This is a genomic window from Ruegeria sp. BC6 (genome assembly GCF_056539185.1).
Genome location: NZ_JBQFUM010000006.1, coordinates 1 through 53,532, shown reverse-complemented (window position 1 = coordinate 53,532; position 53,532 = coordinate 1). Strand labels below are relative to the sequence as shown.

At 62.3% G+C, this 53,532-nt stretch carries 64 protein-coding genes (1 of these 64 only partly in view); 37 read left to right on the top strand and 27 right to left on the bottom strand.

Going from position 1 to position 53,532, the window contains the following annotated elements; translation table 11 throughout:
* The 5 genes from ACR0MM_RS16735 to ACR0MM_RS16715 form a co-directional block, all read left to right on the top strand.
* Positions 1-493 carry the 3' portion of an aminotransferase-like domain-containing protein gene (locus ACR0MM_RS16735; RefSeq protein WP_480697457.1) on the top strand. Its footprint begins 701 nt before the window's first position, so 493 of the gene's 1,194 nt are visible here — the last part of the coding sequence; its start codon lies off the left edge, out of view; the stop codon is at positions 491-493.
* A gap of 44 nt (positions 494-537) precedes the next feature.
* The gene (locus tag ACR0MM_RS16730) at positions 538-942 is read left to right on the top strand and encodes a hypothetical protein (RefSeq protein WP_480697455.1); all 405 of its coding nucleotides are present in this window, start codon (positions 538-540) and stop codon (positions 940-942) included.
* 137 nt (positions 943-1,079) lie between these two features.
* A complete protein-coding gene (locus ACR0MM_RS16725; RefSeq protein WP_480697453.1) occupies positions 1,080-4,535 on the top strand; it encodes a chromosome segregation SMC family protein in 3,456 nt (1,151 codons plus the stop codon).
* Between the two features lie 54 nt (positions 4,536-4,589).
* Positions 4,590-4,952 carry a hypothetical protein gene (locus tag ACR0MM_RS16720; RefSeq protein ID WP_170421791.1) on the top strand — a complete coding sequence of 121 codons (363 nt, stop codon included), beginning with the start codon at positions 4,590-4,592 and terminating at the stop codon, positions 4,950-4,952.
* A 45-nt stretch (positions 4,953-4,997) separates the two neighbouring features.
* Positions 4,998-5,495, top strand: coding sequence for a P-loop nucleotide/nucleoside kinase family protein (locus ACR0MM_RS16715; protein ID WP_480697451.1), 498 nt, complete (start codon positions 4,998-5,000; stop codon positions 5,493-5,495).
* Positions 5,496-5,499: 4 nt separating this feature from the next.
* On the opposite strand, the gene ACR0MM_RS16710 is transcribed toward ACR0MM_RS16715, so the two are convergent.
* Genes ACR0MM_RS16710 through cobD form a run of 3 tightly spaced genes read right to left on the bottom strand, consistent with a single transcriptional unit; the run spans position 5,500 to position 8,560 of the window.
* Positions 5,500-6,663, bottom strand: a complete 1,164-nt coding sequence (locus ACR0MM_RS16710; RefSeq protein WP_480697449.1) for a lytic murein transglycosylase — start codon at positions 6,661-6,663, stop codon at positions 5,500-5,502.
* A 14-nt stretch (positions 6,664-6,677) separates the two neighbouring features.
* Positions 6,678-7,598 (bottom strand): adenosylcobinamide-phosphate synthase CbiB, encoded by a 921-nt coding sequence (cbiB, locus tag ACR0MM_RS16705; RefSeq protein ID WP_480697447.1) that lies wholly within the window; start codon positions 7,596-7,598, stop codon positions 6,678-6,680.
* Positions 7,595-8,560: a threonine-phosphate decarboxylase CobD gene (gene cobD, locus ACR0MM_RS16700; RefSeq protein WP_480697445.1), complete on the bottom strand. Its 966-nt coding sequence runs from the start codon at positions 8,558-8,560 to the stop codon at positions 7,595-7,597. The genes cbiB and cobD overlap by 4 nt, the downstream gene beginning before the upstream one ends.
* A 182-nt stretch (positions 8,561-8,742) precedes the next feature.
* Here cobD and ACR0MM_RS16695 point away from each other — a divergent pair, with 182 nt between their 5' ends.
* Positions 8,743-9,105: a response regulator transcription factor gene (locus ACR0MM_RS16695; protein ID WP_170342693.1), complete on the top strand. Its 363-nt coding sequence runs from the start codon at positions 8,743-8,745 to the stop codon at positions 9,103-9,105.
* On the opposite strand, the gene ACR0MM_RS16690 is transcribed toward ACR0MM_RS16695, so the two are convergent.
* Positions 9,087-10,076 carry a glutathione S-transferase family protein gene (locus tag ACR0MM_RS16690; RefSeq protein ID WP_480697443.1) on the bottom strand — a complete coding sequence of 330 codons (990 nt, stop codon included), beginning with the start codon at positions 10,074-10,076 and terminating at the stop codon, positions 9,087-9,089. The genes ACR0MM_RS16695 and ACR0MM_RS16690 overlap by 19 nt on opposite strands.
* A gap of 214 nt (positions 10,077-10,290) precedes the next feature.
* On the opposite strand from ACR0MM_RS16690, the gene ACR0MM_RS16685 reads away from it, so the two are divergent.
* Positions 10,291-10,644 carry a hypothetical protein gene (locus ACR0MM_RS16685; protein WP_480697441.1) on the top strand — a complete coding sequence of 118 codons (354 nt, stop codon included), beginning with the start codon at positions 10,291-10,293 and terminating at the stop codon, positions 10,642-10,644.
* A gap of 20 nt (positions 10,645-10,664) precedes the next feature.
* Here the strand turns inward: ACR0MM_RS16685 and ACR0MM_RS16680 are convergent, their stop codons facing one another.
* Positions 10,665-11,837 (bottom strand): MalY/PatB family protein, encoded by a 1,173-nt coding sequence (locus ACR0MM_RS16680; protein WP_480697439.1) that lies wholly within the window; start codon positions 11,835-11,837, stop codon positions 10,665-10,667.
* A gap of 94 nt (positions 11,838-11,931) precedes the next feature.
* Between ACR0MM_RS16680 and def (ACR0MM_RS16675) the strand changes: the two genes are divergently transcribed.
* Genes def (ACR0MM_RS16675) through ACR0MM_RS16650 form a run of 6 tightly spaced genes read left to right on the top strand, consistent with a single transcriptional unit; the run spans position 11,932 to position 14,960 of the window.
* Positions 11,932-12,450: a peptide deformylase gene (gene def / locus ACR0MM_RS16675; RefSeq protein WP_480697437.1), complete on the top strand. Its 519-nt coding sequence runs from the start codon at positions 11,932-11,934 to the stop codon at positions 12,448-12,450.
* Positions 12,447-12,941 carry a peptide deformylase gene (def, locus tag ACR0MM_RS16670; RefSeq protein ID WP_170454026.1) on the top strand — a complete coding sequence of 165 codons (495 nt, stop codon included), beginning with the start codon at positions 12,447-12,449 and terminating at the stop codon, positions 12,939-12,941. The genes def (ACR0MM_RS16675) and def (ACR0MM_RS16670) overlap by 4 nt, the downstream gene beginning before the upstream one ends.
* Before the next feature lie 6 nt (positions 12,942-12,947).
* Positions 12,948-13,868 (top strand): methionyl-tRNA formyltransferase, encoded by a 921-nt coding sequence (fmt, locus tag ACR0MM_RS16665; protein WP_480697435.1) that lies wholly within the window; start codon positions 12,948-12,950, stop codon positions 13,866-13,868.
* On the top strand, positions 13,868-14,104 hold the full coding sequence (locus tag ACR0MM_RS16660; RefSeq protein ID WP_449320761.1) for a hypothetical protein: 237 nt from the start codon (positions 13,868-13,870) through the stop codon (positions 14,102-14,104). Before fmt ends, ACR0MM_RS16660 begins: the two co-directional genes overlap by 1 nt.
* 1 nt (position 14,105) lies before the next feature.
* Complete coding sequence (locus ACR0MM_RS16655; RefSeq protein WP_149776373.1) at positions 14,106-14,342, top strand: GlsB/YeaQ/YmgE family stress response membrane protein; 237 nt, start codon at positions 14,106-14,108, stop codon at positions 14,340-14,342.
* 57 nt (positions 14,343-14,399) lie between these two features.
* Positions 14,400-14,960: a DinB family protein gene (locus tag ACR0MM_RS16650; protein WP_480697433.1), complete on the top strand. Its 561-nt coding sequence runs from the start codon at positions 14,400-14,402 to the stop codon at positions 14,958-14,960.
* Here ACR0MM_RS16650 and ACR0MM_RS16645 read toward each other — a convergent pair.
* From ACR0MM_RS16645 to ACR0MM_RS16620, 6 genes are all read right to left on the bottom strand, one after another.
* Positions 14,957-15,580 (bottom strand): trimeric intracellular cation channel family protein, encoded by a 624-nt coding sequence (locus ACR0MM_RS16645; protein WP_480697431.1) that lies wholly within the window; start codon positions 15,578-15,580, stop codon positions 14,957-14,959. The two genes, ACR0MM_RS16650 and ACR0MM_RS16645, sit on opposite strands and share 4 nt — an antisense overlap.
* Positions 15,577-16,044 carry a ribonuclease HI gene (gene rnhA / locus ACR0MM_RS16640; protein ID WP_170373287.1) on the bottom strand — a complete coding sequence of 156 codons (468 nt, stop codon included), beginning with the start codon at positions 16,042-16,044 and terminating at the stop codon, positions 15,577-15,579. The genes ACR0MM_RS16645 and rnhA overlap by 4 nt, the downstream gene beginning before the upstream one ends.
* On the bottom strand, positions 16,037-16,621 hold the full coding sequence (locus ACR0MM_RS16635; RefSeq protein WP_480697429.1) for a class I SAM-dependent methyltransferase: 585 nt from the start codon (positions 16,619-16,621) through the stop codon (positions 16,037-16,039). Before ACR0MM_RS16635 ends, rnhA begins: the two co-directional genes overlap by 8 nt.
* A complete protein-coding gene (locus ACR0MM_RS16630) occupies positions 16,618-17,070 on the bottom strand; it encodes a DUF3429 domain-containing protein (protein ID WP_170361528.1) in 453 nt (150 codons plus the stop codon). The genes ACR0MM_RS16635 and ACR0MM_RS16630 overlap by 4 nt, the downstream gene beginning before the upstream one ends.
* Positions 17,067-18,017 (bottom strand): 4-hydroxy-3-methylbut-2-enyl diphosphate reductase, encoded by a 951-nt coding sequence (ispH, locus tag ACR0MM_RS16625; protein WP_170370050.1) that lies wholly within the window; start codon positions 18,015-18,017, stop codon positions 17,067-17,069. Before ispH ends, ACR0MM_RS16630 begins: the two co-directional genes overlap by 4 nt.
* 200 nt (positions 18,018-18,217) lie before the next feature.
* Positions 18,218-18,790: a LabA-like NYN domain-containing protein gene (locus ACR0MM_RS16620; protein WP_093965260.1), complete on the bottom strand. Its 573-nt coding sequence runs from the start codon at positions 18,788-18,790 to the stop codon at positions 18,218-18,220.
* Between the two features lie 136 nt (positions 18,791-18,926).
* On the opposite strand from ACR0MM_RS16620, the gene folK reads away from it, so the two are divergent.
* The 9 genes from folK (at position 18,927) to rnc (ending at position 26,029) form a co-directional block, all read left to right on the top strand.
* Complete coding sequence (folK, locus tag ACR0MM_RS16615; protein WP_480697426.1) at positions 18,927-19,496, top strand: 2-amino-4-hydroxy-6-hydroxymethyldihydropteridine diphosphokinase; 570 nt, start codon at positions 18,927-18,929, stop codon at positions 19,494-19,496.
* A 94-nt stretch (positions 19,497-19,590) separates the two neighbouring features.
* Complete coding sequence (gene rpoZ / locus ACR0MM_RS16610) at positions 19,591-19,944, top strand: DNA-directed RNA polymerase subunit omega (protein WP_170343419.1); 354 nt, start codon at positions 19,591-19,593, stop codon at positions 19,942-19,944.
* Between the two features lie 26 nt (positions 19,945-19,970).
* A complete protein-coding gene (locus ACR0MM_RS16605; protein ID WP_170343420.1) occupies positions 19,971-22,103 on the top strand; it encodes a RelA/SpoT family protein in 2,133 nt (710 codons plus the stop codon).
* A 16-nt stretch (positions 22,104-22,119) separates the two neighbouring features.
* Positions 22,120-22,818 (top strand): DUF2062 domain-containing protein, encoded by a 699-nt coding sequence (locus ACR0MM_RS16600; protein WP_480697424.1) that lies wholly within the window; start codon positions 22,120-22,122, stop codon positions 22,816-22,818.
* The gene (locus tag ACR0MM_RS16595) at positions 22,811-23,557 is read left to right on the top strand and encodes a pyridoxine 5'-phosphate synthase (RefSeq protein WP_170372727.1); all 747 of its coding nucleotides are present in this window, start codon (positions 22,811-22,813) and stop codon (positions 23,555-23,557) included. Before ACR0MM_RS16600 ends, ACR0MM_RS16595 begins: the two co-directional genes overlap by 8 nt.
* A 37-nt stretch (positions 23,558-23,594) precedes the next feature.
* Positions 23,595-24,041, top strand: coding sequence for an ABZJ_00895 family protein (locus ACR0MM_RS16590; RefSeq protein ID WP_480697422.1), 447 nt, complete (start codon positions 23,595-23,597; stop codon positions 24,039-24,041).
* On the top strand, positions 24,038-24,484 hold the full coding sequence (gene acpS, locus ACR0MM_RS16585) for a holo-ACP synthase (RefSeq protein WP_093965271.1): 447 nt from the start codon (positions 24,038-24,040) through the stop codon (positions 24,482-24,484). The genes ACR0MM_RS16590 and acpS overlap by 4 nt, the downstream gene beginning before the upstream one ends.
* A 31-nt stretch (positions 24,485-24,515) precedes the next feature.
* Entirely contained in the window at positions 24,516-25,352 is an 837-nt protein-coding gene (gene lepB / locus ACR0MM_RS16580; protein ID WP_170342658.1) for a signal peptidase I, read from the top strand.
* Entirely contained in the window at positions 25,349-26,029 is a 681-nt protein-coding gene (rnc, locus tag ACR0MM_RS16575; protein ID WP_170343425.1) for a ribonuclease III, read from the top strand. Before lepB ends, rnc begins: the two co-directional genes overlap by 4 nt.
* Positions 26,030-26,131: 102 nt before the next feature.
* Here rnc and ACR0MM_RS16570 read toward each other — a convergent pair whose 3' ends face one another.
* Complete coding sequence (locus tag ACR0MM_RS16570; RefSeq protein ID WP_480697420.1) at positions 26,132-27,514, bottom strand: multicopper oxidase family protein; 1,383 nt, start codon at positions 27,512-27,514, stop codon at positions 26,132-26,134.
* Positions 27,515-27,674: 160 nt separating this feature from the next.
* On the opposite strand from ACR0MM_RS16570, the gene era reads away from it, so the two are divergent.
* Positions 27,675-28,583: a GTPase Era gene (gene era, locus ACR0MM_RS16565; protein WP_480697418.1), complete on the top strand. Its 909-nt coding sequence runs from the start codon at positions 27,675-27,677 to the stop codon at positions 28,581-28,583.
* Positions 28,580-28,909, top strand: a complete 330-nt coding sequence (locus ACR0MM_RS16560) for a DUF1491 family protein (protein WP_149776390.1) — start codon at positions 28,580-28,582, stop codon at positions 28,907-28,909. Before era ends, ACR0MM_RS16560 begins: the two co-directional genes overlap by 4 nt.
* Before the next feature lie 12 nt (positions 28,910-28,921).
* Here ACR0MM_RS16560 and ACR0MM_RS16555 read toward each other — a convergent pair whose 3' ends face one another.
* Both ACR0MM_RS16555 and trhA read right to left on the bottom strand, forming a co-directional pair.
* Positions 28,922-29,695, bottom strand: coding sequence for an FkbM family methyltransferase (locus tag ACR0MM_RS16555; protein WP_480697416.1), 774 nt, complete (start codon positions 29,693-29,695; stop codon positions 28,922-28,924).
* 105 nt (positions 29,696-29,800) lie between these two features.
* Positions 29,801-30,463, bottom strand: coding sequence for a PAQR family membrane homeostasis protein TrhA (gene trhA / locus ACR0MM_RS16550; RefSeq protein ID WP_480697414.1), 663 nt, complete (start codon positions 30,461-30,463; stop codon positions 29,801-29,803).
* 159 nt (positions 30,464-30,622) lie between these two features.
* Here trhA and recO point away from each other — a divergent pair, with 159 nt between their 5' ends.
* Complete coding sequence (gene recO, locus ACR0MM_RS16545; RefSeq protein ID WP_480697412.1) at positions 30,623-31,348, top strand: DNA repair protein RecO; 726 nt, start codon at positions 30,623-30,625, stop codon at positions 31,346-31,348.
* Here the strand turns inward: recO and ACR0MM_RS16540 are convergent.
* The 3 genes from ACR0MM_RS16540 to ACR0MM_RS16530 form a co-directional block, all read right to left on the bottom strand.
* On the bottom strand, positions 31,332-31,724 hold the full coding sequence (locus ACR0MM_RS16540; protein ID WP_480697410.1) for an META domain-containing protein: 393 nt from the start codon (positions 31,722-31,724) through the stop codon (positions 31,332-31,334). The two genes, recO and ACR0MM_RS16540, sit on opposite strands and share 17 nt — an antisense overlap.
* Before the next feature lie 25 nt (positions 31,725-31,749).
* Positions 31,750-32,277 (bottom strand): hypothetical protein, encoded by a 528-nt coding sequence (locus tag ACR0MM_RS16535; protein WP_480697408.1) that lies wholly within the window; start codon positions 32,275-32,277, stop codon positions 31,750-31,752.
* Between the two features lie 246 nt (positions 32,278-32,523).
* Positions 32,524-34,215: an acyl-CoA dehydrogenase family protein gene (locus tag ACR0MM_RS16530; protein ID WP_480697406.1), complete on the bottom strand. Its 1,692-nt coding sequence runs from the start codon at positions 34,213-34,215 to the stop codon at positions 32,524-32,526.
* 144 nt (positions 34,216-34,359) lie between these two features.
* Between ACR0MM_RS16530 and ACR0MM_RS16525 the strand changes: the two genes are divergently transcribed.
* The gene (locus ACR0MM_RS16525) at positions 34,360-35,124 is read left to right on the top strand and encodes a sulfite exporter TauE/SafE family protein (protein WP_170392203.1); all 765 of its coding nucleotides are present in this window, start codon (positions 34,360-34,362) and stop codon (positions 35,122-35,124) included.
* A gap of 4 nt (positions 35,125-35,128) precedes the next feature.
* Here the strand turns inward: ACR0MM_RS16525 and ACR0MM_RS16520 are convergent, their stop codons facing one another.
* From ACR0MM_RS16520 to ACR0MM_RS16510, 3 genes are all read right to left on the bottom strand, one after another.
* Positions 35,129-35,671, bottom strand: coding sequence for a hypothetical protein (locus ACR0MM_RS16520; protein ID WP_254430024.1), 543 nt, complete (start codon positions 35,669-35,671; stop codon positions 35,129-35,131).
* A 32-nt stretch (positions 35,672-35,703) separates the two neighbouring features.
* Positions 35,704-35,994: a hypothetical protein gene (locus ACR0MM_RS16515; protein ID WP_093965332.1), complete on the bottom strand. Its 291-nt coding sequence runs from the start codon at positions 35,992-35,994 to the stop codon at positions 35,704-35,706.
* A gap of 375 nt (positions 35,995-36,369) precedes the next feature.
* Positions 36,370-37,968, bottom strand: a complete 1,599-nt coding sequence (locus ACR0MM_RS16510; RefSeq protein ID WP_170372751.1) for a phosphoenolpyruvate carboxykinase — start codon at positions 37,966-37,968, stop codon at positions 36,370-36,372.
* A 346-nt stretch (positions 37,969-38,314) separates the two neighbouring features.
* Between ACR0MM_RS16510 and ACR0MM_RS16505 the strand changes: the two genes are divergently transcribed.
* From ACR0MM_RS16505 to ACR0MM_RS16475, 7 genes are read left to right on the top strand one after another with little or no spacing between them, the layout of a single operon-like run.
* Positions 38,315-39,019, top strand: coding sequence for a response regulator transcription factor (locus ACR0MM_RS16505; RefSeq protein ID WP_170342637.1), 705 nt, complete (start codon positions 38,315-38,317; stop codon positions 39,017-39,019).
* A gap of 35 nt (positions 39,020-39,054) precedes the next feature.
* Complete coding sequence (locus tag ACR0MM_RS16500; protein ID WP_170343437.1) at positions 39,055-40,767, top strand: ATP-binding protein; 1,713 nt, start codon at positions 39,055-39,057, stop codon at positions 40,765-40,767.
* A gap of 3 nt (positions 40,768-40,770) precedes the next feature.
* Entirely contained in the window at positions 40,771-41,241 is a 471-nt protein-coding gene (locus ACR0MM_RS16495) for an HPr kinase/phosphorylase (RefSeq protein WP_480697403.1), read from the top strand.
* Positions 41,238-42,119, top strand: a complete 882-nt coding sequence (rapZ, locus tag ACR0MM_RS16490) for an RNase adapter RapZ (RefSeq protein ID WP_170343439.1) — start codon at positions 41,238-41,240, stop codon at positions 42,117-42,119. Before ACR0MM_RS16495 ends, rapZ begins: the two co-directional genes overlap by 4 nt.
* Entirely contained in the window at positions 42,116-42,508 is a 393-nt protein-coding gene (locus ACR0MM_RS16485; protein ID WP_093965293.1) for a PTS sugar transporter subunit IIA, read from the top strand. The genes rapZ and ACR0MM_RS16485 overlap by 4 nt, the downstream gene beginning before the upstream one ends.
* A 17-nt stretch (positions 42,509-42,525) precedes the next feature.
* Positions 42,526-42,795, top strand: coding sequence for an HPr family phosphocarrier protein (locus ACR0MM_RS16480; protein ID WP_170343440.1), 270 nt, complete (start codon positions 42,526-42,528; stop codon positions 42,793-42,795).
* Positions 42,796-42,836: 41 nt separating this feature from the next.
* Complete coding sequence (locus ACR0MM_RS16475; RefSeq protein WP_170367980.1) at positions 42,837-43,736, top strand: lysophospholipid acyltransferase family protein; 900 nt, start codon at positions 42,837-42,839, stop codon at positions 43,734-43,736.
* A gap of 56 nt (positions 43,737-43,792) precedes the next feature.
* On the opposite strand, the gene ACR0MM_RS16470 is transcribed toward ACR0MM_RS16475, so the two are convergent.
* Positions 43,793-44,668: a 3-hydroxybutyryl-CoA dehydrogenase gene (locus ACR0MM_RS16470; RefSeq protein WP_170373275.1), complete on the bottom strand. Its 876-nt coding sequence runs from the start codon at positions 44,666-44,668 to the stop codon at positions 43,793-43,795.
* Positions 44,669-44,833: 165 nt separating this feature from the next.
* Here ACR0MM_RS16470 and ACR0MM_RS16465 point away from each other — a divergent pair, with 165 nt between their 5' ends.
* Positions 44,834-45,661 (top strand): DUF6473 family protein, encoded by an 828-nt coding sequence (locus tag ACR0MM_RS16465; protein ID WP_480697401.1) that lies wholly within the window; start codon positions 44,834-44,836, stop codon positions 45,659-45,661.
* A gap of 49 nt (positions 45,662-45,710) precedes the next feature.
* Here ACR0MM_RS16465 and ACR0MM_RS16460 read toward each other — a convergent pair whose 3' ends face one another.
* The 6 genes from ACR0MM_RS16460 to ACR0MM_RS16435 all read right to left on the bottom strand — a co-directional run bounded on the left by ACR0MM_RS16460 (position 45,711) and on the right by ACR0MM_RS16435 (position 50,089).
* Positions 45,711-46,640: an electron transfer flavoprotein subunit alpha/FixB family protein gene (locus ACR0MM_RS16460; RefSeq protein WP_480697399.1), complete on the bottom strand. Its 930-nt coding sequence runs from the start codon at positions 46,638-46,640 to the stop codon at positions 45,711-45,713.
* Positions 46,640-47,398 (bottom strand): electron transfer flavoprotein subunit beta/FixA family protein, encoded by a 759-nt coding sequence (locus ACR0MM_RS16455; RefSeq protein ID WP_170342626.1) that lies wholly within the window; start codon positions 47,396-47,398, stop codon positions 46,640-46,642. The genes ACR0MM_RS16460 and ACR0MM_RS16455 overlap by 1 nt, the downstream gene beginning before the upstream one ends.
* A 311-nt stretch (positions 47,399-47,709) precedes the next feature.
* Positions 47,710-48,282, bottom strand: a complete 573-nt coding sequence (locus ACR0MM_RS16450) for a cob(I)yrinic acid a,c-diamide adenosyltransferase (protein ID WP_093965304.1) — start codon at positions 48,280-48,282, stop codon at positions 47,710-47,712.
* A complete protein-coding gene (locus ACR0MM_RS16445) occupies positions 48,283-48,486 on the bottom strand; it encodes a twin transmembrane helix small protein (RefSeq protein WP_093965306.1) in 204 nt (67 codons plus the stop codon).
* Between the two features lie 80 nt (positions 48,487-48,566).
* Complete coding sequence (locus ACR0MM_RS16440; protein WP_170441939.1) at positions 48,567-49,394, bottom strand: SDR family NAD(P)-dependent oxidoreductase; 828 nt, start codon at positions 49,392-49,394, stop codon at positions 48,567-48,569.
* 68 nt (positions 49,395-49,462) lie between these two features.
* Entirely contained in the window at positions 49,463-50,089 is a 627-nt protein-coding gene (locus ACR0MM_RS16435) for an SH3 domain-containing protein (protein WP_254435624.1), read from the bottom strand.
* A 199-nt stretch (positions 50,090-50,288) separates the two neighbouring features.
* Between ACR0MM_RS16435 and ACR0MM_RS16430 the strand changes: the two genes are divergently transcribed.
* The 3 genes from ACR0MM_RS16430 to ACR0MM_RS16420 all read left to right on the top strand — a co-directional run.
* Positions 50,289-52,637 carry a DNA topoisomerase IV subunit A gene (locus tag ACR0MM_RS16430; protein WP_480697397.1) on the top strand — a complete coding sequence of 783 codons (2,349 nt, stop codon included), beginning with the start codon at positions 50,289-50,291 and terminating at the stop codon, positions 52,635-52,637.
* Positions 52,638-52,734: 97 nt separating this feature from the next.
* Positions 52,735-53,325 carry a hypothetical protein gene (locus ACR0MM_RS16425; protein ID WP_480697395.1) on the top strand — a complete coding sequence of 197 codons (591 nt, stop codon included), beginning with the start codon at positions 52,735-52,737 and terminating at the stop codon, positions 53,323-53,325.
* 116 nt (positions 53,326-53,441) lie between these two features.
* Positions 53,442-53,532, top strand: a 91-nt coding sequence (locus ACR0MM_RS16420; protein WP_215675807.1) for a GTP-binding protein, incomplete at its 3' end; no start/stop codon positions are given.

Genomic DNA, 53,532 nt, shown 5'->3' with positions numbered 1-53,532 from the left:
GATCTATTGTGGCAGTTTTTCCAAGACCCTGTCGCCCGGGTTGCGGGTGGGTTGGGTCGTGGCGGCGCAGCCCGTCATCGCGCAGCTTGTGCTGATGAAACAGGCCGCCGACCTGCATTCGGCCACCATCAACCAGATGGCCGTGCACCAAGTGGCCCAAACCTGTTTCGACAGCCACATCCCGAAAGTGCGCGCAACCTACCGTGCGCGCCGCGACGCGATGCTGGCGGCGCTGGAACGGCACATGCCCGAAGGCGTGCAATGGACCCGGCCCGAGGGGGGCATGTTCATCTGGCTGACCCTGCCGCCCGGCTCGGATGGCGCGCAACTGCTGGCCCGCGCGCTTGAGACGGTCAAGGTCGCCTTTGTGCCCGGACAGGCCTTTCACCCCGATGGCAGCGGCGCCAACACGATCCGGCTGAGTTTCTCCAACTCGGACGAGGCCACGATTGCCGAGGGTATTGCCCGGTTGGGCGCGGTCCTGGGCGGCTGAGCGCGGGAAAGTTTTCGTTAACCATTTTGCCGCAAAGCTGCGGCATGATCCGGTTCTTCGCCTTGCTGGTGCTGGCCGGCTGCTCGGCCGGTACGACCCATTTCCGCGACCTGCCCGCAACCCGCGTGGCCGTGAACGGCAGCGTGTTCGACGTGCGCCTGCGCGGTGACCTGGCCGAGGCGGTCCGCGTCAACAGCCAATATGCCCCGCGGCTGGGGCCGATCCGGGATCGGGCCGCATTGGCCATGGCCCAGGTCTCGGGCTGTCCGGTCGCCGATGTGTTGGGCGACGCGGCGGTGACCGTGGGCATCCTCGCCTGCGACCGCAGGGCGTCGGACCGGCTGTTGTTGGCTGCGGTCACGCCGACCAACTATGAATGCATTGACTTCGGAACCTATGACAGCGGGTCGGACACCGGATACCAGGTGTTCGAGTGTTCGCCTTATTGACTCTGCGCAATTCCGCCCAAATCAGCAAGATATTGTGGATAACTCGGCCCGATATCCCATATCCTGCGCAACTGCGTTGACTCGCGGGCCTTCCCTTGTCCAGACTTTCAAGGAACGGGAATCATGGAAATCGGCCTTTGCGCTTCACCAAACTCAAACTCACCGGCTTCAAAAGCTTCGTCGACCCGACCGATCTGATCATCGCGGACGGGTTGACCGGTGTGGTGGGGCCCAACGGCTGCGGAAAGTCCAACCTGCTCGAGGCGCTGCGTTGGGTGATGGGCGAGAACCGCCCCAAATCGATGCGCGGCGGTGCGATGGAGGACGTGATCTTTGCCGGTGCCGCCACCCGTCCGGCGCGCAACTTCGCCGAGGTCGTCCTGACCATGGACAACTCGGAACGTCTGGCCCCGGCCGGGTTCAATGACAGCGATCAGATCGAGATCGTGCGCCGCATCACCCGCGACGTGGGCAGCGCCTACAAGGCCAACGGCAAGGACGTGCGCGCCCGCGATGTGCAGATGCTCTTTGCCGACGCCTCGACCGGCGCACATTCCCCCGCGCTGGTGGGGCAGAACCGGATCGCTGAGCTGATCAATGCCAAACCCCGCGCCCGCCGCCGCATTCTGGAAGAGGCCGCCGGCATCTCGGGTCTGTACCAGCGCCGGCATGAGGCCGAACTGAAGCTCAAGGGCACCGAGGCCAACCTGACCCGCGTCGATGACGTGCTGGAACAGTTGGGCACGCAGCTGGCGCAGTTGGCGCGGCAGGCCCGTCAGGCCGCGCGGTATCGCGAGATCGGCGAGCAATTGCGCCAGGCCGAGGGCATGTTGCTGTATCGCCGCTGGAAAGAGGCCGACATGGCCCGACAGCAGGCCGAAGAGCGTCTGCGCGACCGCACCACCGAAGCCGCGCGCGCCGAGGCTGAAGCCCGCGCCGCCAGCGCGAAACGCGCCGAGATCGAAGAAACCTTGCCGCCTTTGCGCGAGGAGGAAGCCATCGCCGCCGCCGTCCTGCAGCGCCAGCAGGTACAGCGCGATCAGCTGTCCGATCAGGAAACCCGCGCGCGCCAGACCATCGAAACCCTGACCGCCCGCATCCAGCAACTGGGCCGCGACATCGAGCGTGAAACCGGTTTGAACCGCGACGCCGGCGAGATGATCGAACGGCTGGAATGGGAGGCCCGCGAACTGGCCAAGGCCGCCGAGGGCCATGACGACAAGCTGGCCGAAGCCGCCGAAATCGCCCGCGAAGCCGCCGCGGTTCTGCAGGAGCGCGAGGATCTGCTGGCGCAGGAGACCGAGGACACCGCCCGCCTGGTCGCGCGTCACCAATCGGCGCAGCGCCTGGTCGAGGACAGCCGCAAGACGCTGGCACGCTCCGAGGCCGAAGAGGAAAAGGCCCGCGCGGCCGTTGCCGAGGCCCGCGCCGCGCTGACCCGCGCCGACGAAGCGTTCGAGGCCGCGCAAGCCGCCGAGGAAGAGGCGCGCGAGGCCGCCGAAGCGGCCGAGGAAGCACTGGCCGCCGCCGACGAACTGCGCGGTGAAACGCAGGCGCGCGAGGCCGAGGCCCGCGCTCAACGCTCCGAGGCCGAGGGCGAGTTAGGCGCGATCCGGGCCGAGACCACCGCGCTGGCCAAGCTGGTCGAGCGCGACACCGCCGAGGGCGGGCAGGTGCTGGACCTGCTGCGGGTCGAGCCGGGCTTTGAAAAGGCGCTGGGGGCCGCGCTGGCGGATGACCTCCGCGCCCCGCTGGTCGAAGGCGATGGCCCGTCGGGCTGGGTGCAGGTGCTGGGCTATGATGCCGATCAGCTGTTGCCGGACGGGGCCGAGCCGCTGGCGCTGCACGTCTCGGGGCCGGACCGCCTCAGCCGTCGCATCGCGCAGATCGGCCTGATCGACGCAGATCAGGGCGCGCGGCTGCAACCCTTGCTGAAACCCGGCCAGCGGCTGGTATCGCGCTCGGGCGATCTGTGGCGCTGGGACGGGTTCCGCGCCTGGGCCGAGGATGCCCCCAGCGCCGCGGCGCTGCGGCTCGAGCAGCTCAACAAGCTTGAGGCGCTGAAACAGCAGCTGGCGCAGGTCGAAGCGCTGGCTGCCGGCGCTCGCGCCGCGCACGAGGCCCTGTCGCGACAACTGGCCGAGGTGACCGAGGCCGACCGCCGCGCCCGCGAGGCCCGCCGCGCCGCCGATCAGCGCATGGCCGAAGCGGCCCGCGCGCTCAGCCGGGCCGAGGCCGACCGCAACCTGGCGCAGGGCAAGCTGGAGAACCTGACGCTTGCGGTCGACCGCCACAAGCAGGATGCGATGGCGGCCCGCGCCCAGCTGCGCGAGGCCGAGGCCGCGCTGGCCGAACTGGGCGATCTGGACACCGCCCGCGCCCGGGTCGAGGACATCAAGCAGACGGTCGAGGCCGCGCGGATCACCATGCTGACGCACCGCTCGACCCATGACGAGCTGCGCCGCGAGGGCGAGGCCCGCACCCGCCGCGCGCAGGAGGTGGCCAAGGACCTGAGCGGTTGGAAACACCGCTTGGAAACCGCCGAGAAGCGCATCGCCGAGCTGGCCGAGCGCAAGGCCAGTTCCGAGGAAGAGCTGACCGAGGCGATGGCCGCGCCCGCCGAGATCGCCGAGGCACGCGAAGAGCTGAACGAGATGATCGAGGCCGCCGAGGCCCGCCGCGCCGAGGCCGCCGACAAGCTGGCCCAGGCCGAAGCGCTGCAACGCGAGGCCGTGCTGGCCGAACGCGAGGCCGAGCGCAAGGCCTCGGAGGCGCGCGAAGCCCGCGCCGCGGCCGAGGCGCGGTTCGAGGCGGCCAAGGAAAGTGTCGCCGCCGCCGCCGAGCGCATCGCCGAGGATCAGCAACTGACCCCGAACCAGTTGTTGAACCAGCTGGACGTGAACCCCGACGACATGCCCGCCGCCGATGCCCTGGAAGCTGAGGTGAACCGCCACAAGCGTCAGCGTGATGCCATGGGTGCGGTGAACCTGCGCGCTGAGGAGGACGCCAAGGAGGTTCAGGAGGAGTTCGACACGCTCAACAGCGAGAAATCCGATCTGGAAGAGGCGATCAAGGCGCTGCGCAGCGGCATCGCCAGCCTCAACCGTGAGGGCCGCGAGCGCCTGCTGACTGCATTCGAACAGGTCAACGCGAACTTCGCCATGCTGTTCAAGCATCTGTTCGGTGGTGGCGAGGCCAATCTGGTGATGGTCGAGAGCGACGACCCGCTGGATGCGGGGCTCGAGATCATGTGCCAGCCGCCGGGCAAGAAGCTGTCGACCCTCAGCCTGTTGTCGGGCGGGGAACAGACCCTGACTGCCACCGCGCTGATCTTCGGCGTGTTCCTGGCCAACCCGGCACCGATCTGCGTTCTGGACGAGGTCGACGCGCCGCTGGACGATGCCAACGTGACCCGGTTCTGCGATCTGCTGGACGAGATGTGCCGCCAGACCGACACGCGGTTCCTGATCATCACCCACCACGCGGTGACCATGGCGCGGATGGACCGTCTGTTCGGCGTGACCATGCAGGAACAGGGCGTCAGCCAACTGGTCTCGGTCGATCTGAAGAAGGCCGAGCAGATGGTCGCCTGACCGCTCACCGCAACGTTATTCCGCGATCGGGCCGGGCCGGGCTAGTCTGGCTGCATGAAACACCTGTTGCTGATTGCCGCGGCCTGCGCCGCCTCGCCGCTCTGGGCTGTCGAATGGGTCACCCGCCCCGGCGATGTCCCCCTGAGCCCCGCTGAACTGGACGCGCTGGCCGGGCGGACGCTGACTTTCTATGACGACGGGCAGTCGAAATACTCGGCCGGTGGGGCCTATTCCTATACTTATTCGGCGGTCAATGGCGGCGGAACGGCCTTCGGAACCTACTCGATCGCCGCTGATGGCAGCATCTGTGTGCAGTACCGCAACGGGTTCGACCGCTGCGATCTGTACGTGCGCAACAATGGCCGGTTGATCCTGATCACCGAAAAAGGTGAACGTTACCCGGTGCGACCCGAGTGATCGGGGCCTCTCCTTCACCCGCCGTGCCCAACCAGGAATCGACCGATGACCCGACCCGCTCCGACCCTGCACATGCTTTGCGGCAAGATCGCCGCGGGAAAATCGACGCTTGCCGCCCAGCTCGCGAGGCAGCCCGGCACAGTTCTGATTTCCGAGGACGCCTGGCTGAAGCCGCTTTTTGCCGATCAGATGGTGACAGGTGCCGACTATCTGCGCTGTTCCACGCGTCTGCGGGCGGCGATGGGTCCGCATGTCACGACTCTGCTTGAGGCGGGCATGTCGGTTGTTCTGGATTTCCCGGCCAACACGGTCGAAACCCGCGCCTGGATGCGCGAAATTCTGGATCAGACCGATACAGCGCATCAGATGCACGTGCTGACCACGCCCGACGCCGTTTGTCTGGCCCGACTGCAAGCACGAAACGCAGCGGGCGACCACGCCTTTGCCGCGACCGAAGAACAGTTCCGCCGGTTTTCCAGGCATTACGCCGGACCGACGCCTGAGGAGGGATTCACGCTGGTGTTCCACGACCCAACGGATTGAGCGGCTAGAGCCGGTTCAGCAAGTCAACCGTCGGCCATGCGTCCGCAGGCAGTCCCAGCCGGGCCTGTTCAGCCTGTACTGCAGCGCGCGTTCCGGCCCCCAAGATGCCGTCGATCTTGCCCACGTCATGCCCGCGCGCCTGCAGTTTCGCCTGCAGCTGTTTCATCTGGGCACCGGTCAGGCCCGGATCGGGGTTGCCCGCGGCATAGACTTGCGCGCCCTCGAGCCGCGTTCCGAAATAGGCTGCGGTCAGGACATAGACAAAACTTTGGTTCCACTCGAAATAGACATCGAAATTCGGATAGGCCAGAAAGGCCGGCCCCTTGCGTCCCTGCGGCAGGATCAGCGAGGCCGGCAGGTTAGCCAATGACCCGCTGCGCGCCTGCACGCCCATCGCCCGCCAGTCCGAGACCGGGCGCGGTTTGCCCGGCCCAGTCAGCGACCAGTCCATCTGTGCGGGCACGGTGACCTCCTGCAGCCAGGGCTGACCGGGCTGCCAGCCCAAATGCGACAGCATCTTGCCCCCGGACATCAGCGCGTCGGGGGCCGAGGTTTTCAGCCGCACATGGCCGTCGCCATCACCGTCCACGCCGTTTTCCAGAATGTCACGGGGCAGCATCTGCACCATGCCGATCTCGCCCGCCCATGCGCCGGTGGTGCGGTTCGGGTCGAAATCGCCGTTCCGGAACAGCTCGATCGCGGCGAAAATCTGCGGCCGGAACAGTTCGGGGCGGCGGCAATCATGGGCCAGCGTCACCAACGCATTGCGGGTGTTGAAATCGCCCTGGAACGCGCCGTAATCCGTCTCGAAAGCCCAGAAGGCCAGCAGGACCCCGCGCGACACGCCGTATTCGGCCTCGATCCGGTCGAACACGGCATCGTATTTCTGTGCCATCGCTTGGCCGCGCCTGATCCGATCCTGCGAGATCAGGCGGCGAGAGAATTCGATGAACGGTTTCTGGAACACGCCCTGCGCGCGATCGGCCTTCAGCACCTTGGGGTCCTGCTGCACACCGTTGAAGAACGCATCGACCGTGGCCGCGTCGAAGCCTTGTTGTGCCGCTTCGGCCTTCAGTCCGCGAACGAAGGCGTTGAAGCCGCCGCCGCATTGGGCAAGGGCCGGGGCGGCGAACAGGCAAGCGGCCACAAGGCCCGAGACAAAGCGCATGACGAAAACCATCCTCAGAAAACCGTGTTCAGACCAACCCACACCGTCAGTCCGGCCAACGCAAGCCCCCAAACCTGCCAAAGCATTCCGCATGCGCGGAAAACCTCCGTTGCGCCGATCGTGCGCCGAGCTTCACCATTGACCCAGGCCAGATCGCGCAACTGCCCGTCATAGCTGCGGGGCCCGGCCAGTGCCACGTCCAGCGCGCGGGCCATGGCGGCTTCGGGCCAGCCGGCATTGGGCGAAATGTGGTGCTGCGCGTCCGCCACGATGGCCCGCCATTGGCGCCTCTGTCCCGACAGGGCCACGATCATCAGGCAAGTCAGCCGGGCCGGGATCAGGTTCAGCAGATCGTCCAGCCGGGCGGCGGCCCAGCCGAAGTCTCGGTACGTGTCGTTGCGGTAGCCGATCATGCTGTCGGCGGTGTTCACCGCCTTGTAGACCAGGAGCCCCGGCAAGCCGCCCAGCAGGAACCAGAAGGCCGGGGCGATCACCCCGTCGCTGAGGTTCTCGGCGGCGCTCTCGATGGCCGAGCGCGCCACCTGTGCCTCGGTCATCTGCGAGGTGTCGCGCGACACGATCATTGCCACCGCCGCGCGCCCCTCGGGCAGGGATTGCCGCAGCGCGACGCCCACGGCGCGGACATGCGCCACCAGAGAGTTCTGTGCCAACAGGATCGCGCAGACCACGACCTCGACCCCCCAGCCAAGCGACGCCAGCGCCGCACCGATCACCCAGCCGCCCAAGACCAGCAGAAGGGCGACGAGCACGCCCTTGGCCCGGCGATGCGTGCCGTGGTTCAGATGGCGGTCCAGCCAGCCGATGGCGTTGCCCATCAGCACCGCCGGGTGCCGCATACGCGACCACAGCCAATCGGGCTCGCCCAATGCGGCGTCCAGCAACATCGCCAGGGCCAGCGTCAACGCGCTGCTCACAGCGCCGCCTCGAGCCGCGACCAGCCATGCTCGGGCGGCAGGCCCAGCCGCAGGAACCGATCGGAATAGGGGAAGATGCGGCTCCAGATATGGGCTTGAGCCAGCCGGTCCCGCCAGGCGGCGGCATCGTCCACGTCATACAGGCGGAACAGGGTCGTTCCGCCGACCAAATGCGCGCCCTTGCCGGTCATCAGCGTATCCAGCCGTTCCGTATCACGGGCCAGTCGGGTGCGCGTGGCTTCGGCCCAGGACGTGTCACTCAAGGCCTGCGCGCCGATGCGCAGGGCCGGGCCGGACACCGCCCAGGGGCCGGTCAGATCGTTCAGTCGCGCGATCAGGTCGGGATGCCCGATGGCAAAGCCCAGCCGCAGGCCCGCAAGGCCCCAGAACTTGCCAAAGCTTTTTAGGACGATCACGCCGGGGCGCTCGGACAGGCTGATCAGCGAGGCATCGGGCGTCACGTCGCAAAAGCTTTCGTCGATCACGGTCAGCGGCGCATCGGCGTCCTTAGCCTGCCAGATTCGGCCGTCGGGGTTGTTGGGATGCACGATCACCCGCGCCTGCGTCGGGCCGCCGGGCTGCACCGTCCAGCCCTGCGCGGCAAAGGCGGCGGCATGTTCGTTGTAGGTGGGCGTGGTGATCTGGACCGCACCAACGGGGGCCAGCGCCGGGATCCGCGCGATCAGGGCCGAGGCCCCCGGTGCGGGCAGGATTGCCGCGCCGTCCGGCACACCCCAGAAGCGACGGGCCGTGGCGCTCAGCCGGGCAAATGCCCCGTGATCCGGCAGGGCGGTCCAGTCCTCAGACGTAAGGTCCGCCACAGGATAGGGGTGTGGGTTGATACCGGTCGACAGGTCGATCCATTCCGTTCGCGCTCCGCCATGACGGGCAATGGCGTCGTCCAGCCCACCGCCGTGGTCACGCTTGCCGCGTGGGTTCAAGTCGTCTGTGCGGTCAGTCATGCCGGAATCGTCCAAAACGCCGAATTTACCCCGCTTCAAGCGGATTTACGCCGTTTTTACAAGCAAATCCGGTTCATAGAGGAGCGCTGGAGCGACCGTTAACTCTTTGTTAACGAAATAACGTGATCACAGCTTATGGGGGTCGGCACCACTCACCTTATCAAGTGCCGAGGTTGTTGCAAATGAAAGTTCTGATTGTTGAGAGTAACCCCGACCTGGGTCGGGTCTGGCAGCGGCACCTGGAACGGCAGGGCGCTGAGGTTTCTCTGGTCGAAAGCCAGGAGGCAGCGATCCTTGCACTTTATGGCACGCCCTTCGACATCATAATCCTAGACTTGGTTCTGGATTCGGGCAGCGCGTTGGCGGTCGCCGATTTCGCCAGCTATCGCCGCCCGGATGCCCGGGTGATCTTCGTCACAAATACCACGTTCTTCTCCGACGGGTCGATCTTTGCCCACAGCCCCAACGCCTGCGCCTATGTCCAGAGCGGAACGCCGCCCGAGGATCTGGCGGCGATGGTCGAACACTACGCCGCGGGGCGTTGATCGCGTCCGTGCGGCTCCCAATAGTCCAGGACAGGGTTGATCGGGATGATCCGGTGCGGATTGATGCTGTCGTGACTGTAGTGATAGTGCCGCACGATATGGTGCAGGTTCACCGTGCCCGCCACGCCCGGCCATTGATACAGTTCGCGCGTGTAGGCCCACAGGTTGGAATATTCGATCAGCCGCCTGCGGTTGCATTTGAAATGCAGGTGATAGACCGGATCGAACCGGATCAGGGTCGTGAACAGGCGCCAGTCGGCCTCGGTCAGGCGATCCCCCATCAGGTAACGGTTGGTGGACAGCCGATCTTCCAGCCAATCCAGCGTGTCGAACAGGGGGTGCACGGCCGCGTCATAGGCCTCCTGCGTGGTGGCAAAGCCGGATTTGTAGACGCCGTTGTTCACGTTTGAATAGACCCGCGCATTGACCTCTTCGATCTCGTCGCGCATCTCGGAAGGCCAGTAGTCGTCGGTGTTGCCGGTGATTTGGTCGAAGGCCGAATTGAACATGCGGATGATTTCCGAGCTTTCATTGGACACGATGGTCTCTTGCACCTTGTCCCACAGGATCGGCACCGTCACCCGGCCCGAGTAGTTCGGGTCGGCGCGTGTGTAGACCTGATAGGCATAGTCCAGCCCATACAAAGCATCGCCGGTGGCGCCGTGATCGTCGGTCTGAAAAGTCCATCCGCGGTCCAGCATGTCCGGATGAACCACCGATACGGTGATCAGGTCCTGAAGTTCCTTGAGCTGGCGGAAGATCAACGTCCGATGCGCCCATGGGCAGGCCAGGCTGACATACAGGTGATATCGCCCGGCTTCAGCCTTGAAACCGTCCTTGCCCGAGGGACCTGCACTGCCATCGGTCGTTATCCAGTTTCGAAACTGGGCAGCCGAACGTTTGAACGCTCCGCCGGTGGATTTTGTGTCGTACCAGGTGTCGTGCCAGGTGCCGTCGACCAACAGGCCCATCTTGGATCCTCCGTTTCCGTGTCCGGACAAAGCTTAGTGCGACAGAGCCGCAGTTCACATCGCCGACGGCGCGCAGCATCTCTGCGCAGTCGCACAGTGCCGCCAGGGATGTCTGTGCAACAAATCGCCCACAGGTCCACGGCAACGGTCGGGCTTCACTGGATTTTTACGAAGATACCCCCACAATAGATAGCATAGCTTGGGGGGAATTTTGATGAGTACTTATGTTTCCAAGGAAATTAGCGCCGAATTGGATGCGGCCCGAATCGCATCGCTCAAGAAGTCCAGCCGCCTGCGGGTGGAAATGGGCGACAATACCTACAGAATCCTCAAATTGTGGAAGGATGGTTTCGCCGTCGAGGCCGAGACAACACCGCGTCTGCGTGGACTGGTCGATATTTTTGATGGCGCCAACCACCTGTATCAATGCCTGATCGTCGCTGACGAGGAAGACGGCGGCCAGATGCGATATGAGTTCAAGCGCAGCACCGTCGCGGCGGACAAGGCGCCACTGGATTTCTATCGCGCGCCGGATGCCCCAATCGCCCTTCTCGACAAAGACGACTAGGGCAGATCGTTCACGCGGCCTTATTGAAGGTCGGAAAAAGCAAGTTTCAAACGGGCGCACGCGTCCTCGACCCGCGCCCGCTGAGTAGCGAGATTGAACCGTTCGAAGGTCTCGCCTCCCGTTCCAAAACCTGGGCCGGATGACGTTGCGATCCGCGCATCATCGCGCAGACGGCGCACGAATTCGGCGTGATCCATGCCGGTGCCCGAGAAGTCGACCCAGGCCAGGTAGGTTGCCTGCAAGGGCATCGACCACAGACCGGGGATTTCGGAGATCGCTGCATCGAATATCGCGCGGTTGCCCCTCAGGTGGTCGATCTGGGCATCCACCCATTGCGCACCTTCGGGCGTGTAGGCCGCGGTGATCATCGCCACGCCAAGTGCGCTGGGGTCATAGTCCAACGTGTTCAGCCGGTGACGCATCTGCGCCCGCAGCGTGTCGTCGGGAATGATCATGTTCCCGGTGCGCTGGCCTGCGATATTGAAGGTCTTGGACGCCGCTGTCAGCGTCACCGTCCAGGGCCGTGCATCCGGCGCGGCCACGTCCATCGGCACGAATTTGTGCCCGGGATAGACCAGATCGTGATGGATCTCGTCCGAGATCAGGATCAGCCCGTTGCGTTCGGCAAAGGCCGCCACCGCGCGCAGCTCGTCCGGTGTCCAGACCCGCCCCGACGGGTTCTGTGGCGAGCACCACAGCAACAGCTTTTCCGACCCGTCCAGCCGCGACTGCGCGTCGTCCAAGTCTATCTCATAGGTATCGCCGGCCCGCACCAGCGGGCATTCTACCACCCGGCGGCCGGTCTTGTTCACTTTGTGCGCAAACTCGTGGTAGACCGGCGTGAAGATCACGACCCCGTCACCCGGTTCGCTCCACACATCGAGGCTCAGCGCGATGGCGTTGCCCAGACCTTGCGAGGTCAGGATCCAATCGGTGTCGATCGCCCAGTCGTGACGGTTCTGCATCCACCACTGCACCGCCTGCAGATAGGCCGGGTGCTGCCAGGAATAGCCGAACACCCCGTGATCGGCCGCACGGCGCACCGCCTCAATCACGCAAGGCGCGGTGGCATAGTCGGAATCGGCGGTCCACATCGCCAGCCCGTCCTCGGGCGAGACACCATAGATTTTCTCCATCTTGTCCCATTTCGAGCTGAAGGTGCCCCGGCGGTCGATCAGGTCGTTGAAAGTCATGTCTGCTCCATTCGTTGGCCCGAAAGCTATCGGGAAATTCGCCCGGTGCAAGGGGGGCGTTGCGGCCACGCGCGCGATGACCTAAATCAGCCCCATGAAACGCAACATCCTGATCCATCCCGATCCCCGCCTGAAAAAGGTCTGTGCGCCCGTCGGCGACCTGTCGGACGAGCTGCGCGCGCTGGCCGACGACATGCTGGAAACCATGTATGACGCGCCGGGCATCGGGCTGGCCGCGCCCCAGATCGGCGTGCTGGAACGGCTGATCGTGCTGGATTGCGTCAAAGAGGAAGGCGCCACCCCCCGCCCGCTGGTGATGTTCAACCCCGAGATCATCTCGGCCTCGGACGAAACCAGTGTGTACGAGGAAGGCTGCCTGTCGATCCCCGATCAGTTCGCCGAGGTCACCCGCCCGGCCGAGGTCGAAGTGGCCTGGATGGACCAGAACGGCAAGGCGCAGCGCGAAACCTTCGACGGGCTCTGGGCCACCTGCGTGCAGCACGAGATCGACCACCTGAACGGCAAGCTGTTCATCGACTATCTCAAGCCGCTGAAACGGCAGATGATCACGCGCAAGATGGTCAAGCTCAAGCGTGAGCTGGCCCGCGCATGACCGTCCGTCCCTGCCTGCCGTGGCCCGACAAGCGCCTGCGCACCAAGGCCGAGCCGGTGACCGAGATCACCGACGAAATCCGCGCCATCTGGGACGACATGATCGACACGATGGAGGCGATGCCCGGCGTCGGTCTGGCGGCGCCTCAGATCGGCGTGATGCTGCGGCTGGCGGTCGTGGACGGCTCGACCGAGCGTGGCCGCGCGGTGCGCCTGGCCAACCCCGAAATCCTGCACAGTTCGATCGAGCTGCGCGAGCATGACGAGGCCAGCCCGAACCTGCCGGGTGTGTCGGCCAAGATCAAACGCCCGCGCGCGGTGACGGTCCGGTTCCTCAATGAAAAAGGCGAGATTGACCGACGCGATTTCGTCGGCATCGAAGCCACCAGCGTGCAGCACCAGATCGACCATCTGAACGGCCGGATGTATTTTGACCGTCTCAGCAAGGTCAAACGCGACATGCTGCTGCGCAAGGCGAAAAAGGCGGGGTAGGGCGGTATGCGCGTCATCTTCATGGGGACGCCCGAGTTTTCGGTGCCGGTGCTGGACGCGCTGGTGCAGGCCGGGCATGAGATCGCCGCCGTCTATTGCCAGCCCCCGCGTCCGGCCGGTCGCGGCAAGAAGGACCGGCCCACGCCGGTGCATGCCCGCGCCGGGGCGCTGGGCCTGCCGGTGCGCCATCCCACCTCGCTGAAATCGCCCGAGGAACAGGCTGCCTTTGCCGCGCTGAAGGCCGATGTGGCCGTGGTCGTGGCCTATGGGCTGATCCTGCCGCAGCCGATTCTGGACGCGCCCCGGCATGGCTGCCTGAACATCCACGCCAGCCTGCTGCCGCGCTGGCGCGGGGCCGCGCCGATCCACCGGGCGATCATGGCGGGCGATGCCGAGACCGGGATCTGCATCATGCAGATGGAGGCCGGTCTGGACACTGGCCCCGTCCTACTGCGTCAGGCCACTCCGATCGGAGCCGAGGAAACCACCGCCCAGCTGCATGACCGCCTGTCGGCGATGGGCGCCGATCTGATCGTGCAGGCACTGGACCGCCTGCCCGAGCTGACCCCCGAACCGCAGCCCGAGGTCGGCGTGACCTATGCCGCCAAGATCGACAAGGCCGAGGCCCGCGTGGACTGGTCGCGCCCCGCCGCCGAGGTCGATCGCCAGATCCGCGGCCTGTCGCCCTTTCCCGGCGCCTGGACACAGATCGAAGGCGAGCGCGTCAAGCTGCTCGCCTCGCGTCTGTCGGACGGGCAGGGCGTGCCGGGCGAGGTGCTGGACGACACGCTGCGCGTGGCCTGCGGCAGCGGCGCGGTCGAACTGCTGCGCTTGCAACGGGCGGGCAAGGCGGCGCAGGATAGGGAAACCTTCCTGCGGGGCTGGCCGATCCCGGCCGAGACCCGCCTCGGCTCGGAGATGTCCTGATGTTCATGGTGATGATGGGTACCGTCGTGATTGCCGGCATCGTCGGCTATCTGTCCGAGGTGACGGGCTTTACCCACAACGGTTATCTGCAATCCATCATCATCTGCGTGGGCGGGGCCTTCCTGTTCTATTTCGTCCGCATCATGTTCGGCATCAGCTTTGGACCGCCGGGGCTGGATGCGGTGATCTCGTCGGTGGGGGCCTTGATCATCGTTCCCACGCATTGGAGGAAATGAGATGCCCGTCCTTGCCCTGATCGTCATCGGCGCCGCGGCTGGATTTCTGGCCACCCGCCTGATGCGGATCGAGGCGGACATCCCCACCACCCTGCTGATCGGCATCGCCGGGGCTGTGGTGGGCGGGCTGATCATGCGCGCCTTGCTGACGGTCATGGGCTGGATGCCCGGATTCGTCGGCGCGGTGCTGGGCGCGCTGCTGCTGATCTGGATCTGGAAGACCTATTTCCGGCGTTGATGCGGCAGGTCGCAGGCCACGCTAGACAGTGCTTTGGCAATCAACTAGGCATCGGCAATGAAAAACTATTTCTTGCCACAAGCTTATAACAACGCATGGGCCAACCACCGAGTTCTGGAGGCTTGCGCGCAATTGCCCCCCGAGGAACTGGCGAAGCACCGTACTGGTTTCTTCCCGTCCATCATCGAGACTCTCAATCACATTTATACGGTTGATCTTTTCTACGTCACCGCTCTGGAAGGCCGGCCAATGGGATTGGACGCCTTCGACCCGGAAACTCCCTATCCCGACTTGCCCGAGCTTTCGGCGCACCAACGCGCCATCGACCAACGTTTCGTGGATGTTTGCCGTGATGAGAAGGTTTTGGATGAAACTGCACGCGTCAGGATTCCACGTGGGGACGTATTGCAAGTCGAGCGGTACGACCGCACGATCCTGCACTTGCTGCAGCACCAGATTCACCATCGGGGACAAGTGCATTCGATGCTTTCGGACACAAAGATCGCTCCACCGCAACTGGATGAGTTCTTCATGGAGTGGGAGGCTGACAGATCGTTGCGGGCCGAAGATTTCACATCTCTCAACCTGACCGAGGAAGAGGTCTGGCGCGGCCTCTAGCTTCGTGGCGGGCGTGCCTTATAGACCGGCAACTGCCAGCCGAACAGCAGCGATCCGGCCCGCAGCGCCCAGCAGGCCAGCGCGCACAGGCCTAGTGCCAGCAGCGTCTCCAGCCCCAGACGGGTGGCCACCACGGCCACCAGCGCCCCGGTGAAGGCGCACGAGACATAGAGCTCGCCCTGTTTGAGCACCAGCGGCACTTCGTTGCAGACCACGTCGCGCATCAGCCCGCCCAAGCAACCGGTGGTCACACCCATCAACACCACGATCACGCCCGACTGACCCAGCGCCAGCGCCGCGCCCGTTCCCGCGGCCACGGCGATCGACAGCGCGAAACTGTCCAGCCAGACCAACCAGTTGTAGCGGCTTTCGACCAGATGCGCGGTGAAGAACACGACCACCGCTGCTGCCACCGCGATCAGGATATAGTCAGGTTGGCCCACCCAGAAGACCGGGTGCCGATCCAGCAGCAGATCACGCACCGTGCCACCGCCGACCGCCGTCAGACAGGCGATGAAGGCAAATCCCACAAGGTCCAGCTGCGCCCGGCTGGCCACCAGCGCCCCGGTCAGCGCAAAGACCAGAACCGAGGCATAGTCCAGCAGGGCCAGACCGCTCATGTGCGGGCCTTTTTCGGCTTGAACGGGGCCATGCCCGCGCGTGCCAACTCATCTGCGCGTTCGTTTTCGGGGTGGCCGGCATGGCCCTTGACCCATTCCCAGGTCACGTCATGGCGCTGTTGGGCTTGGTCCAACCGCTGCCACAGGTCCACGTTCTTGACGGGCTTCTTGCTTGCGGTCTTCCAGCCGTTGCGCTTCCACCCGTGGATCCAGCCCGTCACCCCGTTTTTCACATAGGCGCTGTCGGTCACGATTGTGATCTTCGAGGGCCGCTCCAATGTTTCGAGCGCGCTGATCGCGGCCAGAAGCTCCATCCGGTTGTTGGTGGTCTCGGCCTCGCCGCCATTCAACTCGCGCTCTTTCAGGACGGTTTCTCCATCCATCGCCCGCAGCAGCACGCCCCAGCCCCCCGGGCCGGGATTGCCGGAACAGGCACCATCGGTATAGGCAAACAGATCAGGCATGGGCCAGCACCAGAATGAAACCGTCATAAGAACCGGCCAGCCCCTTTCCCATACCGGTGGTGACACGGTGAATGACGAACCCGGCCTCGACCAACGCGGTCTCGATCTCGGGGCGCGTGAAATAGGTGTAATAGCGGTCCAGTTCGTCGCGATGCTCTCCAGTGCCGAGTTTTAGGCCCAGAAAAAACACGCCGCCCGGCTTCAGGGCCCGGTGGATGGCGGCCAGATGTCGCGGGAAATCGGCGCGCGGGGCGTGCAGCAGGGAAAAGCTGGCATAGACCCCATCGTATTCAGCCGTTTCGGTCACGTCGTCGAACGTGCCCAGATTCGCGTCCACGCCATTTGCGCGGGCGTGTTCGACAAAGGCAGGTGTGGCGTCCAGCGCCCGAACCCGCAGCCCCTGGCGCAGAAAGAAACCGCTGTCCGAACCCGGACCCGACCCCAGATCCAGCACCAGCCCGTCGCCGACCGCCTGCGCAAATGCTGCGCGCGCCTCGATCTGTTCGGGCGGCAGCGGCACTTTCAGATAGTCGTCCACACGGGTTGTGTAGGCGTCGATGGTTCGTTTGTCGCTCACAGGACTACTCCGACGGCCAGGCAAGTCAGCACGACGGCGCTCAGCAGCAGCCGCAGTTTCATCCACCAGCGCGGGGTCAGGCCCCAGGACCAGAACAGCGCGTCCAGCACCAGCAGCCCGGCAAAGCCGATCATCAGGTTGGTGCCCGCGTCGACCGGCCCGCCGCCGGTGGTGAAGAACGCCCACAGCGCCGGCAGTACCGACAACCCATAGCACAGCGCCGCCCGGCTGCCCGAGGTCTTGGTGGCAAAACCCCAAAGAACGCCGGACATGAAGCTGAGGATCACAGCGCCATAAAACAGCTGCACATAGGGCCCCACGAACCGGGGACCCAGCGCGCGGCTGCCCCAGTCGTTCAGGTCTCCGCTCAGGTAGGTCAGCGCGCCCCAGACGAAGGGGATCAAACCGGCCAGGCCCAGAACCAAGGGTGCGCGGGGGATGCCGCTCATGCGGGCACGCGCAGAATGCGGGGCACCTTGAACTCGACATTCTCGGTGGCGGTTTCGACGGTTTCGACGGTCACGTCATAGCGGTCGCGGAAGGCGTCGATCACCTCGTTTACCAGAACTTCGGGGGCCGAGGCACCGGCGGTGATGGCGATGCTGGAAATCCCTTCGAGCGCGCGCCAGTCGATGTCGGTGGCGCGCTGCACCAGCTGGGCATAGGTGCAGCCCGCCTTGGACGCCACCTCGACCAGGCGGCGCGAATTCGAGGAGTTGGGCGCACCCACCACCAGCAGCGCATCCGACCTGGGCGCAACGGTCTTCACTGCCTCCTGCCGGTTGGTGGTGGCATAGCAGATGTCTTCCTTGTGCGGGCCGACGATGGCCGGGAACCGGTCCTGCAGCGCGGCCACGATATCGCGCGTGTCGTCCACCGACAGGGTGGTCTGGGTGACGAAGGCAAGTTTTTTGGGGTCGCGGACCTGCACCCCGGCCACATCGTCAACCGTTTCCACCAGCAGAACCTCGCCCTCGGGCAGCTGGCCCATGGTGCCGACGGTTTCGGGGTGGCCCTTGTGGCCGATCATGATCATCTGCAACCCGGCCTCGGCGTGGCGCTGGGCCTCGATATGGACCTTGGAGACCAGCGGACAGGTGGCGTCGACGTAGATCATCTCGCGCGCGGCTGCTGCGGCGGGCACCGATTTGGGTACGCCGTGGGCGGAAAAGATTACCGGCCGGTCATCGGGGCATTCGTCCAGCTCTTCGACAAAGACGGCACCCTTGGCGCGCAGCCCGTCCACGACAAACTTGTTGTGCACGATCTCGTGCCGGACATAGACCGGGGCGCCCCATTTCTGCAGGGCCATTTCCACGATCTTGATCGCGCGGTCCACGCCGGCGCAGAACCCGCGCGGGGCGGCCAGATACAGGGTCAGGGGGGGCTTGGTCATGCGTCTGTCTCCTTGAAAGGGACAGGTAAGGCTTTTCCACCTGTTGGTCCAGTCAGGACAGCCTTGTCATCATGCTGACATGAAGTCCTGTTAGCCAATATCCGTTTGAGCACGGGTTCTTGATTAAAGAAGCGCGGCCAGGACACGAAGTCCTGACCGCGCGATTGCTCCACATGTGTGAGTGGTGGATGGCGGAGTTCTTATTTTCCTGCGACGGCTACCGTGCGCGGTTCATCGGACACGTCCCGCGGAGGGCGTCCGATCACGTCGCGCAGATCGTCAAGCTCGATGAAATTGTCGGCCTGACGACGCAGCTCGTCCGAAATCATCGGCGGCTGGCTGCGGATGGTCGAGACGACCGACACGCGCACGCCCTGACGTTGCAGGCTGGCAATCAGCGGGCGGAAATCCCCATCGCCCGAAAACAGCACGATATGATCCACGCGCGGCGCAAGCTCCATGGCATCGACGGTCAGTTCGATGTCCATGTTCCCCTTGACCTTACGGCGCCCCATGCTGTCGGTGTATTCCTTGGCCGGCTTGGTCACCATGGTGAAGCCGTTGTAATGCAGCCAATCGACAAGCGGACGGATCGGTGAGTATTCGTCGTTTTCTAGCAGCGCTGTGTAGTAGAAGGCTCTGAGAAGCTTGCCTCGACGCATGAATTCCTGGCGAAGCAACTTGTAATCGATGTCAAACCCCAGTGCTTTTGCGGCGGCGTACAGATTCGAGCCGTCGATGAACAGCGCAAGCCGTTCGTCCTTGTAAAACATTAATTTGTCCTTCCGGTATCGCTCAACGCGCGGAGGTGTCTGTGAGTGAAAAAAATAAATTCGCGCATTGATGCCTTTAAAATAGGCTATTTGACCTGTATCGCAAGTATTCTCTGAACGGAATACGGGGATAAAAGTGGTCAAATCCATGTCAAAAGTGGTCGTGGCGTTGGGGGCAAATCTCACCTTGAGAGGAAACGGGCCCAAGGTGACACTCGCGCAGGCTCTCGAGGTCATGGAGGCCAAGGGGCTGGTGATTCGGGCCAAAAGCCGGCTGTTTTCGACCCCCTGCTTCCCTGCGGGCGCCGGCCCGGACTACGTGAACGCAGCCGCTGTGATCGAGACGGAACTGGATCCGCGCGGTGTTCTGGACCTGCTGCACGAGGTCGAGGCCGAGTTCGGCCGCGCCAGGGTTCAGCGTTGGGGTATGCGCACACTTGATCTTGATCTTGTCTGCTGGGACGACCGCGTTCTGCCGGACCTGGACGGATACCGCCGCTGGCTGGATTTGCCGATGGAGCAGCAGGTGCGATCCGCGCCCGAACAACTGATCGTGCCGCACCCGCGCCTGCAGGACCGCGCCTTCGTGCTGGTTCCGATGGCTGACGTCGCGCCCGATTGGCGCCATCCGGTGCTGGATTTGACCGTCCGGGAAATGATCGGACAGCTGCCTGCGGACGAGGTTACCGCCGTAACCCCCCTCTGAGCCGCCAATGCTGGGCATTTCCCGCTTGTCAAGGCAGAGAATCGCGCTTAGATAAACCCCTTCCTGACACGGATTCATTTGTGGAGAGCGCCTCATGGCCCGCGTGACGGTCGAAGACTGCGTAGACAAGGTACCGAACCGGTTCGAACTGGTGATGCTTGCCGCCCATCGTGCGCGCGAGATTTCCACTGGCGGATCGATCACCGTTGACCGCGACAACGACAAGAACCCCGTCGTGGCTCTGCGCGAGATTGCCGAAGAAACCCAGACGGCGGACGAGCTGCGTGAACGTCTGATCGAGGCCAACCAGACACAGATCGAGGTCGACGAGCCCGAAGAAGATCAGATGGCGCTGTTGATGGGTGCAGAGTCGGACAAGCCGGCAGATGACGACATGTCCGAAGAGAAACTCCTGCGTGCCCTGATGGAGGCCCAGGGGCAGGGGTAAGCCCTGCAAGCGAAGGTGCGGACCGGATGATTTCTGTTGAAGACCTGATTGCGCTGGTCCGCAACTACAACCCCAAGACAAATGCCGATCGCATCGCCCGGGCCTATGAGTTCGGAATGCAGATGCATGAAGGGCAGTTCCGGCATTCGGGCGAGCCCTATTTTTCGCATCCCGTCGCAGTTGCCGCCATTCTGACCGAGCAGCGCCTGGACGATGCCACGATCATCACCGCGCTGCTGCACGACACGATCGAGGACACCAAGGCAAGCTATTCCAAGATCGCCGAACTGTTCGGTGACGAGGTGGCGATGCTGGTCGACGGCGTCACCAAGCTGACCAACCTGCAGCTTTCCAGTCGCGAAACCAAGCAGGCCGAGAACTTCCGCAAACTGTTCATGGCCATGTCCAAGGACCTGCGGGTGATCCTGGTCAAGCTGGCCGACCGCCTGCACAATATGCGCACGATCAAGGCGATGCGCCCTGAAAAGCAGGTGCAGAAAGCGCGCGAAACGATGGACATCTACGCGCCGCTGGCCGGCCGGATGGGCATGCAGTGGATGCGCGAAGAGCTTGAGGACCTGGCGTTCCGCGTCCTCAATCCCGAAGGCCGCCAGTCGATCATCCGCCGCTTCATCACACTGCAGCGCGAAACCGGCGACGTGATTCACCGGATCACCGGCGACATGCGGCACGAGCTTGAGAAAGCGGGGATCGAGGCCGAAGTCTTTGGTCGCGCCAAGAAACCCTACTCGATCTGGCGCAAGATGCAGGAAAAGGATCAGGGCTTTTCGCGCCTGTCCGACATCTATGGCTTCCGCATCATTACCCAGACCGAAGAAGACTGCTATCGCACCCTTGGGGCCATACACCAGCGCTGGCGCGCGGTGCCGGGGCGGTTCAAGGACTATATCAGCCAGCCGAAATCGAACGGTTACCGCTCGATCCATACGACGGTCTCGGGCCGTGACGGCAAGCGGGTCGAGGTGCAGATCCGTACCCGTCAGATGCATGATGTCGCCGAGACAGGTGTGGCCGCGCACTGGTCCTATCGTGACGGTGTGCGGACGGAAAACCCCTTTGCGGTCGATCCGGCCAAGTGGATCGCCAACCTGACCGAGCAGTTCGATACCGAGGAAGACCACGAAGATTTCCTCGAGGCGGTGAAGCTCGAGATGTATTCGGACCAGGTCTTCTGCTTCACCCCCAAGGGCGACGTGGTGAAACTGCCGCGCGGGGCGACCCCGATCGATTTCGCCTACGCGATCCATACGCGTATCGGCCATGCCTGTGTCGGAGCCAAGGTGGACGGTATCCGTGTGCCGCTGTGGACGCGGCTCAAGAATGGCCAATCGGTCGACATCATCACCGCCGACGGCCAGACCCCGCAGGTGACCTGGCTTGAGATTGCCGTGACCGGCAAGGCCCGCACCGCCATCCGCCGCGCCCTGCGCGAGGTTGACCGTGAACGGTTCATCAAACTGGGACGCGAACTGGTCCGCGCGGGGTTCGAACATGTTGGCCGCAAGGCGACCGACAAGGCATTGGAAACCGCCGCCAAACACCTGCGCATCAAGAACAGCGATGAGTTGCTGGCCCGCGTCGGCAGTGCCGAACTGACCGCCCATGATGTAGTGGCCGCGGTCTATCCCGACCTGACCCGCGACGAGGGCGAAGCAATCCCCTTGCGTCGCGCCGTGATCGGGCTTGAGCCGGGGCAGGGGTTTGAACGCGCGCCGTGCTGCCAGCCTTTGCCGGGCGAACGCATCGTGGGCATCACGTCTCGGGGCAAGGGCGTGGTGGTGCATTCCATCGATTGCGATCGCCTTGCCGAATTCGAGGATCAGCCGCAACGGTGGGTGAACCTCCACTGGCATACCGGCACGCATCCGGCCGCCTACGGCGCCACGTTGGAACTGACCATCGGCAACGACGCCGGCGTGCTGGGACGTATTTGCACATTGATCGGCGAGAAAAAGGCCAATATTTCGAACCTGGAATTCGTGGACCGGAAGCCAGATTTCTATCGTCTGCTGATCAGTATCGAGGTGCGGGATCTTGAACAGCTGCATTCGCTGATGCTGATGCTCGAGGCGGAAAGTGACGTGGCTGCGGTCGAACGGTATCGGGACATGACAAGCGCTGCGGTCGCAGCTGGCTGAGAAGGGGTGATCAGGAGTGGTTTTCAAGCGCCGTGATCGCCGCTCGGTACTCCAGGTCCTGTCCGAGTTGGTCTATCCTCGCGGCGGTTGGACCCGCGCCTTCCACTATGTCAAACACCGCGTCCGTCGTCTTCCGGACTCGCCCGAACGCATTGCCCGTGGGGTAGGGGCCGGGGTGTTCGCGTCCTTCACCCCATTCTACGGCCTTCATTTTCTGGTTGCCGCGGTCTTGGCCCGGATGCTGAACGGCAACATCCTTGCCGCGTTGAGCGGCACGTTTTTCGGCAACCCGCTGACCTACGTTCCGATCGGCGTGGTCTGCCTGCAAACTGGGCATTTCCTGCTGGGCACCGAATACGAAGAGGGCGACACCAAGGGGCTGATGGGCAAATTTGCCAGCGCGATGGGGGACCTCAAGGATAACTTCCTGGCGATGTTTTCCGATCGGGTCGCTGACTGGCACGGGCTGTCGCAGTTTTATGACGACGTGTTCTTTCCCTACATGATCGGGGGCATCATTCCCGGCATCGTGGCCGGCGTGATCTGCACCTATATCAGCCTGCCGGTGATCCGAACCTATCAGATGCGCCGCCGCGCAAAGATCAAGGCGAAGTTCGAAGAAATCAAACGCTTGGCCGATGCAAGCTCTGCCGTTCTCCGACCAAACCCGATAGGCTCGGGCGACGCGAACAAAAAGGATTCGAAGGATGTCTGACACCCCTCTGCGCCTGGGCGTGAATATCGACCATGTCGCCACCGTGCGCAACGCCCGTGGCGGCGCCTATCCCGACCCGCTTCGCGCCGCAAGACTTGCCGAAGAGGCCGGGGCCGACGGCATCACCGCGCACCTGCGCGAAGACCGGCGGCATATCTCGGATGCCGATATCGACGGGCTGATGGAAGTTCTTTCGGTTCCGCTGAACTTTGAAATGGCGGCTACGGATGAGATGCAGAAGATCGCTCTGCGCCACAAGCCGCACGCCGTCTGCATCGTCCCCGAGAAGCGCGAGGAACGTACCACCGAAGGTGGCCTGGAAGTCGCGCGCGAGGAAAACCGTCTGGCGCATTTCATCGCGCCGCTTCGTGACGTCGGTTGCCGGGTGTCGATCTTCATCGCCGCAGACCCCAAGCAGATCGAGGCCGCCCACCGCATCGGCGCCGAAGTGATCGAGCTGCACACTGGTGCCTATTGCGACGCCCATGCCGACGGTCGGGTGGACGATGCGGAACGCGAACTGGAGGCGCTGCGCAAGATGTCCACCTTTGCCCATTCGCTGGGCCTTGAAGTGCATGCCGGCCATGGCCTGTCCTATGACACGGTCCAGCCCGTTGCCGCCTTTCCCGAAGTGCGCGAGTTGAACATTGGTCATTTCCTGATCGGCGAGTCCATCTTCCGGGGCCTCACCCCAGCCATTCAGGAAATGCGCCGCCTGATGGATGAGGCGCGCCAATGACTCGCTGCCTTGAAGCCTCCTTCTTCTGGATCTTCCGATGCGCTTGAACATTCCCAGATTTCTTGTCGTCTTCGTGATCACCTCGATCGCGGTCCCGGCTGTTTTGTTTGGCGTTTCGGCGGTGTTCGGAATTGACTTGTCCAGCAGTTTCCTGCCGTTCATCCCCTTTTTGGCCGCCGCGACTTTCGAAGGACACCGACAGGTTCAGACGCACCAGATCATGCCGGGCAGCGGGGACATGTGGAGCGCCGCACTATGGATGGGTATCGTCGGCATGTTGACCAACCTAGTCATGGCTGGGCTGTTCTTTCTTGTCGTTCCGGGCATGTCCGAGGGATTGGCCGGTATCCCGGTGAACTTTTTGGTGATCGGTTTCACGATCACCTTTGTCGTGGCGTTTCTCATTTCGCGGCTATTCCTGTGGGTGGGCGCCCGGTCTGCGTTCAAGGCTCTTGAAAGGGCAAAGAAAGAGTCGAACTCATGATACTCGGCATCGGTACGGATCTTGCGAATATCGAGCGCATTCAGGGCACGCTCGATCGGTTTGGTGACCGGTTCCGCAACCGTGTCTTCACCGAGACCGAGCAGCGCAAGGCCGAGCGCCGGCGGGATACGGCCGGAACCTACGCCAAGCGCTGGGCCGCAAAAGAGGCGTGCTCCAAGGCGCTGGGCACGGGGCTGCGTATGGGCATCGCCTGGAAGGACATGGCAGTTACCAATCTGCGCACAGGTCAGCCCGTGATGCATGTGACCGGCTGGGCCGCCGAACGGCTGAAGGAAATGACGCCCGAAGGGCACGAGGCGATCATCCACGTCACATTGACCGACGATCATCCATGGGCGCAGGCCTTCGTGGTGATCGAGGCGCGCCCGCTTGGTGATCCCGACGCAGCGGCCTTGACACCCCCGCGACCGCGCCGCATGTAACCCCCGAGCCGAGCAAGGACTGGAGAGCAGTATGGCCGAGCAAGCCAAATCCGGAAACGCCATCTGGGAGACGATCAAGACCATCGTCTATGCCCTGCTGATCGCGGGCGTTTTCCGCACTCTGTTCTTTCAGCCGTTCTGGATTCCATCGGGGTCGATGAAACCCACGCTGCTGATCGGTGATTTCCTGTTCGTCAACAAGATGGCCTATGGCTATTCCTACGCGTCCTGCCCCAGTCTGATCATCCCCAGCGTCGGCCTCGATGTCGATGCCGAGGACATCTGCGGCTGGATGGGGGGCGACAATACCCGACTGCTGGGCGGCGAGCCCGAGCGGGGCGACGTCATCGTGTTCCGCCATCCGGTTTCGGGGCGCGACTACATCAAGCGCCTGATCGGCCTGCCCGGAGACAAGATCCAGATCAAGGATGGCGTGGTCTACATCAACGGCACCGAAGCCAAGCAGACCCCGGATGGCACTTTTACCGAAATCGCCGAGCCGCAAGGGCCTCAGCGCCTTCGGCCGCGCTGTGAAAATGGCCCGGTCGGCGTTGGCGGCACCTGTGAAAAGACCCGGATGATCGAAACGCTGCCGGGCGGCGTGTCACACGAGATCCTGAATATCGGCAACCAGAGTACCGACAACACGGGTGTCTACACCGTGCCGGAAGGGCACTACTTCTTCATGGGCGACAACCGTGACAATTCCAGTGACAGCCGCGTGCCGCAGGTCGCAGGCGGCGTCGGCTACGTTCCTTATGAAAACCTGATCGGTCGAGCCGACCGCATCATGTTCTCGTCCGCCGGGCGTTCGATGCTGTTCTTCTGGACCTGGCGCGGTGACCGGTTTTTCAAGGCGGTCAATTGAAGCTGTCGACCGACATGAAGGCGTTCGAAAAACGCCTTGGACACAGGTTCGCCAATCCCGAACTACTGGTTCGGGCGCTGACGCACGGTTCGGTCTCGTCTTCGACACGTCCGGACAACCAGCGGCTCGAGTTTCTGGGTGACCGTGTACTGGGGCTTGTGATGGCCACCGCTTTGCTCGAGGCCGATCAGAAGGCCACCGAAGGCCAACTGGCCCCCCGATTCAACGCATTGGTGCGCAAGGAAACCTGTGCCGACGTTGCCCGCCAGATCGATATCGGCGCGGTTCTGAAGCTGGGCCGGTCAGAGATGCTGTCGGGCGGGCGCCGCAAACAGGCGCTTTTGGGCGACGCCATGGAGGCGGTTATCGCTGCGGTCTATCGCGATGCCGGTTTTGAGGCCGCGCAGAAAGTGATCTTGTCGCTGTGGGGCGACCGGATCCACACGGTCGAAGCGGATGCGCGCGATGCCAAGACATCGCTTCAGGAATGGGCGCAGGCGCGCGGGCAGAAACCGCCCGCTTATGTCGAGATTTCGCGCAGCGGCCCGGATCACGCCCCTGTTTTCACCATCGCGGCCCGGCTGCAGGACGGATCCGAGGCCCAAGCAACGGCCGGCTCCAAACGCCAGGCGGAACAGGCGGCTGCGCAGGCTCTGCTGGATCGTGTGACAAGCTGATCTCTTCGATCGCGGTGTTACCTGCTCTTGATCTGTCCGGGAATGTCCGCGAGGGCTGTCCACCTATCACGAACCACGTCTGCAACGGCTAGACCTTGCCGCTCAAACGACCCGCAAGAACCCGGTCAGCCCGGTCTTCTGGTGTTCGATCACATGGCAGTGAAAGGCCCAGTCGCCCGGATTGTCTGCGACCAGCCCGATTTCGACGACCTCGTCTTTCAACAGCAGCATGGTGTCCGTCACCAGCGGCGGCAATTCTCGTAGGTTTGATCGCAACGGCACAAAGACCAGCCCGTGCAGATGGATCGGATGCAGGTTCGGAGATTCATTGCGCAGCCTCAAGACATAGCTTTTGCCCAGTTCCAGCGTCGCCAGTGGCCCGACGTCCGCAGCAGCATCTCCGGGCCAGGGAACCCGGTTGATCGACCAGAAATTGTATCCAAGAGACCCGCAGAACCCATTGTCCGGCAGTTCACCTTCTGGCGTCCAGCCGAAGACGAATTCGTGCACCTGAGCTTTGCCGAGATCGGGCAGGGCGACCGGGTTCTTCGGCAAAGGCTTCAGTTCTCTCAGGTCCCGGTTCGCGGATTGCCCTACCGAGCGCAGGCTGGCCATCGTCCGCATGGGCTGACCGGGCAGTTTGGCCATAAGATCGACCTGCGCCCCTTCGCCGTCCGGCATTGCAACGGCAAAGTCCACACGCTGACCGGGGCCCACCTGCAAGGGATCATCTGCACTCGGCATCGGCAGTTCGGCGATGACCGGGTGACCGTCCCACGCGATGATCTGCGCGTTTCCGCCCGTCAGGTGCAACTTGTAGATCCGGGTCGTATCCGAATTGAGAAGTCGCAGCCGCACGAGGCCGCCGGCCGCGTGATCATAGACTGGATGCTGGTGCCAGTTCGCGGTCTGCACATTGCCGAAAGTTCCGGCTCTGGCCGCGCCCCGCTGGGTGTGGGCGGGCAGAAATGCCCCCGTCTCGTCCAGGCGAAAGTCCCGCAGGTTGATCACTTGCTCACTGTCGAACCCGACGTCTTCAGGCTCGGCGATGACCATCACTCCGGTCAGGCCGTGCGCCATCTGCTCCATCGTCATGCAGTGCGGGTGATACCAGTAGGTTCCGGCGTCTGGGGGTGTGAACTCGTAGGTGAAGCTTTCGTTTTGTCCCAGCGGCATCTGGGTCAGATAAGGCACGCCATCCATATCATTGCGGATGCGCATCCCGTGCCAGTGCATCGAGGTATAATCGGACAGAGTGTTTTTGACCGTCAGTCTCATCGCTTCACCCTGACGTCCAAAAAGGATGGGCGGAGGAGCGTCGGGGCTCAGGCTGACCATTCCGTGCGTAGGCTGGTCCCGAAACATGTAGCTGGCGCTTTGAACCACCAGTTCCTGATCGGAGCTATTGGACGCGAATGCAAGTCCACCCAAGCCCGCGGCCCCCATTGCGGCGCCGCCCGATAAAAGAAACTCCCGTCGTTTCATGCCTGATCCTCAAGATGCGGGTCGCGGCCTGGCTGGGATCGGCTTGGCCTGTGCGCCTGTCCTGCCATTCCTGTACCGGCCCGGCAATGCGACAAATGCCTCTGGCCCGCTGTGCCTTTCTGCGATAGGGATGCGCACTTGAAAACAGGATCACCACACAATGACGACACGCGCCGGATTCATCGCCCTGATCGGAGAGCCCAATGCAGGCAAATCCACCCTTCTGAACCGCATGGTCGGGGCCAAGGTCTCGATCGTGACGCACAAGGTGCAGACAACGCGCGCCCGGATCCGCGGCGTCGCCATGGAGGGTGATGCGCAACTGGTCTTCGTCGATACGCCGGGCCTGTTCAAACCCCGCCGCCGGCTTGACCGCGCGATGGTCGCGGCGGCCTGGGGCGGCGCGGCCGATGCCGACATCATCGTGCTGATGGTCGAAGCGCATCGCGGTATCACCGAAGGCGTCGAGCGCATCCTGGATGGCCTGTCTGAGATCGCGCAGGGCCGCAAGGTGGCACTGGCGATCAACAAGATCGACCGGGTCGAAGCCCCCGCGCTGCTGTCCCTGACCCGCGACCTGAATGACCGCTTCGCCTTTGCCGAAACCTTCATGATCTCGGCCGAAAAGGGCCACGGCGTCGAGGACCTGCGTGCCTGGCTGGCCCAGCATCTGCCCGAAGGCCCCTGGCTTTATCCCGAAGACCAGATCGCCGATCTGCCGCTGCGCATGATTGCGGCCGAGATCACGCGCGAGAAGCTGACCCTGCGCCTGCATCAGGAGCTGCCCTACCAGCTGACGGTCGAGACCGAGAACTGGGAAGAGCGCAAGGATGGTTCGGCCAAGATCGACCAGATCATCTATGTCATGCGCGACGGCCACAAGGGCATCGTGCTGGGCAAGCGCGGCGAGACGATCAAGGCCGTCAGCCAGACCGCCCGGGCCGAGTTGGAGGAATTTCTTGATCGCAAGGTCCACCTGTTCCTGCAGGTGAAGGTCCGGCCCAACTGGCTGGAAGAGGCCGAGCGCTACTCGGAAATGGGGCTGGACTTCAAAGACGGCAACGCATGACCCGCCTGACGGCCGAGTTCTGGGTCCACGCCTATCTGGCCCGGCTGCGCCTGCACGAGATCCCCGCCTTTGTCGTCGCCCATGGCGACGACACTGCCGGCGCGGTTCTGGTCAAGCTCAACACGCTCGACGGCAATGCCACCGCCTTTCAGCGCAGCTTTGACCTGCTCAGCGGCGCACGCAAATGGATCGAACTGGCCAAAGGCCCCGAGGCCGAGGTGGACGAGGCCATCGCCCGGCAGCGCAGCTTTGACCCCGATCTTTGGGTGATCGAGGTCGAAGACCGGCAAGGCCGGCATCTCTTGAACGAGGAAGGACTGGACTGAGACCTGGACCTTTCAGGTCTGCCGATACAGCGCGTTACGTCCGAATTTTCCGCGCAATTCATAGCCGTTTTGCTCCAGTATGCCCGCAATATCGACCGACCAGAACCGTTCGTGCTGGAGTTCGAAAAAAATCGCCTTGGGTTTCTGGGTGGCCGAGGCTTCGGTGATCAGCGGGGCAAGCACCCGGTCTTCCTGGCCCTCGACATCCACCTTGACCAGATCGATCGGCGTATCCGGGTCGGATGGCAGAAACTCGGTCAGCGTCCGCACCTGAACCGATATACCGTTGGCGCCGCGCATCGGTTCGCCCAGTCTGGCCAACCCCAGGTTTCCCTGCGCTGGCACGAACAGCTCCATCTCGCCGCTATTGTCCGAAACCGCGCAATCATGGACCCGGATACAGTCAAATGCGTTCAGGCGGATGTTTTCTTCCAACCGCGCCCGCATGACAGGGTTGGGTTCGAATGCGTGGATCACCGATCCAGGCGCCGCGACGGCTGCCAGGCGAAGGGTGTGAGCCCCGGCATTGGCGCCAACGTCATAGGCAACGATCGGGCGGTCTTTGGGCAGGTCTTTCAGAATATGCCGCAAAGCACGTTCTTCTTGGGTGCGCCCCATGCGCCAGATCTGAAATTCCGTGTTGTTGTCGGCGGGATGAATACGCATCCGGCACCCGCGATAATCGAACTCGGTGGGTTTCAATTCGCGGCGGATGCGTTTCCTGATCTTGTTGGGGGTGTCCGGGTCATTGAAGATGTCGCGCAGAAGGTAATTCGGCCAGTCCATGGCATTGGATCCCGTTTTTGTTCCCCGTTCCGAGTGCTTTCTATCAGTCGGATCTGCGTTGAAAAACACTTATTCCTATTTCCTGATCGGGCCGTTCCGCGTCTGTCAGGATGCTCCGGGCACCCACAAAGGCGACAGCGCCAGCCAGACGCCCGCGAACATGGCGATCCCGCCCAGGTTCACCCAGATGTGCCAGATCGCATAGCGGTAGGGCAGCGTCTTGCGGGCGTAGAACGCGGTTCCGACCACATAGCAGCCGGACCCGGCCAGGATGCACCACAGCGTCGCCACCGGTACACCCCGCAGATCGGGCAGGGCCAGCAGCCCCAGCGCGCCCAACCCCAAGTAGGATGCCGTCGACCAGCGTGATTTCACCGTCTCGTTGGTGATCTTATTCCAAACTGCCACCGCTGTCAGCGCCCAACACACCACCAGCAGGCCCAGGGTCCAAGGCGTTCCAGCCAGAACGAAGAACGGTGTGAAGGTGCCTGTTATGCTGGGGTAGATCGCCGCGTGATCAATGCGCCGCAGCAGTGTGCGCCGCTCGTGCAGCGGTAGAAAGTGATAAGCCCAGGACGCCAGGTTCGACGCCAGCGCACACAAGACGTAAACCACGACGGCGACCACCAGCGCGGCTTGCAGATGGGTTGCCGCCTTAGCCACCAGCAAGCCGCCCGCAATCAAGATCAAAGCCAGGCCCACTGCATGCACAGTCATGTCCGCGCGGCGGAAGGCGGGGGAGATGCTGGGAAAGGTCGCGTCGGTCATGTCTCGTCTCGTGGCTGCCCGTGCTGGGTAATATCGCCCCGGGGCCAAGTCCACAATTCCGGCACGTCAGTCGGCGTCCTTCGATTGAATTTGCTTCTTTCCGCGCCGCGCCGTACCGTCGCGGTCCGACGCGATCTCAAGGCAACCCAAGGGCCCCGCATGGACTGGCGCGACCATGGCATTCTTCTGACCGCCCGCCGCCACGGCGAAGCCGCGGCCATCATTGAGGTGTTCACCGAAACCCATGGCCGCCATGCGGGCGTGGTTCGCGGGGGTGCCAGCCGCAAGATCGCGCCCATCCTGCAACCCGGCGCGCAGTTGGACGTGCTGTGGCGGGCGCGGTTGCAGGAACATATTGGCACCTTCCAGGTCGAGCCGTTGCGCTCGCGCGCGGCGGCGGCGTTTTCGGGGCGGCTGGCCCTGTCGGGGCTGAACGCGGTCGTGGCGCTGCTGTCCTTCTGCCTGCCTGAGCGCGAACCACACCCCGCAATCTATCGACAGACGGAACAGCTGATGGATCTGCTGGGCCAGGACGAGATCTGGCCGCTGGCTTACCTGCGCTGGGAACTGGCCCTGCTTGAAGAGCTGGGTTTTGGGCTGGACCTGACCCGCTGTGCCGTGACCGGCACTACCGAGGGGCTGGCCTATGTCTCGCCCAAGACCGGCCGGGCGGTCAGTGCCGAAGGCGCCGGGGATTGGGCCGACCGCCTGCTGCCTCTGCCGCCGGTGCTGCGCGGGCAGGGGGCCGCCCCGGATGACGAGATCGCCGCCGGGCTGCGCACCACCGGCTATTTCCTGGCGCATCGCGTGGCGCCATCGCTGGGTCACACGCCGCTGCCCGAAGCCCGCGCCCGCTTTGTCGATCAGTTCACTCGGCGGCTTTGAACACCATCTCGTGCCCGTCCTCGTTGCGTAGGATCAGCACGTCGCCCGACACCTCGGACTGCGTCATCGCCAGCAGCGCGGCGAAATAGAATCCTTCGGCCTCAAGCCCGGCGCAGGCGGCACGGGTGGCGGTCAGGTCGGCGATTTCGAACCACGGATAGGGCGCGTTCAATGTGCCCGAGTAGCTGTTGCAGGGCGCGTTTCCGGCAATCTTGCCGTCTTCGGGAAAGCGCAGCAGGGCGCTGGCGTTATAGGGCTGGCCGTTCACCTCTTGCAGCACCCAGGTGCGGTCGGCCGCGCCATAGGCGGCGACGCTTTCGTCGCGGTCACATTGCAGCAGGGCAAGGGCGGGCAGGATCAGGCTTAGGCGCAGCATGAGGGCTTTCTATCCCGACTTGGCGTCATTGCGCCAGCAGTTCGGCGCGCACCTCCATCCGGGAGCGCCAGTTGTAGCGTGTGTCCTCGCGCACCGGGGCCCAGAACAGGTCACCCCCGTTGCGCCAGCCGTCCAGAACGATCGCGTCATAGGGCCCCTCGCCCTTGGCGCTGATCGCGGCCGAGTGGTGGATGATCCGGAACGGGGTCGGCGGCGAGGTGATCCAGTGCAGGTCCAGCGTGCGGAAGTTCTCTTGCCGCAGCCGCTTGAGCATGTCCTCGGCCCAATCGTTGCACAACCCGCGTTCGCGAAAACCGTTGATGACCTTGGCGTTGTGGATGATCGCCGGATCGGTGACCCGATACTCGGCCCTCAGCTGCAGCGCATAGTCATGGGCGATCTGCGCCGCACGGGCGGCTTCCTGCGGATCGACATCGGGGCTGAGGTTCTGAATGGCGCGGGTCAGACCAGCAACATCGCCCGAGGGTGTGCCGGACGGCGTGCTGCAGCCCGTGATCAACAGGCCAAGAACAAGGATCAGAAAGCGCGCCATGGTCACTCCGCAAAGATCGGTTCGGCATCTGCGTAGCCGCGGCGCAGCATGATGCAGTTCGACCGCTACTTAGCCGAAACCTGTGCCGGGACCCAAGGGGGAATTTTCCCCGCCAATGTGTCCGGTGGGTCCGGTCGGGTGAAATGAACAGGGCAGATCTGGTCACCCGGCGCTTTTAGCTTGCCAGAAAAGAAAAGACCCGGCGCTGGGCCGGGTCAAGTTGGGGAAACCGCGGCGGGCGGGCGCTCAGGCCAGCAGACGCCGCGCGATGACTTGCGCCTGGATCTCGGCGGCGCCTTCAAAGATGTTCAGGATGCGGGCGTCACACAGCACCCGGCTGATCTTGTATTCCAGTGCAAAGCCGTTGCCGCCGTGAATCTGCAACCCGTTGTCGGCCGCGGCCCAGGCGACGCGCGCGCCCAGCAGCTTGGCCATCCCGGCCTCCAGGTCGCAGCGGTGGCCGTTGTCCTTCTCCCAGGCGCTGAAATAGGTCAGCTGACGGGCGATCATGATCTCGACCGCCATCATCGCCAGCTTGCCGGACACGCGCGGGAAGTTGATCAGGGCCTTGCCGAACTGCTTGCGCTCCTGTGCGTATTGCATGGCGATGTCCAGCGCGCTTTGGGCAACACCGATGGCGCGGGCGGCGGTCTGGATACGCGCGGATTCGAAGGTTTCCATGAGCTGCTTGAAGCCCTTGCCCTCCTCTCCGCCCAGTAGGTTCTCGCCTTTGACGTGGAAGCCGTCGAAGGCCAGCTCGTATTCCTTCATGCCGCGATAGCCCAGCACCTCGATCTCGCCGCCGGTCATGCCGGGGGTCGGGAAGGGGTTGTCGTCGGTGCCGGGTGTCTTTTCGGCCAGGAACATCGACAAGCCCCGGTGGTCGGTGGTTTCGGGATCGGTGCGCGCCAGCAACGTCATCACATGGGTGCGCGCGGCATGGGTGATCCAGGTCTTGTTGCCCGTGATCTTGTAGTCGCCATTCTCGTCCTTGACCGCGCGGGTGCGCAGGCTGCCGAGGTCCGAGCCGGTGTTGGGTTCGGTGAACACGGCCGTCGGCAGGATCTCGGCGCTGGCGATCTTGGGCAGCCATTGGGCCTTTTGGTCGTCGGTGCCGCCCGCGATGATCAACTCGGCCGCGATCTCGGACCGGGTGCCAAGGCTGCCGACGCCGATATACCCGCGCGACAGTTCTTCGGAGACCACGCACATCGACGCCTTGGACAGGCCGAACCCGCCGTATTCCTCGGGGATGGTCAGGCCGAATACGCCCATCTCGGCCAGTTCCTCGATGATTTCCATCGGGATCAGCTCGTCCTTGAGGTGCCATTCATGGGCGTTTGGCTCGACCCGATCCAGCGCATAGCGGCGGAACTGCTCGCGGATCATCTCGAGCTCTTCGTCAAGGCCCGAGGCGCCGAACATGGTGGCTCCGGATTGCTCTTGCATCAGCTGAACCAGACGGCTGCGCGCGGCCTGGCTGTTGGCCTGTGCCATCAGAGTCTGTACCTCGGCGCATTGGAAGCCCGACAGCGCATCCCAGCCCAGCCCCAGATCCTGCAGGCGCACGACCTCACCCTGGTTCATCGGGATGCCGCCGGCGACCTGGTGCAAGTATTCACCAAAGGCGATCTGGTGCAGCAACTGTTCCATCTCGCCGAACTTGCCCTGGGCGTCCAGCGCCTCGGCCCATTTCTGCATCTGCTGCAGCGACTGGTTGTAGGTCGCCAGCCAGGCCAGCCCATGCGCGGCGGTCTGGTTCGCCTCGACCAAAGCGCCCGAGACGCGACCCTCGGCCGATACCATCTCGCGCACCACATCGCGCGCCCGCTCAAAGACGGACTGAACCGCCGGCAGCGCGGCCCCCGTCAGGGTCAGAAGATCAGGCAGAACCGGCTGAGAAGTCATGTTCGTCATATCTTGTCCGTCATGGGCCATGAATCACGTCCTTTGCTGGGTTATCTGGTCATATCATGCTGCAACTGCAGCGCAACAAAAATTCACAGAATGCGTCGAAAAGGTCCAAAAATTACGTAACGAATTTTGCGGTGCAGAGAAAATCTGCGGTGGTATGTAGGGGCAATGGATCTGTTTTCTTTGATGTCCCTGCCCGAACTCTACCTTGCGTTCGCGGTCGCCTTTCTGGCCGGAGCGGTGAAAGGCATGGTCGGTTTCGCCATGCCGATGGTCCTGATTTCGGGGCTCAGCATGATGCTGCCGCCTCAGCTTGCGCTGGCCGGGCTGATCCTGCCAACGGTTGTGACGAACGGGATCCAGGCCTTGAGAGAAGGACGCGCGGCAGCGATGTCTTCGATCCGGCAGTTCCGGGTCTTTCTTTCCGTCGGGCTGGTCTTTCTGTTGGGGAGCGCTCAGCTGATCAGCCTGGTTCCATCGCAGGCTTTCCTTCTGATGATCGGAATTCCAGTCACGTTCTTTGCCACGATCCAACTGCTGGGCGTTAAACTGAGCCTGTCTGAACAATCGCCGAAGATCGAGGCCGCAGTCGGTGCGGTTACCGGGTTCATTGGCGGCATATCAGGCGTTTGGGGACCTCCGACCGTTGCCTATCTGACTGCGCTGAATACACCCAAATCTGAACAATTGCGCATTCAGGGTGTGATCTATGGCTTGGGAGCCTTGGCTCTGGTCGTGGCGCATATTGGATCAGGCGTGTTGCGGGCTGAAACCGTGCCGTTCTCGGCTGCGCTGACCCTTCCGGCTTTGGCCGGCATGTGGCTGGGATTGCAGATGCATGATCGGATTGATCAGGCCACGTTCCGCAAGGCGACTTTGTTGGTTCTGATGATCGCAGGTGCGAACTTGCTGCGCAGGGGGGTGTTCGGTTGAACGCTCAACCCTTACGTTCAAAATAGCGGAAGGCAAAAAACAGTCCGAACATCAGGAACAGCAGTCCCGAAAGATCGCCGATCAAAAAGGCAAAATACTCGGCCGTCGCGCTGCCAAAAGCCAGGTTGGTCAGGCCGGATACCAGGATTGACGTGATGACTCCGACCCCCATGATGCAGGCCCAGCAGGGCGCCCGATCAGCGGCGGGAAACAGATCCCATCCTAGCCATTTCAACAAATAGAATACGGCCGGCGCCGTCGTGACCGCAATCAAGATGGCCAGCAGTCGGCTGGTCAGAAAAACGTCCGAGCCACCGAGTGTCGCGAAAACCAGAAAGACACCGGGCAGCATGGCCAGTATCGCACGCCACCCCAAGAGCCACGCCGCGAGGACCCGCACGCCGTGCGGAAGAAACAACAGGCTGGCGCGGCTGGGGTACTCTGGAAAGAACACGTTCTGCATGGGCATCAAAACCCAAAAGGTCAGAAACGATGCGCCGATATAGGCCAACGAAGCATAAAACGTGTCAGAGGCCCACGATCGCATCACGTCATGCTTCTTTCAGGATTGCTCAGCGGTCAACGCGGGGCGTTGACGACATACCGTCCCCGGTTGGCGTTTCCGCTTTGGGACAAGTAGCCCTTCTGTACCAGCGACTTGAGGGCGCGGAAGAAGGTCGGGCGCGAAACGCTTTGCACCAAAGTGTGCTCGATCAGGCCATAGGTCCGGACTTCGCGCGTGTCTTTCGACAATTCTTCGGCCGCGTAATAAATGTCACGCTCTACCGGAGAAAGCTCTTCGAGCCCCAACGTGCGTTCCATGCTCTGCATCAACTTGCGCAGTTCCGCCAGTTTCGAGATCTCGGTCATTTCCATTCCTGATTTTACCAGTGCCACCAGTTGATATCCGCTTGGTCAAATGACCCATGATAGTCGCCTATCACGCGGCACATCTCATGTTGACACTCATCCCCTCGATAATACACTACCGCCTTGATTAGGCTGCTCATCTTGCGAGTGTGAGTGTCCGCGCGCGAGCTGCCCAAAGGTTTTTTCAGTCTTGGCCCGGTGCATTTTGCGCCGGGCTATTTCCTTGTAATGGGTCCTTGATTTACTGCATGATTTTTAGGCGGGCAACGAATTTGTTCATGCCAATGTCACATTACAACTGCAGGAAGAACAAATAACTGCAAGGACCCGTTATTGTGCGCGCAGGGGCCCGCAACTGCGCCCCTGCATGTCGGTTCAGCCGATAGCGACGGCTTTGATGTCTTCGTCGATGAACGGCAAATACTGTTCAAAGTTCTCGGCAAACATGTGCACCAGCTTTTCCGCCTGTTTGTCGAAAGCGGCCTGATCGTCCCAGGTACGGCGCGGATCCAGCAGAACTTCGGGCACGCCGGGGACCGTCACCGGAACGTCGAAGCCGAAATTGGCGTCCTTGCGATACTCGGCATCGGCCAGCGAGCCGTCCAGAGCCGCAGTCAGCAGGGCGCGGGTGGCCTTGATGGGCATCCGGCTGCCAACGCCGTATGCGCCGCCAGTCCAGCCGGTATTGACCAGCCAACAGGTTGCGCCGTGCTGGGCGATCTTGTCGCGCAGCAGCTTGCCGTATTCCTCGGGGCGGCGCGGCATGAACGGGGCGCCAAAGCAGGTCGAGAAGGTGGGCTGCGGCTCAGTCACGCCGCGTTCGGTTCCGGCCACCTTCGAGGTGAAACCCGACAGGAAGTGGTACATCGCCTGCGCCGGGGTCAGCCGCGCGATTGGCGGCAGGACGCCGAAGGCATCACAGGTCAGCATGATGATGTTTTTCGGGTGCCCGCCCAGCGCCGTCTTGGAGGCGTTCGAAATGTATTCCAGCGGGTAGGCGCACCGCATGTTCGCGGTCAGGCTGTCATCGTTGAAATCCAGTTTCAGGGTTTCGGGATCGAAGACCATGTTCTCGATCACCGTGCCGAACTTCGACGTGGTCGCGTAGATCTCGGGTTCCGCTTCGGCGCTCAGATTGATGGTCTTGGCATAGCATCCGCCTTCGAAGTTGAAGGTCCCGCGATCCGACCAGCCGTGCTCGTCGTCGCCGATCAGAACACGTGCCGGATCAGCCGAAAGCGTGGTCTTTCCGGTGCCGGACAGGCCGAAGAAAACGGCGGTGTCGACGGGGTTGCCCACCGCATGGTTGGCCGAGCAATGCATCGGCATCACGCCTTTTTCCGGCAGCAGGTAGTTCAGAAGCGTAAACACGGACTTCTTGTTCTCGCCCGCGTATTCGGTGCCGCCGATGAGAATCAGTTTGCGGTCAAAGTTCAGCGCGATCACCGTTTCGCTTCGGCAATCGTGCTTTTTCGGGTCCGCCTGGAAACTGGGGCAGTTGATGATGGTGTAATCTGCGATGAATTCGTCCAGGTCCTCGCGGTCCGGGCGACGCAGCAGGTGCCGGATGAACAGGTTGTGCCAGGCCAGTTCCGTAACCATGCGCACATTGATCGCATAGGCAGGATCAGCGCCGCCAACCAGATCCTGAACGAAGTAGTCCTTGCCTTTCATATGGGCCAGCATGTCGGCGTACAGCGCGTCAAAGCCATCGGGGCTCATTTCCGCGTTGTTTTCCCACCAGATGCTGTCCGCCACGCTTTCGGTCCGGACGACGTGCTTGTCCTTGGGTGACCGGCCCGTGAACTTGCCGGTGGACACCAGAAACGCTCCGCCATTGCCCAGCGTGCCTTCATTCCGCTTGAGCGCCTTCTGAATCAGCGCCGGCTCCATCAAGTTGTAATAGACATTGCCCAGCCCCTCGATGCCTTGATCTTCGAGGCGGAACTGCGGGTTTACCCGTCCAAATGTCATTCGTGTCTTCTCCTGTGGCGGCGCTGCGGCGGTTGGGGCCGTCTGCGCTCATGAGGCGTAGTGCCGGTTAGTCCGGCGGATAAGGGCCTCATATCACGGCCGTTTAGGGCATGAACAGGACGGTTTGGCACAGTTAGCGCAACCAAGGCCGGGTTTAGCGCAACCAAGATTTTCCGGTCGGAAAACCCGGGCACTTTCGGAAGCGCAGGACGACCTTTTTGTCGCAGGATCGTGAACAATGTGGCGCGATTCGTACATCCGGATTGATTCGCGGCCTTAAAAAAGCCAAGAATGCCCTACAAAAAGCAAAAATATATCGTGAGTGAGCAGGTAAAGGGGCAGCCCTATGTCTAAGATTGCACTGGTGGATGACGATCGGAACATTCTGACGTCCGTATCCATGACGCTCGAGGCCGAAGGGTTCGAGGTCGAAACCTACAATGACGGGCAGGCAGCCCTTGACGCGTTCAACAAGAAACTGCCGGATATGGCGGTTCTGGACATCAAGATGCCCCGCATGGACGGCATGGATCTGCTGCAGCGGCTGCGGCAGAAAACCCAGATGCCGGTGATTTTCCTCACGTCCAAAGACGATGAGATCGACGAGGTTCTGGGCCTGCGGATGGGCGCGGACGACTACGTGAAAAAGCCGTTCTCTCAACGCCTTCTGGTCGAGCGCATCCGTGCGCTGCTGCGCCGTCAGGAAGCGACTGACGGGGATGCGTCGGCTGCAACCACCGGGGACGCAAAGGTGATGGAGCGCGGCGATCTGCGCATGGACCCCCTGCGTCACGCGGTCAGCTGGAAGGGGACCGATGTTTCGCTGACGGTCACGGAATTCCTGCTGCTGCAGGCCTTGGCGCAACGCCCCGGCTTCGTCAAAAGCCGCGATCAGCTGATGGATGTCGCATATGACGATCAGGTCTATGTCGACGACCGGACCATCGACAGCCACATCAAGCGTCTGCGCAAGAAGATGCGTGCTGCTGATCCCGAGTTTTCGGCTATCGAAACGCTGTACGGTATCGGGTACCGTTACAACGAGGAATAAGCCGGGCCGGCTTTCTGCAAAGGTGAATTTGTTTCGTGCGTGACACCGAGCAATCCAGCGAGTTGCGCGACGGTGACGTCGTTCTGGGCGATGATTGGGTCATCCCGCAAGACCCCGAGTCGGCCGAGCTGCGCGCGCGGCGATCGCGGCGTACTCTGTTCACGCTGCGCAACTCGCCGCTGGCGCGCAAGATCATCACGTTCAACCTGATTGCTTTGGTGATCTTGGTCGCAGGTCTGCTGTACCTGGACGACACCCGAAAAGAGAGGGTCCAGCAAACGGCGCGAGACCTCATTGGCGATGCGCAACTGGTCAGCAACGTCTTCGAGGCACAACTGCGCCAGGTCGCCGGATCGCGGGACGCTTCTGACCTGAACGTCAAGGCGACCCTTGCCGGGCTGAGCATCCCCGAGGGCGGCGAAGTCTTCGTCTATGACAGCACCGGCACGTTGATCGGCTGGACTCGCGGTTCCTCGACCGTGGCGGAATTGCCGGGCCTGATTCAGGCCGAAGCGGATGCTCCGACCGGCAGCACGTTGATCTCTGATGCCCTGACCGCCGTCTGGAATGGTCTGTATTCGGTTTTCACCACCGGATCTGAAGCCGAGGCACCGACGCTGGCACAGCGGGTTCAGGACATCATACCAAACGCGCTGGACGGCCACATGCAGGTTCACGCCGTGTCTGACGCCGCCGGAGACACTGTGATTGTGGCGGCGTCGCCAATCGTTCTGGATGGCGCCCCTGTGGGGGCTGTCGCAATGGCCGGTCCCGCCGGAGAAATCGACGCACTGGCTCGGAAAGAGCAGGAACGCATTCTGCAGATGTTTGTCGTTGCCCTGCTGGTCTCGGTGGGTCTCAGCCTTGTGCTGGCCTCAACCATCGCGAACCCGCTGGCGGATCTGGCCGCTGCGGCGGAAATGGGCAAGGACCGTGGCACTGGGGTCAATCCCGGCCGTATCCGCATCCCCGATCTGAGCGCTCGCCCGGACGAGATTGGTCGGCTAAGCCGTGCGCTGCGGGGAATGGTGACGGCGCTCTACAACCGGATAGACGCCAACGAACAGTTCGCGGCTGACGTCGCGCATGAAATCAAGAACCCCTTGGCCAGCCTGCAGTCGGCCGTCGGTACGCTGCGAATGGTCAAGCGTGACGATCAGCGCGAGAAATTGTTGGGCGTTATCGAGCACGATGTCCGCCGATTGGACCGCCTTGTCAGCGACATCTCGAACGCGTCCCGCCTGGATGCTGAACTGGTCAAAGAGCAGGAGCAGCCCTTCGATCTTCTGAAGCTGATCGGCAATATCAGTCAGTACCTGGGCGAAGATGCCCGATCGAAGGGGATCGACTACATCACGGATTTGCCGTCCAAGCCCATCGTCATAAACGGGCTCGAGGCCCGTCTGGCGCAGGTTTTCGTGAACCTGATTACAAATGCCATCTCCTTCTGCGAGGAAAGCGACGCGATCCGCGTTTGGGTGCGCCAACGCGAAAATCGGGTTCTGGTTGTTGTCGAAGACACTGGCCCCGGTATTCCGGATCAGGCCCTGACCAAGGTGTTCAAGCGCTTCTATTCGCAGCGCCCGGCCGAGCATTTCGGCAACAATTCGGGCCTTGGACTTGCGATCTCGAAACAGATTGTCGAGGCCCACGGCGGCGTCATCTGGGCCGAGAACATCCGTCCGACCGAGGCGGACATCACGTCGGACCCGCAAGGTGCGCGGTTTGTCGTGGGTCTTCCCCTTTAAGCGATGTGCGCTTTGCGCCTTCCGGAAAAGCCCAGCGATGATCCGGTCTGCGTGCACGCCACCTGCGTTGCCGTTGCAGGCCGCGGCGCCCTGATTTCGGGGCCGTCCGGGGCCGGAAAATCGGCACTTGCATTGCAGATGATGGGCTTCGGAGCGGACCTCGTCGCCGATGATCGTGTGAATTTGACCCTGTCGGGCGACCGGGTGCTGGCGGATGCGGTTCCTCAAATCCGTGGATTGCTCGAAGCCCGCGGCGTCGGGCTGCTGCGCGCCACGGCCTGCGGTCCCGTTCCGTTGGATTGGATCGTGGATCTGGATCAGGTGGAATCCCAACGACTGCCGGAACCGCGACAGGTTCTTGTGCTGGGACATCCTGTTCCCTTGCTTCATGCCGCCGGCGTCCCCAACTTGGCATCAGCACTTGTTCAACTGATGAAAATGGGGCGCGTCGATCCGCAATGGCCAAGCACATGACAGCACAAACGCGCATCGTTCTGGTGACAGGTCCGTCGGGCGCGGGCCGGTCGACGGCGATTCATGTGCTCGAGGATCTGGGCTATGAGGCCATCGACAACTTGCCGATGGGCCTGTTGCTGCGCCTGATGGAGGGCGCGGATCCATCCCGGCCGATGGCGCTGGGGATCGATGCCCGCAATCGTGATTTCTCGACCATCGGCTTTATCGAATTGGTCGCCAAACTGGGCCGGATGAGCCAGGTGGACCTGTCCACGCTCTATCTGGATTGCAGCGACGACGTGCTGTTGCGCCGGTTTTCGGAAACCCGGCGCCGTCATCCGGTCGCAACCGATGCCAGCCCCGAAACCGGTATCCGTCAGGAAAAGGAATTGTTGGAGCCGATCCGCGAGATCGCCGACACCCTGATCGACACCAGCGTGCTCAACGTGCACCAGCTGCGATCCGAGGTTGAACGCTGGTTCGCCCCGGAGGGAGGCCGGCATCTGGCCGTTTCTATCGAGTCCTTCTCGTACAAACGGGGGCTGCCGCTGGGCCTCGACATGGTGTTCGACTGCCGATTTCTGGCCAACCCATATTGGCGTCCGGAGCTGCGCGAGGCTGATGGTCGAAATCCGGACGTTGCGTCCTATGTTCAGGCTGACACGAACTATGCCGCCTTTTTCGAACGGGTGGTGGAACTGTTGCTGTCTCTGCTGCCCGCCTTCAAGGCCGAGGGCAAAACACACCTGTCGGTCGCCTTCGGCTGTACCGGGGGTCAGCACCGCTCGGTCGCGATGGCCGAAGCGGTCGCAAAAGCCCTTGCAGAGCAGGGGCAGCCGGTGGCAATTAGACACCGCGAGATGGAACGTCGATCGTTGAATGTGAGGCCGGATTGATCGGAATTGTAATCGTGGCGCATGGCGGATTGGCCCAGGAATACCTGGCGGCCATGCAACACGTCGTGGGCAAGCAACCCGGCCTTGTGGCAGTGTCGATCGACGCTGATCATGATCGCGAAGAAAAGCAGGCCGAAATCTGTCGGGCCGCGGATGCTGTGGATGTCGGCGACGGTGTTGTTGTCGTGACCGATCTGTTCGGGGGCAGCCCCTCGAATCTCAGCCTGCGCGCCTGTGCGCCGCAGGACCGTAGAATTCTTTACGGCGCCAACCTTCCGATGCTGATCAAACTGGCCAAAAGCCGCCAACTTCCGGTCGGGGACGCCGTCCGTAGGGCTATGGAGGCTGGACGAAAGTACATCAATGCGCAAAATGTGACATTGGACTGACATCGGATCGATTGAATATGGCCACCAAAAGCTTGAAAATCATCAACGAAAAGGGCTTGCACGCGCGCGCTTCAGCCAAATTGGTCGAGGTAGTCGAAGGGTTTGACGCCCGCGCCGAAGTGTCCAAAGACGGCATGTCCGCGTCGGGTGACAGCATTATGGGCCTTTTGATGTTGGCGGCTTCGCGTGGAACGACTATTGACGTCGAAACGTCCGGGCCGGATGCTGAGGCGCTGGCAGATGCGCTGGAAGCATTGGTGAACGACAAGTTCGGCGAAGGTTTCTGACGCAGGGCACTGCCACAAAACAAGAACGGGAAGACCAGGAATTGGCGGAAACCACGCACGATACCAAGACCAACACGGTGGTGGCCGAGACCGCGGAAGCGGGCGAAATCTACGACCGCCGCACGCTGACCTACGCAAATTCGTTTGACGACGCCTGGACCTCGACGGCCATCAAGGCGATCGAATGGTGCACAGGCAAGCTGACCATTCTGCGCATGGTCAACAAGTTCGAAAAGCAGAATGAAAAGTATCGCGGCCAGAAATTCTGGGGTGGTGCCCTTGGTATCATGGGAATCGACCTGACCACGCCCGAACACCAGATTGCGCGCATTCCGAAAGAGGGGCCCGTTGTGGTGGTGGCCAATCACCCGCATGGGATGGTGGACGGCATGATCCTGGCCGAATTGATCGGACGCGTGCGCCAGGACTATCGCATCCTGACCCGCTCGGTTCTGACCGGGCTGGATGAAGCCGCGACATCGTTCATGATCCCGGTCCCGTTTCCACATGACCCCGAAGCCCAGAGCAAGATGCTTGAGATGCGGGGCAAAGCGATGGAGCACCTCAAGAACGGTGGTGTCGTCGCGCTGTTCCCATCCGGTGTGGTGATGTCTTCGGACACGTGGTTCGGCCCGGCTCAGGAACGCGAATGGAACGTGTTTACCGCCAAGATGATCCGGCGATCCGGTGCCAAGGTTCTGCCCATCTACTTCCCCGGCAGCAATTCGCGCTGGTACCAGATTGCCAACAAACTATCGGCAATTTTGCGTCAGGGACTTCTGCTGCATGAGATCGTCCGGTCCTGCAACAAACCGGTCGGCCCCGTGATCGGAGAGCCGATTTCGGACGAGGACATGAAACTGCTCGAACGCGACCCGCGCGGATTCATGACCTGGCTCAGAAAACACACGCTGGGCTTGGGGCAGTCACCAGAAGCCTGATCCACCGTTCATTGGCGCGAAAAAATCGCGGGCGAGCGGGGCGGTCTCTTGACGGCTTAGCGCGTCGGGACCGGAACCTCGCCACGGTAGTCATAAAACCCGCGATCGGTCTTGCGGCCCAGCCAGCCGGCCTCGACGTATTTCGTCAGCAACGGGCAGGGGCGGTACTTTGTATCCGCCAACCCATCATGGAGGACGTTCATGATGGCCAGGCAGGTGTCCAGCCCAATAAAATCGGCCAGTTCCAGCGGACCCATGGGGTGATTGGCGCCCAGCTTCATGGACTGGTCGATCGACTGAACACTGCCGACCCCTTCATACAGAGTATAGACGGCCTCGTTGATCATCGGCATCAGGATACGGTTCACGATGAAGGCCGGAAAATCCTCGGCGCTGGCGGCGGTTTTGCCCAACCGATCCACCACGGCCTTGCAGGTGGCGAAGGTTTCTTCGTCGGTGGCGATACCGCGAATCAACTCGACCAATTGCATGACAGGAACCGGGTTCATGAAGTGGAACCCCATGAAACGCTCCGGCCGATCCGTCCGGCTGGCAAGCCGTGTGATCGAAATGGACGAGGTGTTCGACGTCAGGATCGTATGGGCCTGCAAATGCGGCTGCAGATCCTCGAAAATCGCCTGCTTGATGGCCTCACGTTCGGTCGCGGCTTCGATCACGAGGTCCGTCTGGCCGATCTCGGGAAGGTTCAGCGTGGTCTTGATCCGTTGCAGCGCGGTCTGCATCTCGTCGTCACCGATCTTTCCGCGTGACACCTGACGAGCCAGGTTGCCCTTGATCGTTTCAATGGCAGCGTCCAGCGCATCCTGGCTGATGTCGTTCAGCAGAACGTCATACCCTGCCAACGCCATCACGTGGGCAATTCCGTTGCCCATCTGGCCCGCGCCGATTACTCCGACTGATTTCACGTCCATATTGAACTGCCTTCCGCATCAAGGTTCAGGGGGACATTATCGGCAGTCCGGGTTGGGCGGCAAGGGGTTGGGACCGGTCCAATTCGCTTCAAATGCGCACATTAGAGTTTTCTAAACACCTAAGGCCGCAGAATGGCGATTGGGTGAAGAAAATGGGTGGCTGACATGAGTTATCATGAGTCGGGCGCGACCGGGGTCGAGGAATCCGTCTGCCGGTACGGGGCGTCAAAATTGTGGTTTCGCGGGCCAAAGCGTGCGTTGCAGGTACCATATGTGGCCTGCGTCGGCGGCACCGAGACATTCGGTCGGTTCGTCGATTCTCCGTTTCCTGTCGTGTTGGAGCAGCGGCTGGAAATGCAGTGTCTGAATCTGGGAAGTCTGTTCACGGGTGCCGAGGGATTGGCGCGGGATCCGGAAATTCTGAGCCTGATGAATGGCGCCGAGGTTTGCGTGCTGCAACTGCCCTCGGCGCTGAATCAGTCCAACCGGTTCTACCGTGTTCATCCCCGACGCAATGATCGGGTGCTCCAGGCAACATCGGACCTTTCCGCGTTGTACCCCGAAGTTGACTTCGCCGACGTTCATTTTGTGCGGCACCTTATGTCCAGGTTGTCGGCATCTTCGGACGCACGGTTCGAAGTGGTGGCCGCCGAGTTGCGGCGGGCTTGGGCAGAGGCGCTTCGCACGCTGTTGGACAACGTCACCAGCCGGGTTCTGCTGCTGTGGCTGGACTGGGATCACAGCCCGGCAGTCGGGCTGGATGCGCGGGGGGTATCTGATCCGGTGCCAATTACACAGGCCATGATTGATGGATTGTCGGATGGAGGGGTGCCAACCGTGAAGATGACGGTGCGCCCTTCAGGTGCTTCGGATGATCTTGAGGACATGCTGTTCGGCACGATGCAGCAACCGATGGCGGAATATATGATCGGACCGGCCACGCACCGGGCTATTGCAGAACGTTTGCTGCCTGCGATCCGAGACCTCGAATGACAAAGGCCCGCCGATTGGCGGGCCTTGATCGTTTCGAAGTCTGGACGTATCAGCCCAGCTTTTCGGTCAGTTCTGGCACGGCCTGGAACAGGTCCGCGACCAGGCCGTAGTCCGCGACCTGGAAGATCGGAGCTTCTTCGTCTTTGTTGATCGCGACGATGATCTTCGAATCCTTCATGCCGGCCAGGTGCTGGATCGCACCCGAAATACCAACCGCGATGTACAGATCGGGTGCAACGACCTTGCCGGTCTGACCCACCTGCCAGTCGTTCGGGGCATAGCCCGAGTCGACTGCCGCACGGCTGGCACCAACCGCCGCGCCCAGCTTGTCGGCCAGGGCTTCGATCAGTTTGAAGTCTTCTTCCGAGCCAACACCACGGCCGCCCGAGACAACGACGCCGGCCGAGGTCAGTTCTGGACGGTCGCTTTCGGCGACCTTGTCCTCGACCCACTCCGACAGGCCGGGGTTTTCACCGACCGATACGGTCTCGACCGGGGCCGATCCGCCTTCGCCGGCCGCATCAAAGCTGGCCGTACGGAAGGTGATGACCTTCTTGGGATCGTTCGACTTGACGGTCTGGATCGCGTTGCCCGCGTAGATCGGGCGCTCGAAGGTCGAGCCGTCCACTACTCCCGAAGCGTCCGAGATCACCATAACGTCCAGCAGCGCGGCCACGCGCGGTATGACGTTCTTGGCGTCGGTGGTGGCGGGCGCCACGATATGCTCATAGCCGTCGGCCAGGCTGACGATCAGCGCGGCGGTCGATTCGGCCAGACGGTGACCCAGCGACGGGTCTTCGGCGACCAGAACCTTGGACACGCCGTCGATCTTGGCGGCGGCTTCGCCGGCAGCGGCGGCCGAGCCACCCGCGGCCAGAACGGTCACGTCACCCAGCTGCTTGGCAGCGGTGACCGCCTTGGCGGTTGCGTCCATCGCCAGTTCGCCATTGTTGACTTCGGCAAGCAGAAGTACAGCCATTACACAGCCCCCGCTTCTTTGAGTTTCCCGACCAGCTCGTCGACCGAGCCCACGATGATACCCGCGGCGCGTGCCGGCGGCTCTTCGGTCTTGACGACTTCGAGCCGCGGCGTGACGTCGACGCCGTAGTCGGCGGCTGTTTTTTCGTCCAGCGGCTTTTTCTTGGCCTTCATGATGTTCGGCAGCGACGCATAGCGCGGCTCGTTCAGGCGCAGGTCGACGGTGATGATGGCCGGCATCTTGACGCTGATGGTCTGCAGACCGCCGTCAACTTCACGCGTGACCTTGGCGGTGTCGCCTTCGATGTCCAGTTCGGACGCGAAGGTGCCTTGGCTCCAGCCCAGCAGAGCCGACAGCATCTGACCGGTGGCGTTCATGTCGTTGTCGATCGCCTGCTTGCCGCACAGAACCAGTCCGGGCTGTTCTTCCTCGACCACCTTGGCCAGGATCTTGGCAACGGCCAGCGGTTCGATGTCCTGGTGGACGTCATCCGCCGCGACCACCAGAATGGCGCGGTCCGCACCCATGGCCAGCGCGGTGCGCAGCGTTTCCTGCGCCTGCTTGACGCCGATCGAAACGGCCACGACCTCGTCGGCCTTGCCTGCTTCTTTCAGGCGGATCGCCTCTTCGACGGCAATCTCGTCGAAAGGGTTCATCGACATTTTGACATTGGCGAGATCAACACCGCTGCCGTCCGCTTTGACGCGAACTTTCACGTTGTAGTCGATCACGCGCTTGACAGGCACAAGTACCTTCATTTTTGCGTACGCTCCTTACAAAAACGGCAAGCCGCAATGCGACTCCACCAATGCTCTCGTCGGCCTAGATAGCGCCTTGCGGGGCGTCGGGACAGGGCAAAATCGTCACGTCATGTCGTGGGGACGTCGCGTTTCACGCTTTTTGACGTGAAGGAACGAAAGATTGTTACCCGGCCGATGGGCGGTTTTGCCGCGCCGGATGGTGCGAAATCGCTCTCAAGAAGTTTTTGTCTCAGCAGTTCGCGCCCGCCCTTCTGGCCGGGGCTTCGCCCTTCCGGTCGCCACAACGTCCGCTGGACGTTGTGCCGCTTTCAGCGGTTCGCGCCCGGAACCCACAATACGTCATCGCGACCGCCGTTGTTGGCGCAGCGGGCTGCCACGAAGAACCAGTCGCTGAGGCGGTTGAGGTATTTCACCGCGGCCTCGTTCACCGGTTCCATGTTGGTCAGTTCGACAGACAGGCGCTCGGCGCGCCGCGAGACCGTGCGGCAGACATGAAGATGCGCCGCCAGCTTTGATCCGCCCGGCAAGATGAAGCTGCGCAACGGCTCGAGGTCGGCGTTCATCGCGTCGATTTCCGATTCCAGACGATCGATCTGGGCCGGGGCGATCCGTAGGGGCGGGTAGTCGGCCTCGGCGTCTTTTTCCATGTCGGGGCGGCACAGATCAGCGCCCAGGTCGAACAGATCGTTCTGAATGCGGGCCAGCGCCGCATCGACCTCGCCCTCGGCCTCGGTGCGGGCCACGCCGACAAAGGCGTTCAGTTCGTCCACCGTGCCATAGGCCGCCACGCGGCCCGAGTATTTTGCAACCCGTTCGCCATTGCCCAACGCGGTTTTGCCATCGTCCCCGGTGCGGGTATAAATCTTGTTCAGAACGACCATCTACTGCACTCCCTGTCCACGCAGATAGACGTAGAGCACGATCAGTACCACGGCAATGAATTGAAACAGGATGCGCAGCCGCATCATCTTGTTGCTTTTCTTGGCAGCCGCCATGCCGCCCTTGCCGAAATTGGATATGCCGATGGCCAGAACAACGACGACCGCCGCCATGGCCAAAAGAAGTACGCCCATTAGAAGGTCCATGAACTCACCGTCCGCATTTGTTTTATCCTTTGCGCACCATCTAGCGGGGCGGCCCGCGAAAGCGAACGGGTAATTTCGTCTCAGATACCCGAAAGGATGCGGTCTATCGTGCCCGTTGGCAGAATGCGGCGCAGATAACCCGCGATATAGGTCGGTGTGGTCACGTAGTATCGAGCCTTGGGCGACTTTGCCTCGAGCGCGCGGGCAAGTTTGTCGGTTACCGCAGACGCCGGCAGCTCGAACCGGTCGGGACCCGAGTCTTCGTACAGACGTTTGAGCAGCGACCCCTCATACTTGTCGCGCAGGGCCGAGTTTTCCCAATCTATGAACCGTTCAAAAACCGGTATGGCTTTTTCGCGCAGTTTAGAGGTGATGGGACCGGGTTCAATCAGCACCACTTTGATGCCGGTGCCGCGCAGCTCCAGCCTCATCGTATCGGTCAGGCCTTCGATGGCGTATTTCGTGGCGACGTAGGCACCGCGCCAGGGAAAGGCGACCAGACCCAGAACCGACGAGTTCTGTACGATGCGGCCATGGCCCTGTGCACGCATGACGGGTATCACCTGCCGGGTCAGTTCGTGCCAGCCAAAAACATTGGTCTCGAAGATATGGCGCAACCCGTCGGTGGGCACGTCTTCAATCGCGCCGGGCAGGCCATGGGCGCCGTTGTTGAACAGCGCGTCCAACGTGCCGCCCGTTGCTTCGAGAACACTGGCCAATCCCGAAGTGATCGTTTCGGCATCGGTATAGTCGATTCTTGGGCTGTCAAAGCCCTGAGCCCTCAGCCTGTCGCAATCGCGCTGATGTCTGCAGGCGGCAAACACGCGCCATCCGCGTGCACGCATCCCGTGTGCCGCGTCCAGACCAATGCCGGATGAGCATCCGGTGATGAGGATGGATTTCTGCATGTCTGCCCCAAAGTCGTCCTCGGCAAAAACTATTGCGAGGATCGGCCTCCGGCAATGACGGCATCACGTCAATTTGTGCTTTTTCGGATCAACGAGGAGGAAATCCAGCCAACCTGTTGCTCGGGCAACACGCGCAGGCGCAGCCAACCGGTTCCGGACTCGCTCAGAACTTCGACCTGCTGACCCATCCGCGCTTTGCCGATGATCGGATAGATCGTGCCGGGGCCGTCGCGCATGTTCACGCGGGTACCGGACACGATACGAATATCTTTTGGCGGCTCTGCGGGTGCAGGGGCGGCTGCCGCTTCCGGTTCGGCGTCGGTGTCCAAAACCTGGACGGCCGCGTTTTCATCCAGTGACGCCAGCGAAAAGGTACCGCCGGTATTGTCGAAACTGGACAGATCAGAATTCAGACCGGCCGCGATCTGCGCCAGTAACGCCTCGGTATCGACGGCATCGGCGGCGGGGATCGGTTCCGGCTTGGGTTCGGACGGCTTGGCGGGGCGCAGGGCCACTTTCGTCACAAGCTCGGTTGCCGGGGAGGGGACCAGTGGCCTGGGCTCGGGTTTCTCAGCTGCCGCAACGACGGGTGGTGCCTCGGCGCGGGTTCCGCGCGGTTCGAATTCGGATCCACCGCTCATGACGTAGAAGAACCAGCCGAGCATGGCAAAAGTAACAAGCATAAGGCGCGTCATGGCGCATCCCCCGGTAATCATAACAACAAGAAAAAGGCAGCATTCAATTGTTGGGATCCTACCATAGTTCGGGTCTCGAGTCGAAAATCGGGGGAAATCGCCGGGTTGGCTCCCCCTGTTGCAAAAACCCCGACTTGTCCCCAGCAAAATATGCCTTGGTTGCTTTACCACGCGCGCCGGGCGTCGTATCACATCATCTATGAACGACACGATCGACGACCCCAACATGGAGGCCCCCGACGCCGGGGGTGAGGTGGCCGAACCGCTGCGCCGGGCAATTGGCGAGCGTTATCTAACCTATGCTCTCTCCACCATCATGCACCGCGCGCTGCCGGATGCGCGCGACGGGCTGAAGCCGGTTCACCGGCGAATCCTCTACGCTATGCGCGAGCTGCGACTCAGCTCCTCGGGCGGGTTCCGCAAGTCGGCCAAGATCTCGGGTGACGTGATGGGTAACTATCACCCGCACGGGGACGCCGCGATCTATGACGCGATGGCGCGTCTGGCGCAGGATTTCAACGTCCGCTACCCGCTGGTCGACGGGCAGGGGAATTTCGGCAATATCGACGGCGACAACCCGGCGGCCTCGCGCTACACCGAGGCCCGGATGACCATCGTTGCCGAGGCGTTGCTGGAGGGGCTGAACGAGGACGCCGTCGATTTCCGCGACAACTATGACGGCACGCTGACCGAACCGGTCGTCTTGCCGGCACAGTTCCCGAACCTTCTGGCCAATGGCGCCTCAGGCATTGCCGTGGGCATGGCGACGAACATCCCGCCCCACAACATCGCCGAGCTGTGCGACGCCTGTCTGCATCTGATCAAGACGCCCGACGCGCGTGACGACACGCTGCTGAACTATGTGTCGGGGCCCGATTTCCCAACGGGCGGCGTAATCGTAGAACCGGCCGAGAATATCGCGCAGGCCTATCGCACCGGGCGCGGATCGTTCCGGCTGCGTTGCAAATACGAGGTCGAGGATCTGGGCCGCGGCCAGTGGCAGATCGTGGTCACCGAGATCCCGTATCAGGTTCAGAAATCCAAGCTGATCGAAAAGATCGCCGAGCTGATCCAGACCAAAAAGATCCCGATCCTGGGCGATGTGCGCGACGAATCCGCCGACGACATCCGCCTCATCCTCGAACCGCGCTCCAAGAACGTGGACCCCGAGGTGTTGATGAACATGCTGTATCGTAACTCGGATCTCGAGGTGCGGTTCAGCCTGAACATGAACGTGCTGATCGACGGGGTGACGCCCAAGGTCTGTTCGATGAAGGAAGTGCTGCGCGCCTTCCTCGATCACCGGCAAGAGGTGCTGCTGCGCCGCTCGCGTCACCGCATGGCCAAGATCGACCACCGGTTGGAGGTGTTGGAGGGCTTTATCGTTGCCTTCCTGAATCTCGACCGCGTGATTGATATCATCCGCTATGACGACGATCCCAAGGCCGCGCTGATGCGAGAGAATTGGAGCATCGACCATGTCCGCGCCGCCAGCGAGGCCGACTATGTCTCGCCCAAGCCGGGCGAGGGCGAATTGTCCGAAGTTCAGGTCGACGCGATCCTGAACATGCGCCTGCGCAGCCTGCGTCGGCTCGAAGAGATGGAACTGGTCCGTGAGCGTGACGCGCTGATGGAAGAGCGCGCAGAACTCGAGGATCTGCTGGCGGATGAGGGTCTGCAATGGGCCAAGATCGCCGAGCAGCTGAAAGAGACCAAGAAGACCTTCGGCAAGGATTATGAGGGCGGCGCGCGTCGCACCCGCTTTGCCGAAGCAGGCGAGGTCGAGGACGTACCGCTTGAGGCGATGATCGACAAAGAGCCGATCACGGTCGTCTGCTCGCAGATGGGCTGGATCCGCGCCATGACCGGCCATATTGATCTGAACCGCGAGTTGAAGTTCAAGGACGGCGACGGGCCGCGGTTCATCTTCCATGCGGAAACCACCGACCGGCTGCTGGTCTTCGCATCGAACGGGCGGGTCTACACGGTCAGCGCCGCGAACCTTCCCGGTGGCCGGGGAATGGGTGAGCCGCTGCGCCTGATGGTCGATCTGCCCAACGAGGCACAGATCGTCGACATCCTGATCCACAAACCGGGACGCAAACTTCTGGTTGCTTCGGATGCTGGCAACGGGTTCATGGTGCCCGAGGACGAGGTGCTGGCCCAGACCCGCAACGGCAAACAGGTGCTGAACGTCAAGGATGACGAGCGCGCGGTGATCTGCAAGCCGATCGAGGGCGATCACGTTGCTGTGGTATCGCAGAACGGCAAGTTTCTGGTGTTTCCGGTCTCCGAACTGCCCGAGATGACGCGTGGCAAGGGCGTGCGTCTCCAGAAATACAACATGGCGCGCGGGCGCCAGGGCACGCTGGAGCTGGATGGTGGCCTGTCCGACCTGACGACGTTCAACTGGGAGGACGGTTTGAAATGGTCAATGGGCGGCGACAAGACGCGGCATGAGGCAGATATGTCTCAATGGCTGGCAAAGCGCGCAAGCGTCGGAAAAAAACCGCCCTATGGGTTCCCGCGCGATTACAAGTTCTCGTGATCGTGCGCCGACCACGGTGGAAATCTGCCGATACGGCTTGGCACATGCTGCATCGGTGCGCTAGATCAAAGAAAAACAGGCCTATCGAGACGAGACAATGCTGCGCATTCTGACCCTGATTACCGGACTGGCCCTGGTGGGCGCCTGCACGCAGACGCAACTCTATGAAGAACCGGAAGATCTGGGTGAATTCAAGCTGCGCGTGAACTATGCGTTTGCCGACAAGGCCGTCCAGGGGCCGGTGTCGCGGGACGCGACGCCCCAGGAATGGACCGAAGCGATCCAGAAGGCCGTCGAAATCCGCCTTGGTCGCTATCAGGGCTCGCAGGAGTATGACATCGGGATCAGCCTCGAAGGCTATATGCTGGCACCTCCTGGTATTCCGGTGATCTACAACCCCAAAAGCACAGCGATCGTTCTGGTCAACGTCTATGATGTCGGCAAGAAAGAGTTTCTGGCCAAAGGCAAGCAGTTTCAGGTCCTCGAAGATACCACCGGTGGCAGCGCTCTGAAGGGCTCGGGCAACGAACGCACCAAGGAAGAGCAGATGAGCGGTTTGGCACTGAAAGTGGCGGACCGCGTCGAGGAATGGCTGGCTGAAGAGCACAAGGACAACGGGTGGTTCGACCTGCGCCCCGGCCTGATCCAACCGATTGAATCCGGACAGGTGGTACAAAACCCGGCATAGTTTTGAGGATTTCCCTCAGGATGTGCTTGATTTTCCGCTTTGAACCAAATATCTCGCGCGCGCAGATGTAACCACGGGACCAAGGGTCCCCCAAATCGCAAAAGGGCGCCTGAGGAATGGCAAAGGAAAAGTTTGAGCGTACAAAACCGCACGTCAACATTGGCACGATTGGCCACGTTGACCACGGCAAGACGACGCTGACCGCAG

Excerpts from the sequence above, each read along its gene's own strand:
- ACR0MM_RS16730 (WP_480697455.1), top strand. The coding sequence starts at position 538 with ATGATCCGGTTCTTCGCCTTGCTGGTGCTGGCCGGCTGCTCGGCCGGT.
- ACR0MM_RS16720 (WP_170421791.1), top strand. The coding sequence starts at position 4,590 with ATGAAACACCTGTTGCTGATTGCCGCGGCCTGCGCCGCCTCGCCGCTC.
- ACR0MM_RS16715 (WP_480697451.1), top strand. The coding sequence starts at position 4,998 with ATGACCCGACCCGCTCCGACCCTGCACATGCTTTGCGGCAAGATCGCC.
- ACR0MM_RS16710 (WP_480697449.1), bottom strand. The coding sequence starts at position 6,663 with ATGCGCTTTGTCTCGGGCCTTGTGGCCGCTTGCCTGTTCGCCGCCCCG.
- cobD (WP_480697445.1), bottom strand. The coding sequence starts at position 8,560 with ATGACTGACCGCACAGACGACTTGAACCCACGCGGCAAGCGTGACCAC.
- ACR0MM_RS16695 (WP_170342693.1), top strand. The coding sequence starts at position 8,743 with ATGAAAGTTCTGATTGTTGAGAGTAACCCCGACCTGGGTCGGGTCTGG.
- ACR0MM_RS16690 (WP_480697443.1), bottom strand. The coding sequence starts at position 10,076 with ATGGGCCTGTTGGTCGACGGCACCTGGCACGACACCTGGTACGACACA.
- ACR0MM_RS16685 (WP_480697441.1), top strand. The coding sequence starts at position 10,291 with ATGAGTACTTATGTTTCCAAGGAAATTAGCGCCGAATTGGATGCGGCC.
- ACR0MM_RS16680 (WP_480697439.1), bottom strand. The coding sequence starts at position 11,837 with ATGACTTTCAACGACCTGATCGACCGCCGGGGCACCTTCAGCTCGAAA.
- def (WP_480697437.1), top strand. The coding sequence starts at position 11,932 with ATGAAACGCAACATCCTGATCCATCCCGATCCCCGCCTGAAAAAGGTC.
- def (WP_170454026.1), top strand. The coding sequence starts at position 12,447 with ATGACCGTCCGTCCCTGCCTGCCGTGGCCCGACAAGCGCCTGCGCACC.
- fmt (WP_480697435.1), top strand. The coding sequence starts at position 12,948 with ATGCGCGTCATCTTCATGGGGACGCCCGAGTTTTCGGTGCCGGTGCTG.
- ACR0MM_RS16660 (WP_449320761.1), top strand. The coding sequence starts at position 13,868 with ATGTTCATGGTGATGATGGGTACCGTCGTGATTGCCGGCATCGTCGGC.
- ACR0MM_RS16655 (WP_149776373.1), top strand. The coding sequence starts at position 14,106 with ATGCCCGTCCTTGCCCTGATCGTCATCGGCGCCGCGGCTGGATTTCTG.
- ACR0MM_RS16650 (WP_480697433.1), top strand. The coding sequence starts at position 14,400 with ATGAAAAACTATTTCTTGCCACAAGCTTATAACAACGCATGGGCCAAC.
- ACR0MM_RS16645 (WP_480697431.1), bottom strand. The coding sequence starts at position 15,580 with ATGAGCGGTCTGGCCCTGCTGGACTATGCCTCGGTTCTGGTCTTTGCG.
- rnhA (WP_170373287.1), bottom strand. The coding sequence starts at position 16,044 with ATGCCTGATCTGTTTGCCTATACCGATGGTGCCTGTTCCGGCAATCCC.
- ACR0MM_RS16630 (WP_170361528.1), bottom strand. The coding sequence starts at position 17,070 with ATGAGCGGCATCCCCCGCGCACCCTTGGTTCTGGGCCTGGCCGGTTTG.
- ispH (WP_170370050.1), bottom strand. The coding sequence starts at position 18,017 with ATGACCAAGCCCCCCCTGACCCTGTATCTGGCCGCCCCGCGCGGGTTC.
- ACR0MM_RS16620 (WP_093965260.1), bottom strand. The coding sequence starts at position 18,790 with ATGTTTTACAAGGACGAACGGCTTGCGCTGTTCATCGACGGCTCGAAT.
- rpoZ (WP_170343419.1), top strand. The coding sequence starts at position 19,591 with ATGGCCCGCGTGACGGTCGAAGACTGCGTAGACAAGGTACCGAACCGG.
- ACR0MM_RS16605 (WP_170343420.1), top strand. The coding sequence starts at position 19,971 with ATGATTTCTGTTGAAGACCTGATTGCGCTGGTCCGCAACTACAACCCC.
- ACR0MM_RS16595 (WP_170372727.1), top strand. The coding sequence starts at position 22,811 with ATGTCTGACACCCCTCTGCGCCTGGGCGTGAATATCGACCATGTCGCC.
- ACR0MM_RS16590 (WP_480697422.1), top strand. The coding sequence starts at position 23,595 with ATGCGCTTGAACATTCCCAGATTTCTTGTCGTCTTCGTGATCACCTCG.
- acpS (WP_093965271.1), top strand. The coding sequence starts at position 24,038 with ATGATACTCGGCATCGGTACGGATCTTGCGAATATCGAGCGCATTCAG.
- lepB (WP_170342658.1), top strand. The coding sequence starts at position 24,516 with ATGGCCGAGCAAGCCAAATCCGGAAACGCCATCTGGGAGACGATCAAG.
- ACR0MM_RS16570 (WP_480697420.1), bottom strand. The coding sequence starts at position 27,514 with ATGAAACGACGGGAGTTTCTTTTATCGGGCGGCGCCGCAATGGGGGCC.
- era (WP_480697418.1), top strand. The coding sequence starts at position 27,675 with ATGACGACACGCGCCGGATTCATCGCCCTGATCGGAGAGCCCAATGCA.
- ACR0MM_RS16560 (WP_149776390.1), top strand. The coding sequence starts at position 28,580 with ATGACCCGCCTGACGGCCGAGTTCTGGGTCCACGCCTATCTGGCCCGG.
- ACR0MM_RS16555 (WP_480697416.1), bottom strand. The coding sequence starts at position 29,695 with ATGGACTGGCCGAATTACCTTCTGCGCGACATCTTCAATGACCCGGAC.
- trhA (WP_480697414.1), bottom strand. The coding sequence starts at position 30,463 with ATGACCGACGCGACCTTTCCCAGCATCTCCCCCGCCTTCCGCCGCGCG.
- recO (WP_480697412.1), top strand. The coding sequence starts at position 30,623 with ATGGACTGGCGCGACCATGGCATTCTTCTGACCGCCCGCCGCCACGGC.
- ACR0MM_RS16540 (WP_480697410.1), bottom strand. The coding sequence starts at position 31,724 with ATGCTGCGCCTAAGCCTGATCCTGCCCGCCCTTGCCCTGCTGCAATGT.
- ACR0MM_RS16535 (WP_480697408.1), bottom strand. The coding sequence starts at position 32,277 with ATGGCGCGCTTTCTGATCCTTGTTCTTGGCCTGTTGATCACGGGCTGC.
- ACR0MM_RS16530 (WP_480697406.1), bottom strand. The coding sequence starts at position 34,215 with ATGGCCCATGACGGACAAGATATGACGAACATGACTTCTCAGCCGGTT.
- ACR0MM_RS16525 (WP_170392203.1), top strand. The coding sequence starts at position 34,360 with ATGGATCTGTTTTCTTTGATGTCCCTGCCCGAACTCTACCTTGCGTTC.
- ACR0MM_RS16520 (WP_254430024.1), bottom strand. The coding sequence starts at position 35,671 with ATGCGATCGTGGGCCTCTGACACGTTTTATGCTTCGTTGGCCTATATC.
- ACR0MM_RS16515 (WP_093965332.1), bottom strand. The coding sequence starts at position 35,994 with ATGACCGAGATCTCGAAACTGGCGGAACTGCGCAAGTTGATGCAGAGC.
- ACR0MM_RS16510 (WP_170372751.1), bottom strand. The coding sequence starts at position 37,968 with ATGACATTTGGACGGGTAAACCCGCAGTTCCGCCTCGAAGATCAAGGC.
- ACR0MM_RS16505 (WP_170342637.1), top strand. The coding sequence starts at position 38,315 with ATGTCTAAGATTGCACTGGTGGATGACGATCGGAACATTCTGACGTCC.
- ACR0MM_RS16495 (WP_480697403.1), top strand. The coding sequence starts at position 40,771 with ATGTGCGCTTTGCGCCTTCCGGAAAAGCCCAGCGATGATCCGGTCTGC.
- rapZ (WP_170343439.1), top strand. The coding sequence starts at position 41,238 with ATGACAGCACAAACGCGCATCGTTCTGGTGACAGGTCCGTCGGGCGCG.
- ACR0MM_RS16480 (WP_170343440.1), top strand. The coding sequence starts at position 42,526 with ATGGCCACCAAAAGCTTGAAAATCATCAACGAAAAGGGCTTGCACGCG.
- ACR0MM_RS16470 (WP_170373275.1), bottom strand. The coding sequence starts at position 44,668 with ATGGACGTGAAATCAGTCGGAGTAATCGGCGCGGGCCAGATGGGCAAC.
- ACR0MM_RS16465 (WP_480697401.1), top strand. The coding sequence starts at position 44,834 with ATGAGTTATCATGAGTCGGGCGCGACCGGGGTCGAGGAATCCGTCTGC.
- ACR0MM_RS16460 (WP_480697399.1), bottom strand. The coding sequence starts at position 46,640 with ATGGCTGTACTTCTGCTTGCCGAAGTCAACAATGGCGAACTGGCGATG.
- ACR0MM_RS16455 (WP_170342626.1), bottom strand. The coding sequence starts at position 47,398 with ATGAAGGTACTTGTGCCTGTCAAGCGCGTGATCGACTACAACGTGAAA.
- ACR0MM_RS16450 (WP_093965304.1), bottom strand. The coding sequence starts at position 48,282 with ATGGTCGTTCTGAACAAGATTTATACCCGCACCGGGGACGATGGCAAA.
- ACR0MM_RS16445 (WP_093965306.1), bottom strand. The coding sequence starts at position 48,486 with ATGGACCTTCTAATGGGCGTACTTCTTTTGGCCATGGCGGCGGTCGTC.
- ACR0MM_RS16440 (WP_170441939.1), bottom strand. The coding sequence starts at position 49,394 with ATGCAGAAATCCATCCTCATCACCGGATGCTCATCCGGCATTGGTCTG.
- ACR0MM_RS16435 (WP_254435624.1), bottom strand. The coding sequence starts at position 50,089 with ATGACGCGCCTTATGCTTGTTACTTTTGCCATGCTCGGCTGGTTCTTC.
- ACR0MM_RS16430 (WP_480697397.1), top strand. The coding sequence starts at position 50,289 with ATGAACGACACGATCGACGACCCCAACATGGAGGCCCCCGACGCCGGG.
- ACR0MM_RS16425 (WP_480697395.1), top strand. The coding sequence starts at position 52,735 with ATGCTGCGCATTCTGACCCTGATTACCGGACTGGCCCTGGTGGGCGCC.